This is a genomic window from Vreelandella halophila (genome assembly GCF_009856365.1).
Lineage (GTDB): Bacteria > Pseudomonadota > Gammaproteobacteria > Pseudomonadales > Oleiphilaceae > Halospina > Halospina utahensis_B.
The window spans coordinates 171,938-229,123 of record NZ_WMEX01000003.1; the positions used below are offsets into that span (position 1 = coordinate 171,938).

A 57,186-nucleotide genomic window follows, 5' to 3' on the forward strand; every position below is an offset into this window, starting at 1 on the left:
GTATCATCCACGCTGCGGACGCCACCGGTCAGGCGGTCTCCGAGGCCCTTTGCGAGCGTGCCCGACAGCAGCCCAACATCGACATCTTCGAAAACCGGGTGGCGGTGGATCTGGTCACCCACCGCAAACTGTTCCTGCCGGGCAACCGCTGCGTGGGCGCCTACATATTCAACCACGACACCCAGGAGGTGGAACTCTTCCGCGCGCGGTTCGTGGTGCTGGCCACCGGCGGTGCCAGTAAGGCCTACCTCTATACCAGCAATCCGGATGGCGCTACCGGCGACGGGATTGCCATCGCCTGGCGTGCCGGCTGCCGGGTGGCCAACATGGAGTTCAACCAGTTCCACCCCACCTGCCTCTATCACCCCCAGGCCAAGTCGTTCCTGATCAGCGAGGCCCTGCGCGGGGAAGGTGGTAAACTGCTTCTGCCGGACGGCAGCCGATTCATGGACCGCTTCGACGAACGCGCCGAACTGGCTCCGCGGGACATCGTGGCGCGGGCCATCGACCATGAAATGAAGCGCCTGGGCGCGGACTGCCTCTACCTGGACATCAGCCACCGTCCGGCGGATTTCATCGAGGAACACTTCCCCACCATCGCCGCGCGCTGCCGCGAGTACGGCATCGACATCACCCGCGAGCCCATTCCCATCGTGCCCGCCGCCCATTACACCTGCGGCGGCGTCATGGTGGACGATCACGCCCGCTCGGACGTGAACCAGCTCTACGCGGTGGGCGAGACCTCCTTCACCGGCCTGCACGGTGCCAACCGCATGGCCAGCAACTCGCTGCTGGAATGTCTGGTCTACGGCCGGGCCGCCGCCCGGGACATCAATGAACAGACCCCGCATGTTCCGGAACCGCCGGAAGTGCCCGAATGGGACGAGTCCCGGGTGCGAGATTCGGACGAGGACGTGGTGATCGCCCACAACTGGGATGAACTGCGCCACTTCATGTGGGACTATGTGGGCATCGTGCGCACCACCAAGCGGCTGCAGCGGGCCAAGCACCGGGCGGACATGCTGCACAGTGAGATCCGGGAGTTCTACAGCAACTACCGCGTCAGCAATGACCTGCTGGAGCTGCGCAACCTGGTGACAGTGGCGGACCTGATCATCTGCTCGGCCCTGCAGCGGCGCGAAAGCCGGGGGCTTCACTACAACCTGGATTACCCGACAACCATCGCGGAGCCCAAGGACACCGTGCTGGTGCCAACCACCTACATGCGTTCCGACGCCTGAGCCCTGATGGAAACCACCGACTCCATGACTGACGACCGTGAATACAAACGCCTTGTCTGGCACAGCCGCAGGGGCATGCTGGAGCTTGACCTGCTGCTCGTGCCCTTTGTGAAGGAAGCCTACCCCTCGCTGCCCGAAGCCGACCAGACCCGTTACCGGACCCTGATCGAGTGCGAGGACAACGACCTCTTCGCCTGGTTCATGCAGCGCAGCCGCCCCGAGGACCCGGACCTTGCCCGCATCGTCGACCTCATCCTCCAGCGGGTTCAGCCGGATTGACGTCCCGCTGAGCCCTTCCCCGGGCCTCGCTGCCGTAGCCGCAGCGCCTTGGCTGCTGCCGGCGGGGCTGATCCTGGGCCTGGAGAGCATTCCCGGCGCTGTCACAGTGGGCGTGACCGCTGCCAGCGCGGTTGGCGCCATCACGGCCACCCGGCGCCAGCTCCTGCGCACCCGCCACAGCCCGCTGCGACTGATCGCCGGACCGGAGGGGCTGCGGACGGTGAATCCCCTGGGCGACGAACACCCAGTCCGGGTCGGTGCCGGTTCCCGGATCACCCACCGCCTCATCTGGTTGCGCCTCAGTGGAAGCGGCCATGCCCAACCCCTGCTGTTGAGCACCCTCCCCGGTATCCGCAATACTGACGCGCAAAGCCTGCGCCGACTGACGGGCTGGCTCCGGCTGGGGCCGACCCGCGCCAGCGGTGAGTGAGCTCATGAATCCTTTTCACGGAGACACGGAATGACCCAGACGACCACGGCCCCCGCCACCCTGCCTGATGCCATGACCGCATCAGCCGATGCCCATCGGCTGATGCTGCTGGAAGGCCCGGATGTGGACCGTTTCCTCCAGGGCCAGGTCACCTGCAACATTGAGGAACTGACCCGCGAACACAGCCTGCCCGGCGCGGCCTGCACACCCAAGGGGCGTACCTATGCGCTGTTCCGCCTGGTGCGTCTGTCGCCCGAAAGGGTCCTGGTGCGCTTTCCCGAAACCCTGAGCGACCGGATCAGCCAGCAGCTGAGCAAGTACCTCGCCTTCTTCCAGGCGGAACTGAAAGCCGCAGAGGACTGGCAGCTCCTGGGCCTTATCGGGGAAGAACACCCCGCGACCCTCGCCCCGTCACTCCCGGCGGAGCTGAACGACGCCACCATCACCGACAATGGCGTCCTGGTACGCACCGTGCCGCTGCCGGACGGCCGGCCCCGGTTTGAGTTCTGGTGGAATACGGCCGCGAAGGAGGCTCCAGAGCCGGATCAGCCTGGCACCGCATGGGAGCTCTCGGAAATCATGAGCGGCCTGACCCTGCTCAACGACACCACCACGGAACAGTACATACCGCTGAACCTGAACCTCCAGTCCTACGGGGGCGTGAGCTTTACCAAGGGCTGCTACACCGGCCAGGAGATCATCGCGCGCATGCATCACCTGGGACAGCTCAAGAAGAGCCTTTTCCGTCTTGAGGCCCGCTTCACCGATACCCTCCCCGCCCCCGGCGACCGGCTGGTGGACGGCGACGGCAATGCCCTGGGTGAGATCACAGACAGTATCGCCACCGACGATGGCACCGTGCAGCTTCTCGGGGTTCTCAAGCATGCCGCCATGGAAGCCACCATCACGCTTGCCGATCAACCGGGGGCCCAGCTGGAACTGCAGCCACTGGGATATGACGTGCCCGAACAGCAGCCGTGACAAAATATAACGGCAGGCCGCGCCAGCTCCTGCTATAAAGAGGGCAGCATTTCAAAGCATTCAGGAGGCCCTCAGGGCTATGACGGAACTGGCCAATCGCATTCGTGATCAGCTCCTAACAGCCATCGACCAGGATCAACTGACCCTGCCGACGCTGCCGGAAGTGGCGCTGAAAGTCCGGGACATCGCCGAGGACGACAACGCCACCATCCAGGACATCTCAAAGACCATCAGTGATGATGCGGCCATGTCCGCGCGCATCATCAAGGTGGTGAACAGCCCCCTTTTCCGGGGATCACGCGAGATCAACACCCTCAACATGGCCGTCAGCCGGCTGGGCATGGACTACACCAGCAGTCTTGCGATGGGGCTGGCCATGGAACAGATGTTCCAGGCCACCTCGGATATGGTGGACCGGCGCCTGCGGACCATCTGGCAGCGCAGCACCGAAATCGCCGGCATTGCCCAGGTACTCGCCCAGCACTACACGAAGCTCCGGCCAGAGCAGGCGACCCTGGCGGGTCTTGTCTGCCAGATCGGCGCCCTGCCGGTACTGCGATTCGTCGAGGACCATGACCTGCAGGTCAACAGCGCCATGCTGGACAACCTGGTGGATGAGCTCCACCCGGTGATCGGGGACCGGATTCTCAAACGCTGGGACTTCCCTCTGGAGCTGCATCACGTGCCGTCAGAGCACGTCAACTTCGGGCGCCAGGTGCCGGAAGCGGACTACGCGGATGTGGTCATGGTCGCCAGCCTTCAGACCCTGGTGGGAACCGGCCACCCCTACACGGAAATGAACTGGCACGAGGTCACAGCGTTCCATCGCCTCGGTCTGGATCCGGAATCCGGAATGGAGGATGACGAGGATCTGGGCGAGCAGATGGACGCGGCCATGGCCCTGCTCAAGGGCTGATCCCGCTCAGCCCTGTGCCTGTTTGCCGCCACGGTAACAGGCTTCCAGTGTGGCCTGGTCCGGCAGCGCCCAGTCCACCTCCGGAAGCCCCTTCTGCGCCAGCCACTCGTTGGTCCGCGAGAACCATTTCTGCCCGAAGAACCCCCGATGGGCGGCAAGAGGCGATGGGTGGGGCCCTTCGAGCACCAGATGCCGGTTGCGGTCGATGAACCCACCCTTCTTCTGGGCGTAGCTGCCCCACAACAGGAAAACCACGCCTTCACGCTCCTCGTTGAGGTGCCCGATAACCCGGTCCGTGAAAGTCTCCCAGCCCTGGCCGCGGTGTGCTCCGGCGTTGCCCTGGGCCACGGTCAGTACACTGTTGAGCAGCAGCACACCCTGCTCCGCCCAGGGCTGCAGGCAGCCGTGATCCGGAATGGGCGCGCCCAGGTCCTGATTCAGTTCCTTGAAGATATTCACCAGCGAGGGCGGCACCTGGACACCGGGCCGGACGCTGAAGCACAGGCCATGGGCCTGACCCGGCCCGTGGTAGGGATCCTGCCCCAGAATGACCACCGAGGTGCGCTCGAACGGCGTGCTGTTGAGCGCATTGAAGCAGAGGCTGGCGCGCGGGAACAGGGTTTTCCCGGCCTGCTCTTCCGCGGCCAGGAATTCCCCGAGCTTTTCCATGTACGGCTGGCTGAATTCACCCTCAAGGCGTTCCCGCCAGCCGGTGCCCGGTTTCAGATGCGACAGCAGCGCTTCCGTGGCCGGGTGCATGCTCAGCCCCTCTCGGGTCTCATCGCCGGGAACAGGATGACATCGCGGATCGAGGGCGAATCCGTCAGCAGCATCAGCAGCCGGTCGATACCGATCCCCTCACCCGCGGTCGGCGGCAGGCCGTATTCCAGCGCCGTGATGTAGTCCTCGTCGTAGAACATGGCCTCGTCATCGCCGGCCGCCTTTTCCTCGGCCTGCTCCCTGAAGCGCTGGGCCTGGTCCTCGGCATCGTTGAGCTCGGAGAACCCGTTTGCGATCTCGCGCCCGCCCACAAAGAGCTCGAAACGCTCGGTCACGCTCGGGTCGTCGTCACAGCGGCGTGCCAGCGGTGACACCTCGGTCGGATACCGGGTAATGAAGGTGGGCTGGGTCAGCCGGTGCTCGGCGGTCTCCTCAAAGATCTCGGTCTGGATGCGCCCCAGCCCCCAGCCGTCTTTGACGTTGATGCCCAGAGCCGCGGCGGCCTTCGCCGCCTGCTCCGGATCCGAGAGCTGTGCCTCGGTCAGCTCGGGATTATGCTCCAGGATCGCTTCCATCACACTCAGGCGCCGGAAAGGACCCGAGAAGTCGTAGGTAACGTGATCCACGATCTCGCCGTTCTCACCCCGTACCCCGTTGCTGAAGTGCGCTTCGCCAAAAACGCTTTCCGTCACTTCCCGCAGCAGGTTCTCGGTCAGTTCCATCAGGTGGTTGTAGTCCGCATAGGCCTGATAGAACTCAAGCATGGTGAACTCCGGGTTATGCCGGGTGGAGAGTCCTTCGTTGCGGAAGTTGCGATTGATCTCGAAGACCTTCTCGAACCCACCAACCACCAGGCGCTTGAGATAGAGCTCCGGCGCCACGCGCAGGAACATGTCGATATCCAGCGCGTTGTGGTGGGTCACGAAGGGCCGGGCCGCAGCACCGCCGGGGATCACCTGCAGCATGGGCGTCTCCGCCTCGACGAAGTCGCGGCTGGTGAGGTAATGGCGGACGTGGTTGATGACCTTAGAGCGCACCTTGAAGGTGCTGCGCGTGTCCTCGTTCATGATGAGGTCCACGTAGCGCCGGCGGTAACGCTGCTCCGGGTCCACCAGGCCCTTGTGCTTCTCCGGCAGGGGCCGGAGTGACTTGGTCAGGAGCTGGTATTCCTCCATCACCACATACAGGTCGCCCTTACCGGACTTCGACAGCGTGCCCTTCACGCCCACGATGTCGCCCACATCCCAGTCCTTGATCTCCTTCTGCACCTCCTTGGTGCTGTAGATCTGGATCCGGCCACTCATGTCCTGGATCACCGAAAAGGGCTTGCGGTCCAGCATCAGGCGCCCGGCCACTGCCACCTTCATGTTCAGCTCGGCCAGCTCTTCCTTGCTGTAGTCGCCGTAGCGCGCCTGCAGCTCCGCGGCGGTACTGTCCCGCTCAAAGTCATTGGGGAACGGGTTGTCGCTGGCGTCCCGCCGCGCCTGGAGCTTCTCGCGGCGCTCGGCGATCAGCCGGTTCTCGTCCTGGGATGGCGTTGCGTCGGTGTTGTCCGTCATGGGCGAAAGATTCTCCGGTGGTTACAGGCCCTGCTTGAGACTGGCGATGATGAATTGATCAAGACTCCCGTCGAGCACATTCTGCGTATTGCTCGTTTCCACGCGCGTACGAAGATCCTTGATGCGCTGGTCATCCAGAACGTAGGAGCGGATCTGGCTGCCCCAGCCGATGTCCGACTTGTTGTTCTCGGCAGCCTGTTTCTCCTCGTTGCGCTTCTGCAGCTCCAGCTCGTAAAGCTTGGCGCGCAGCTGCTTCATCGCGTAATCCTTGTTCTGGTGCTGGGAGCGGCCGCTCTGGTTCGCCACCACGGTGCCCGTGGGCTGGTGGGTGATCCGCACCGCGGATTCCGTGGTGTTAACGTGCTGGCCACCGGCGCCGGAGGCGCGGTACACGTCGATCCGCAGATCCGAGGGGTCAATCTCGATCTCGATGTTGTCGTCGATCTCCGGCGAGGCGAACACGGAGGCAAAGGAGGTGTGCCGGCGGTTGCCCGAATCAAAGGGCGACTTGCGCACCAGCCGGTGCACGCCTGTCTCGGTGCGCAGCCAGCCGTAAGCGTACTCGCCCTCGATCCGGATGGTGGCGCTCTTGAGACCGGCCACATCACCGTCCTGGGCCTCGAGCACCTCGTACTTGAAACCCTTGGCCTCGGCCCAGCGCAGGTACATGCGCAGCAGCATATTGGCCCAGTCCTGGGCCTCCGTGCCGCCGGAGCCGGACTGGATGTCCAGATAGCAGTTGCTGGCATCCATATCGCCTGAGAACATCCGCCGGAACTCCAGCTTCTCCAGCTCCCCTTCCAGGGTCTGGAGTTCGCCGGTCACGTCATTGGCGGCCGCCTCATCCTCCTCGGACTCGGCCATCTGGAGCAGCTCTTCCGCATCGCGGATGCCGGTGCTCAGCCGGTCCAGCGTGGAAACAATGGCATGCAGGCTGGCATGCTCCTTGTTCAGTGCCTGGGCGCGGTCCGGATTGTTCCAGACTTCAGGCTGTTCCAGTTCGCGTTCGACTTCCGTCAGCCGTTCCTTCCTGCTGTCGTAGTCAAAGATACCCCCTAAGCGCTTCCGTACGCGCTTCCAGGTCACGAATGGTCTGAATGATCGGATTGGTTTCCATAGCCGACGGCCTCTTGTTGAGTGGGCATGTCAGAAAGATGGCTTATTGTAACGAATGCGCAGGGCACTGAATACGCGGCTTACAGCGGCTCCAGATGCAGTACGCGCAGCTGCAGCCGCTCGCGCCCGCGGAAGCGGTTGGCATCCAGCTGGTAGGCCAGCCGGGCCCGCCGGCATTCGCACGGCCACTGATCGGTGTCGATATTGAAGGCGATGCCGTCCAGCGGTGTGTTCCATCCGGGCACGCCGATCTGCAGCTTGAGGTGGCGCTCGCCCACAATCCGCTGCTCCAGGAGCTCGAACTCACCGTCGAACACCGGCTCGGGGAACCCCTGCCCCCAGGGTCCACCGCTGGACAGAAGGTGGGCGGTTTCGAGGGTCAACCAGTGTGGCTCCAGTTCACCGTCACTGAGGACCTCCGGGCGCAGAAGCTCCGGCTCAACCCGCTCGCGGACCAGTTCCGTCACTGCCTCCCGGAACTGGTCCACACCGGAGTCAGTCAGGGTCATGCCAGCCGCCATTGCATGGCCGCCATAACGATTCAAAAGCCCCGGATGGCGGGCATCGAGCTCCGCGATCAGGTCCCGGATATGCAGGCCTGGCACGGAACGGGCCGAGCCCTTGAGCAGCCCCTCACCACCGCGGGCGAAGGCGATCACCGGACGGTGGAAGCGTTCGCGGATGCGCGAGGCCAGAAGACCGATCACGCCTTCGTGCCACTGTTCATCATGCAGGCACAGCACCGGCGGCAGCTCACCCTCATCCAGGTGCAGCCTGGCCAGCGCCGACTCCGCTTCCCCGCGCATGTCCGATTCAATGGTCCGGCGTTCACGGTTCAGGCGGTCCAGTTCGGAGGCAAGGCGCTGCGCCTCGCCCTCATCCTCCGTCAGCAGGCATTCAATGCCCACGGCCATGTCGTCCAGGCGGCCCGCCGCGTTGAGGCGCGGGCCCAGGACAAACCCCAGATCCGTCGCTTCCAGCGCATCCGCATCCCGACCAGCCAGTTCAAGCAGTGCCCTGATGCCGGGGCGTGTCCGGCCGGCACGGATACGGCGCAGCCCCTGGGCCACCAGGGTTCGGTTGTTGTGATCCAGGGGCACCACGTCCGCCACCGTGCCCAGTGCCACCAGATCCAGGTATTCCGCCATTGCCGGAGGCGCCTGGGCAAACCATCCGGCCGCTTCCAGGTGTCTGCGCAGCGCGCTCATCACATAGAAAGTCACGGTAACGCCGGCCGTATTGCCGGTGGGAAAGCCGCAGCCTGGCTGGTTGGGATTGACAATGGCCTCGGCCCCCGGAAGCGTCTCCCCGGGCAGGTGGTGGTCTGTGACCACGACGCGCACGCCCTTCTCCCCGGCCCTGGCCACCCCTTCATGGGCGGCAATGCCATTGTCGACGGTCAGGATCAGATCCGGGAGGCTGCCCTCCTGCGCCAGCTGGTCGATAATGCCCGGCGTCAGGCCATAGCCATCCGTGAAGCGGCTGGGCACACGGTAGTCCACCTGGTGGGCACCGAAGCGGGTGAGTGCCAGCACCGCCAACGCCGTGCTGGTGGCGCCATCGGCGTCAAAGTCGCCCACGATGGTAATCCGCTGCCCCTGCATCACGGCATTGGCAAGCGTGGAGGCGGCCGTCTCCATCCCCAGGAAGCCCTCCGGGCGAGCCAGGGAGGCAAGGCCATAGTCGAGCTGGCTGGCGTCCATGACGCCCCGGGCGGCATAGAGCCGCCGCAGGAGAGGATGTAGATCGGCACTGGCGAGGGCATCCCCGCCGGCGCCAGCACGCCGAACGATGGTCTGCTGCATAGGGCTCAGCTGTCGGCGTAGCGCCAGTTACGGGCCATGAACTGCTGAATGGTGGCGAGGTCGTTGTCCAGCACCGTGAACCGCTCCTCCCGCTCCATCAGATCCGAGAGGTGCTCGGGCAGTGCCGCCTCGCGGGGCACGCCGGAACGGGTCACGGCATCCGGGAACTTAGCCGGATGCGCGGTCCCCATGGTCACCATGGGTACCGTGGCATCACGCCGGCAGCGCCGCGCCGCTTCCACGCCAATGGCCGTGTGCGGGTCCAGCAGGTACTCGGTTTCGCCGTAGACCTCGGCGATCACCTCACAGGTGCGCTCATCGTTCACCGAGAGGCTGTCGAACAGCCCGCGGGCTGATTTCCAGCGGTCATTTTCCAGTGACACAGCGCCATGCTCTGCACTTTTCAGGAACTGAACCACGCTCTCTGGATGGCGACCATAGAGATCGAACAGCAGCCGCTCGAAGTTGCTTGAGATGGTGATGTCCATGCTCGGCGACAGGGTGTGCTGCAGCTTGCCGGTCTCGTAGTGATTACCGCTGATGAACCGGTGCAGGATGTCATTCTGGTTGGTGGCGACCACCAGCTGCTGCACCGGCACACCCATCTGCCTTGCCAGGTAGCCAGCGAAGATATCGCCGAAATTACCGGTGGGCACCGAGAAAGCCAGGCTGCGGTGCGGACCGCCCAGAGCCAGTGAGGCGTAGATATAATAGACGATCTGGGCCATGATCCGGGCCCAGTTGATGGAGTTGACAGCCACCAGGGAGGTCTTGCCTTCCAGGAAGGACTGGTCCGCAAAGCTGGCCTTGACCATCTTCTGGCAGTCGTCGAAATTCCCGTCCACCGCGATGTTGTGGACGTTGTCGCTGAGCACGGTGGTCATCTGGCGCCGTTGCACCTCCGAGACCCGCCCGTGGGGATGCAGGATGAAGATGTCCACGTGCTCTGAGTGGCGGCAACCCTCAATGGCCGCCGAACCGGTATCGCCGGAGGTGGCACCCAGGATCACCACGTGCTGGCCGCGTTTCTCCAGCACATGATCCAGGAGCCGGCCGAGCAGCTGCAGGGCGAAATCCTTGAACGCCAGCGTCGGGCCCCGGAACAGTTCCATGACCCATTCGTTGGCATCCAGCTGCACCAGGGGCGCCACCGCACGATGGGCAAAACCGGCATAGGTCTCACGGACCATGGCCCGGAAGTCGTCCTCGGCAATGGACTCCTCGACGAAGGGATACATCACCCGGCAGGCCAGTTCGTCGTAGGGCAGCCCACGCAGCGCCATCAGATCCTCCGGCGTATAGCGCGGCAGGGTTTCGGGCACGTAGAGCCCGCCGTCAGTGGCAAGCCCCTGCAGGAGCACGTCTTCAAAGCTGAGCGCGGGCGCCTGCCCGCGGGTGCTGATGTATCTCAAGGCAGTATTCCGTCAGTGTCCAGGGTCAGTTCTCAGAGAAAGTTCTCGGCGCGGATGCGCACCACCCTGCCCTCTACCTCGGGCAGTGCTTCCATTTCGGCAATGGCATCGTTGACCTGTTTCTCCAGAACCGTATGGGTCAGCAGGATCACCGGGATCTGGCCGTCATGCAGTTCGGATTCCTTCTGCATGATGGATTCGATGTTGATGCCGTTCTCGCTCATGATGGAGGCCACCTTAGCGAGCACACCGGGCCGATCCAGCGCCTGGATGCGCAGATAGTAGGCCGAGCGGATCTCGTTCGGACTCAGGATTCGGTGATCGGTCACCGCATCAGACTCGAAGCCAAGATAGGGCACGCGCTGCGCGCTGTCGGTCGACACGGTACGCGCCACATCCACCAGGTCCGCGATCACCGCGGAGGCCGTGGCCTCATCCCCGGCACCCGGGCCGTAGTACATGGTCTGGCCGACCGCATCACCATCAACAAGCACGGCATTGAGAACGCCGTCGACCTTGGCAATCAGATTCTTCTCGGGCACAAGTGTCGGGTGCACACGCAGCTCAATGCCATCCTCACGGGAACGGGCGATGCCCAGGTGCTTGACCCGGTACCCCAGAGCTTCCGCGTGGGTGATGTCGTAGGGCGTGATATTGGCAATGCCCTCGGTATAGGCCCGGTCGAACTGCAGTGGTACGCCGAAGGCGGCCGAGGCCATGATGGTCAGCTTGTGGGCCGCATCGATCCCCTCAACATCGAAGGTGGGATCGGCTTCGGCATACCCGAGTTCCTGGGCTTCCTTCAGCACTTCATCGAAATCGCGCCCGGCCCGCATCTCAGTGAGGATGTAGTTGCCGGTGCCGTTGATGATGCCCGCGAGCCACTGGATCCGGTTGGCGGCCAGTCCCTCCCGGATCGCCTTGATGACCGGAATACCACCGGCAACGCCCGCCTCATAGGCGACAATGACGTTCTTCTCCCGGGCCGCGTCGAAGATCTCATTGCCGTGCTGTGCGATCAGGGCCTTGTTCGCGGTGACCACATGCTTGCCCTGCTCGATGGCGGCCAGCACCAGACGGCGGGCATCGTCATAGCCCCCGATGAGCTCAACGACAATATCGATGTCCGGATCATTGACCACATCGTTCAAGTCCGTGGAGAACGGCGTGTCACCCAGACCCAGGTCCGGGCGCGGGCTCCGGTTCGCTACACGCGCCACGCGCAGGTTGCAGCCGGCACGACCGGCGATGATCCGGGCGTTGCGCTGCAGGACCTCCCAGGTTCCGCCACCAACGGTCCCGAGACCACAGATTCCGATGTTCACGTCCTTCAACTGGCCACCTCTCGTTCGCTTGAAAAATGCACGTCAATGCCGGGGAAACGCGCATGTTATACGCTTTGCGCGCCGAAAAAAACTCGACAACCTCCCAGCGTTACGGTTACGTCAGCCGTCGAGCCCGAGCTCCCTCGCCAGGACTCTCGGGGGTTTGTAGCCCCGGATCATGCGGCCGGATTCCGTAACCAGCGCCGGTGTTCCGCGGACGCCGAATGCACGCCCCATCCGGAAGTGGGACTGTACCGGTGACTCGCACTGGCCCGCGGATACGGACTCTCCCTGCTTGGCCCGTGTCATGGCGCTGCGGCGATCGTCCGAGCACCAGACCGCATTCAGCTGCCGGGCGCCCTTGCTGCCGGGACCTCCCCGGGGATAGGCCAGATAGTTGACCCGGATACCCAGGTCATTCAGGGCCTCCATGTCACGGTGAAGCTTGCGGCAGTAGCCACAGGTCGTGTCCGTGAACACATAGAGATCGGCCTTGACCCCGCCTTCATCCGGCCCGAAACGGATCATCTCACCGCTGTCCAGCTTCGACAGCGTCTGTCGGCGCTGCCGGGTACGGGTCTGCTCGGTCAGATTGGCGATGCCATCGTCGCCAAGACGCAGCATCTGGCCTGTGAACAGATAGCGGCCATCAGCGGTTGCATAGATCAGGTTACCGCCACCCTGAACGGCGTACAGGCCCTCACGTTCCGTTTCCCGGATGCTGTCCAAGGGCATGTCAGGAAAGCTCTCTTTCAGGCGCTCGCGGATCCGCTCCTGCGGGGATTCCGCCTGTGCTGCTGTGGTCAGCAGCATGGCAGCGAGCAGCAGAAAAGCGGCTGATAGGCGTCTCATGATCAACTCCGGGTTCACTTTCAATGCTCCGGAGGATACCGGATTTCCGCTGGTCTGTCGTTGATCAGCCCCGGGGGTGGTGGGTCTGGTGGAGCTGCTGCAGCCGCTCCCGCGCCACATGGGTATAGATCTGGGTGGTCGACAGATCACTGTGCCCCAGCAGCATCTGGACCACCCGGAGATCCGCGCCATGGTTGAGCAGATGGGTCGCGAAGGCATGGCGCAGGGTATGGGGCGAGAGCGGTTTGTGGATGCCGCCCCGCACGGCGTAGCGCCGGATCCGATACCAGAACGCCTGGCGCGTGAGGTGCCCGCCACGACCTCCGGGAAACAGGGCGTCCGTGCCGGCGCCCCCGGCCAGCTCCGGCCGGGCTTCCTGCAGATACCGGTCAAGCCACTCAAGGGCTTCCTCGCCCATGGGCACCAGGCGCTCCTTATTGCCCTTGCCCAGAAGCCGAACCACACCCTGGCGCCGGTTCACCTGGGAGAGCCGCAACGCCACCAGCTCCGAGACCCGAAGACCGCAGGCATAGAGCAGTTCCATCATGGCCCTGTCGCGGAGTTCAATGGCTTCCTCCGTGTCAGGCGCATCCAGGAGGGCTTCCACATCCGCCTCTGTCAGAGTATCCGGCAGACGCCGGGCCAGTTTCGGACTGTCCAGACGCAGCGTCGGATCCTCGTCGATCAGGCCTTCACGCAGGAGGTAGCGGTAAAACCGTCTGAGGCAGGAGAGACGCCTGGCCGCCGTACTTGAGCGGGCTCCAGCAGAGAGCACACTGGAGAGGTAGTCCATGAGACAGCTCCGGTCCACGCTGGACAGGTCCTTTTCAGGATACTGCCGGGCGAGCCAGCGTCCGAACTGTCTGAGATCGCTTTCGTAGGAAAGCCGGGAGCGGTCGCTCAGGCCGGATTCCAGCCAGAGCGACTCACTGAATGACGCAACCAGTTGCTCGTTGCGTTCCTCAGCCAAGCTTTTCCTTGATCCGCGCGGCCTTACCGGAGAGCTGACGCAGATGGTACAGCTTCGCCTGGCGCACATCACCGCGACGCTTGACCGAAATGCTGTCAATCAGGCGGGAATGCGTCTGGAAGGTCCGCTCGACACCGATGCCATAGGAGCGCTTGCGTACGGTGAACGAGGAGTTCAGGCCACGGTTGCGCTTACCGATAACCACGCCCTCAAACGCCTGCAGACGCTCGCGGTTGCCCTCGGTTACCCGCACCTGAACGACCACGGTATCACCCGGGCCGAACTCGGGAACGGAGTCCTTGAGCTGCTCGTTTTCAATTTCCTGGATGATACTGTTCTTGCCACTCATCGTTTCGCTCACTCCTGAATGTGTCACCAATCCGACCCGCCATCCGGCCGTTCGTTTTCAATCTCCGCCAGCAGTCGCTGCTCCTCGGCGGTCAGTTCCCGTTCGCGGAGCAGTTCAGGGCGTCTGATCAGGGTCCGCTGCAACGACTGTTTCAGCCGCCAGCGCCGGATCCGCTCGTGATCGCCACCGAGCAGGACCTCCGGCACCCTGGATCCGCGATGCTCCTCCGGGCGCGTGTAATGCGGGCAGTCAAGCAGCCCGTCCGCGAAGGAATCCTCCACGGCGGACTGGCTGTGCCCCAGAACCCCCGGTATCTGGCGGACTACTGCATCCACCAGAACCATGGCCGCGAGCTCGCCGCCACTGAGCACGTAATCGCCGATGGAGATCTCCTCATCCACCCGCGACTCCAGCACGCGCTCATCAATGCCTTCGTAGCGCCCGGACAGCAGTACCAGACCGGGTTCCGCTGCCAGGGACTCGACCATCGCCTGATCAAGCACCCGGCCCTGGGGCGAAAGGCAGATGACCTTCGCCTCCCCGCCGACCCGCTCAACCGCCTCGTCTATGGCGGCCTCCACCGGCTCGGCCTTCATGACCATGCCCGGTCCGCCTCCGTAGGGGCGGTCATCAACCGTACGATGACGGTCGTGAGTAAAGGTCCGGGGGTTGATGCAGTCCAGCACCAGATGCCCTTCGGAAACCGCCCGGCCGCTCACCCCATAGTCGGTGATTGCCCGGAACATTTCCGGAAAAATACTGATGGCCGCAACCCGCAACCCGAGCGCCTCTTGTCTGACCCGTGACCGTTCACCCGGTGCGCGGGCCGTTTCTCAGAATTCCGGATCCCAGTCAGCCTCGAGGACACCGTCCTCCAGGTTCACCGATCGGACAATCTCATCCGGCAGGAAGGGGATCAGCCGCTCCCTGCCATCCATGCTGGCTGCGTCAGCACGCACCACCAGCACGTCATTGGACCCGGTCTCGATCAGGTGGTCCACCACCCCCAGGTCATGCCCTTCATCGGCAGTCCTTACCCGCAGCCCCTGGAGCTGGTACCAGTAGTACTCGCCCTCCCCGAGCGGCGGAAGCTCACTGGTCTCAACACGGATGTCGAGACCGCAGAGGCTGGCCGCCTGATCCCTGTCCTCAATGCCTTCAAGCCTGGCAACCAGTGTCTTGCCATGGGGCTTGCCGGTCACAAGGCGGACCTTGCGGGGCTCGCGGGACGGTGAACGCCCATCCACCAGGGTCCAGTTGCTGTACTGAAAGATATTTTCCCGGGGCTCAGTGTACGAATACACCTTCACCCAGCCCTGCACCCCGTAAACCGAGGTGATCTGGCCCAGTACGGTTTCCCCGACCCCCATGGATACGACTCCCTTACTCGGAAGCCGCCTCTTTCAGCAGGCTGCTCACCCGCTCAGTGGGCTGCGCACCCTGGTCGATCCAGTACTGGGCACGCTCGGTGTCGAGCCGCAGACGCTCTTCGTTGCCGCGCGCCACCGGATTGAAAAAGCCCAGCCGTTCGATGTAGCGGCCATCACGGGGCTTACGGCTGTCCGTGACCTGGACGTGGTAGAACGGGCGCTTCTTGGCGCCGCCTCGTGTCAAACGGATTGTTACCATTTCAACGACTGTCCTGTTGCGTTCGAATAATCAGTTCAGGCAAGCCTGTGCATGCGAACCGGCTGTCACGGGCTCAGTTACGCCCGTGCGAAAGGGCTGGCATTCTACTGTAAAACGCCGGCCCTGAAAAGCATTGATAACGGGCGTCAGCGCCGCCCCATGGGAGGCATGCCACCACCGCCCATACCGCCGGGCCCACCTCCGGGTCCACCGGGACCGCCCTGCCCCATCATACCCTGCATGCCGCGCATCATGTTCTCCATGCCGCCTTTCTTGCCCATCTTCTTCATCATCTTCTGCATCTGCTTGTGCTGCTTGAGCAGGCGGTTGATCTCCTGCATCTGCACACCGGAGCCGGAGGCGATGCGGCGTTTGCGGGAACTGCTGATGACGTCCGGGTAGCGGCGCTCATGCGGAGTCATGGAGGAGATGATCGCCTCCATGCGGCCGATGGACTTATCATTGACCTGCTTTTCCGCCATCTCCTGGTACTGACCCATACCGGGCAGTTTCTCGAGCATGGCGCCCATGCCGCCCATACTCTTCATCTGCTGGAGCTGGTCCCGGAAATCCTCCAGATCGAACTTCTTACCCTTCTTGATCTTCTTGGTGAGCTTCTGGGCCTTCTTCTGGTCGACCTTCTGCTCAGCATCCTCAATCAGGGAGAGCACGTCCCCCATGCCCAGAATGCGCGAAGCGATGCGGTCCGGGTGGAACACCTCAAGCGCGTCGTTCTTTTCGCCCACACCCATGAACTTAATGGGCCGGCCCGTGATATGGCGCACGGAGAGCGCGGCACCACCGCGGGCATCACCATCGGCCTTGGTCAGGATGACGCCACTGAGCGGCAACGCCTCACTGAAGGCCTTCGCGGTGTTGGCCGCGTCCTGGCCACTCATGGCATCCACCACGAACAGCGTCTCGTTGGGCTGGACCGCCTTATTCAGCCGCCCGATCTCGTCCATCATGTCGTTATCGACGTGCAGGCGGCCCGCCGTGTCGACGATCACCACATCGATGAAACGCCGGCGTGCCTCATCCACCGCGTTGTTGGCGATGGTGACCGGATCCTGGTCGGTGCTGCTCGGATAGAAGGTGGCGTCCACCTCACCCGCAAGCGTCTCCAGCTGATTGATGGCCGCCGGACGATAGACGTCGGCGCTGACCACCAGCACTGACTTCTTCTCGCGCTCCTTCAGATAGCGCGCCAGCTTGGCCACACTGGTGGTCTTACCCGCGCCCTGAAGGCCGGCCATCATGATCACCGCCGGGGGCTTGCCGTCGAGCTTCAACGGCTCGGCCGCCCCCATGACGGCTTCCAGTTCACTCTGGACAAGCTTGATGAACGCCTGCCCCGGCGTGAGGCTGCGCATCACCTCCTGGCCCATGGCCTTCTGCCGCACGTTCTCGACGAAGTCCTTGACCACGGGCAGCGCTACGTCCGCCTCGAGCAGCGCCATACGCACTTCGCGCAGGGTTTCACTGATGTTGTTCTCGGTCAGCTTCGCCTGGCCGGAGATCTTCCGGAGGCTTCCAGAGAGCCGATCGGTCAGATTATCAAACATGGACGCCCGCAATTGTCGGTTGATGTTTAACGCCATTATAACCAGACTGAGCGCTTGGAGACGAACCGGAGCCGGTCATACCAACACACATGGGCACGACCATCATCGCCTTCACCGCTGTCATCCTCTACGGTGCGGGAACACTGCTACAGGCACTGCGGATCCGATCAGGCAACCAGCGCGCTGGCTGGCTCGCCCAGTTCACCGGGGTTCTGGCCATTGCCGCCCATCTCAGTTTCGCCCTGCGCTTCATGGTCCTGGAGGGTGGCGTCAACCTCTCCATGCTGGTTGCCGGCACAACCATCGCCGCGCTACTGGCAGCGCTGGTGCTCATCCTGTCCCTGCGCTACCCGGTGCAGCCGCTGCTGCTGATCGCCTACCCAATCGCGCTGCTGAGCATTCTGGTCAAACTTGCTTTCTATACCGGCCCCCGGATCATCGATGATTCCAACCTGGGGGTTCTGCTGCACGTCAGTCTGGCCATCACCGCCTTCAGCCTGCTGGCGCTGGCCGCAATCCAGGCTGTCCTGCTCTATCTCCAGCACCATCACCTCAAGGCCCATCACAGCGGCTTTCTGGTGCGCGCGCTGCCACCGCTGGAGACCATGGAGGCGCTGTTGTTCGGGCTGATCCACACCGGGGTTGCCATCCTCACCCTGGCGATCATCACCGGCGCCATTTTCGTCCAGGACCTCTTCAGCCAGCAGCTGGCCCACAAGACTGTGTTCACCCTGCTGGCCTGGCTGGTATTCGCCGCGCTCATCCTCGGGCACCAGATCCGCGGCTGGCGGGGTGCCGTGGCCAGCCGCTGGACCCTAGCCGGCTGCGTTCTGTTGACCCTGGGCTACTTCGGAAGCCGCCTGGTCATTGACGTCATCCTCTGACGAACACCGTATGGACAGGGACCCTCAGCCTTGAACGAAGCCTCATTAACCACGCTCAGCGCGATCCTGCTCCTGCTGATCATCCTGTCCGCGTTCTTTTCAAGTTCCGAGACCGGCATGATGGCGCTCAACCGTTACCGGCTGCGCCACCTCAGCAAGACCGGCCACCGGGGCGCCCTCCGCGCCGACCGCCTCCTTGCCCGCACGGACCAGCTGATCGGCGTTATCCTGATCGGCAACAACTTTGTGAACATCCTGGCCTCGGCCATCGCCACCCTGATCGCGGTCCGCATCTGGGGTGACGCCGGTGTCGTCATCGCCACCATCGGCCTGACCATCATCATCCTGATCTTCTCGGAAGTGACGCCCAAGACACTGGCAGCCCTGTACCCGGAAAAGATCGCCTTTCCCGCCTCACACGCGCTCGGACCACTGCTGAAACTGCTCTACCCGGTGGTGTGGACCCTCAACCTGATCACCAACAACCTGCTGCGCCTCATGGGGGTGCGCCTGGAAGGCGACCAGGGCAGCGACCACCTGAGCCGGGAGGAACTGCGCACCCTGGTCAATGAGTCCGGCTCGATGCTGCCGGGCCGCCACCAGGACATGCTGCTCAGCATCCTGGACCTGGAAAAGGTCACGGTGAACGACATCATGGTTCCGCGTAACGAGATCGTGGGCATCGATCTGGATGACCCCATGGATGAGATTCTCAGGCTCGTACGCGGCAGCCAGCACACCCGCCTGCCGGTCTACCGCAGCGACATCAACAACACCGTGGGCATTCTTCACCTGCGCAACATCAGCCGCCTGCTGCACACGGATGAGATCAACAAGGCCACGCTGATGCAGCTCTGCCGGGAGCCCTATTTCATCCCGGAAAGCACGCCGCTGCACACCCAGCTGTTCAATTTCCAGAAGGAACGCCGCCGCATCGGTATCGTGGTGGACGAATACGGTGACGTACTCGGTATCGCCACTCTTGAGGACATTCTCGAGGAGATCGTGGGCGAGTTCACAACCGACTTCGCCTCCAGCAGCAGCCAGGACATTCTGCCCCAGAGCGACGGCACCACCATTGTTGACGGCACCACTCCCATCCGGACCCTGAATCGGGCCCTGAACCTGGACCTGCCCACGGACGGCCCCAAGACCCTCAATGGCCTGATCACGGACTACCTGGAATCCATCCCGGAAAACAACCTCTGCCTGTCGCTGCACGGCATGCGACTGGAAACCCTCCAGATCAAGGACAATGTTATCCGCACGGTCCGCATCCACCCGATTGAGCTCCCCGAGCCTCCCTCCGGACCAGAAAATGAGAAACCGGACAAGTAACACTTTGTTATTATGGTTTAGTGTTTGTACACTGAGTATACATCGCAAGCCCAGTGCGCCATGCGAGCCAGTGGGGACACGCCATGAGCGAACAATCCGGCATTCATCCCGTTCCGCCCGGCCAGGGCCGGCGTAACGGCAGCACCCTTCCCGAAGCGATCCGCCAGGTCCGTGACACGGTAACGCCCGGGCTGTGCGATCTTCTGGGCGGCACACTGGACGCCATTGATGATGCCCTGTTCGAGCTGGCCAACGGCGCACGCAGTAACAACGACCAGAACCGCTACTTCGAGACCATGCGCGAGATCCGCATCAAGCGTAAGGGCATCGAGAAACAATTCCGCGAGGCACTGACCAACCTGTTCCTCAACCCCCCGGGGAGCAACGCCGAGGAAACTCACGACCAGCCACAGAGCGTCGATGCCGACAGCCTGTCACTGGTCGACAACGACGACCTTGAAGAACAGGTTGCCATCAACGCCATGATCACCAAGGCGACGGTCAGCTTCCAGGGCCCCCTGCTCCAGCTCCAGACGCGCCTCACAGCCCTCTATCCCGGCCATGACCGCGAGCATACGGTGAACCCGCTGGCTCCGGAGCACCTGTGCAGCGCGTTCCGTGACGCCTGTTCCGACCTGGATATCCAGATCCGGGAAAGGCTCATCCTGCTCAAACACTTTGACCGGTATCTGCTCGCCAGCCTGGGCATCGTGCTCGATGAGGCCAACCGCATCCTGATCCAGGCCGGAGTGATCCCGGATTTCCGCTACGAGGTCCATACCCGGGGCAGCCAGGATCACCCGGATCCGGAGCGCCCCCGGCATGAAACGGGCGACCGCACGGAACAGGAAGCCAGTGACGAGGCCAGGGAATTCCTGTCGAGCATCAGCTCGCTGCTGTCCGGCTACCGTCGCTACAGCACCGATGCCATGGGCAACGCGCCCTCTGACTCCTTCCATATCGTATCCAAAAGGGAATTGTACGATTTGCTTTCAAGAATCCCCCAACCCCAGCCCCGGAGCGACCTGAGCCAGGGCGCCCCGGACCGCCCCGATCTGCGCGGCCTGGTGGGCGAGCTGCTGGAGCGCCAGTCCGAGACGCAGGGTAATCAGGCCGCACTCGAGACCATGGACGAGGACCTGATCAACCTGGTCGCCCTGCTGTTCGAGTTCATCCTCGACGACCGCAACCTCTCACCCCCGATCCAGGCACTGATCAGCCGGCTGCAGATTCCGGTTCTCAAGGTGGTGGTCCGTGACCGCTCCTTCCTCAGCAACCCCTCCCACCCGGCGCGCAAGCTGCTCAACGCCCTGGCGAGGGCAGGCATCGGATGGAACGACCACAGCGAGAAGAACCGGGATCGGCTGTATAACGAGATCCAGCGGGTGGTGCAACGCATCCTGGAGGAATTTGATGGCGACATCGCCCTCTTCGAAACGCTGTACGACGAGTTCGAACAGTTCCTGCAGCGCGAGACCCGCAAGGCGACACTGGTCGAGCAGCGCACGCGGGAATCCGAAAGGGGCCGTATCAAGTCCCGCCGCGCTCAGGAGACGGTAGACCAGGTCCTGCGGGAGCGGCTGGACGGACGGAATGTCCCGGAACACGTACACCAGCTGCTGACCCAGGGCTGGAGCCGGGTCATGTTCCTGGCCTATCTGCGCGATGACAACGAACACCGCTGGGCCCATACCGTCAGGGTTGTGGACGATCTGCTGTGGTGCCTGCGCCCCCAGGCGGAAAGCGATGGCCGTGAGCAGTGGGTGCGCCTTGTGCCCACCCTGATCAAGACCATCAGGGCCGGCCTGGAGGAAGTCTCCTACAATGCCAACCGCCTGGACGAGACCATGACAGGCCTCAAACGGGATCTCACCCAGGCCTTCCGCCGCCAGGCCCTGGCGGAAGCGGCCGAGGACGGCCCGCCCCCGGAACCTGTCGTACAGACCGCGGTCAAGCAGAGCCAGGCGTTCGAGGATGCCGCCATGGCGGAGCACTACGAGAAGCTGGAAACCATCAGCATCGGCGACTGGGTGGAATTTCACCTTGTCAACGGCACCCAATTCCGCTGTAAGCTGTCCGCAGTCATTGAGGATGCCGACAGCTTTGTATTCGTCAACCGCATGGGCCTGAAGGTGGCGGAAAAGAGCCGCGCCGACCTGGCCCACGAGCTCAGGCGCGGGCGCATGACCCTGCTCGAGCAGGGCGCACTGATCGACCGGGCACTGCATGCCGTTGTCGGAGGCCTGAACCGCAAGGCCGGCTAAAGCATGGACGGCCAACGGCCCTGGAGTACATGACAGAGCCCCCGAACCAACAGACCCCTTACCCGCTTGTACTGGCGCTGTCGGTGGCCCTTTTTATCCATGTGGTCCTGGGCACCCTGGTCAATGCGTGGCTTTCCCTGCCGGCTCCAGAAGAGCCCGCGCCGGCTGTCAGCGTACGCATCGCTCCGCCGGGCAGCAGCAACCAGCGGTCACCGGTGCAGCCGGAGTCCCCGCCCCGAACCCGGGACCAGCAGGCCCCGCGCGATGAGGCCCCGGGAACCAGCGCTCCCGAAGCCAACGCCACCACACCGGGCACAACAGACAGGTCCGCGGAGCCGACGGCTTCACCGGCTGGAAAAGCCAACGGAAAGGATGCCCCCCGGGAAACCGCTGGCCAGCCCGAAGAATCGCCTTCGCCGGACAAGGCGGCCAGTAACGCCGGCCACGATGCCCCGGCCAACGAGGCCGATACGCGCACACCGGTTACCCGGCTCAGCCAGGACGACAGACGGGAACGCTCAGACTACGAAATCGCACTGTGGGAACAGATTGCCCGGGAAGTGGAATACACGCCGCTTCTGGCGGAACTGGAGGAGCCCAGAGAGGTAGTCCTGGATCTGAGGCTTATGACCAATGGAGCCCTCAGGCGGGCCCGGGTGGGCACACCCTCGGCGATCCCGGAGCTTGATGGGGTGGCGCGGGAAGCCGCCCTGGCGGCAACGCCCTTCCCGGTGCCACCGGAGGGACGCCGCCGCTTCAGTGTCCGGCTCATATTCGAGCCGGCCCGGCCGGAGTGATCTCAGGCGCCGGAATTATCCTCAGTTGCCTCGGCGGCACTGTCCACCACTTCCTGGAGCTCACCGCTTTCGTGCATCTCCAGGATGATGTCGCAGCCACCGACCAGCTCACCGTTCACGTACAGCTGCGGGTAGGTCGGCCAGTTGGAATAGACCTTGAGCCCTTCGCGCAGCTCGTCGTTATCGAGAATATTCACGTAGGCGAAACGCTGGCCACAGGCCATGAGAGCCTGGACCGTCTTGGCGGAAAACCCGCACTGGGGCGCCTGGGGCGTTCCCTTCATATACAGCAGGATGGGGTTTTCACTGAGTTGTTGCTTGATGGTGTCGTTGATGTCCATTGATCCTCCAGCTGGAACACGCTGATCGTTATCGGGCTTCATTCTACAGGACATACCCATACCTGACCATTGTACTGGGTTATTCGCTACAGCCTTCCGGCGAAGCGTGCAGCCACCGGCCCGGTTTGCCAGCCCCCGAGTTTAACGCTAGTATTGGCTTCACACGGAGGCAGCTTTGAAGGCTGCCTTTTTTGTTTCAGTGAGGCCCTCTGCCATGGCGAACCAGCCATTGCTCAACACTTACGGTCGCCTGCCCGTCGTCTTTGAACACGGTCGCGGGATGTGGCTCTATGATACCGAGGGCCAGCGCTACCTGGACACCTTCACAGGTATCGCCGTATGCGGCCTGGGGCACAGCCATCCCGGCGTGGCGGGCGCCATAAGCCAACAGGCGGAACGCCTGACCCACTGTTCAAACCTGTTCCACTGCAAGCTCCAGCAGGAGCTGGCGCACCGTGTCTGCAGCCTTACCGGCATGGACGGTGCCTTCTTCGCCAACTCCGGCGCTGAGGTCAACGAGACGGCCATCAAGCTGGCACGCCATTACGGCCACCAGCGCGGCGTGACCAACCCCAGCATCATTGTGATGGAAAACGCCTTTCACGGGCGTACCCTCGCGACCCTGACAGCCACCGGTAACCGCCGCGTCCAGGCCGGCTTCGAGCCACTGGTCAGCGGCTTCGTGCGCGCCCCTTTCAATGATCTGGCAGCAATCGAGGCCATTGCAGAGGCCAACCATGATGTCGTCGCCATTCTGGTCGAGCCCGTTCAGGGCGAAGGCGGCGTGACCATTCCGGACCCGGACTACCTGCCCGGACTCCGTGACATCTGTGACCGCAACAACTGGCTGCTGATGCTGGACGAAGTCCAGACCGGCAACGCCCGCACCGGCACCTACCTGGCCTGCCAGCAGGCAGGGGTTGAGCCGGATGTGGTCACACTGGCCAAGGGTTTTGGCAACGGTTACCCGATCGGCGCCTGTCTGGCCCGGGGCGACGCCGCCCGGGTTTTCGGCCCCGGCAGCCACGGCTCCACCTTCGGTGGCAACCCCCTGGGCTGTGCCGCCGCCCTCGCCGTGCTGGATGCGATTGAACAGGATGCGCTCACGGATCGCGCCCGCGTTCTGGGTCAGCGGCTGCTCGACCGTTTCCGGGAACACCTGGAAGGAGCGGAATACATACACGACATCCGGGGCCAGGGACTGATGCTGGGCATTGAGCTCACCGAACCCTGCTCGGAACTGGTGCTGCTGGCCAAAGTCCAGGGCATCCTGCTCAACATCACCCGGGAGCGGGTGATCCGGCTGCTGCCACCACTGACCATGACCGACGACGAAGCGGATTACCTGGCGGACCAGGTCATCCGGATCATCAAGCTGTACGCCGCCGATGACCGTGACCGCCCGCGCCAGTAACGCTGCCTGCTATAAAGGGAAAACAGCATGACCGTCCGACACTTCCTGACACTGCTGGATCTGGACAACGATGAACTGACGCGTGTACTGGATCACGCCTCGGCCCTGCGCCGGGAGCGTGACCAGGGCATCCACCGGGACACCCTGCACAATCGCAGTCTGGGGATGATTTTCGAGAAATCCTCCACCCGGACCCGTGTCTCCTTCGAAGCGGGCATGACCCAGCTCGGCGGAGGTTCCATCTTCCTCTCGCCCCGGGATACCCAGCTGGGCCGCGGTGAGCCCGTGGAGGACAGCGCCCGTGTGATCTCGCGCATGGTGGATGCGGTCATGATCCGCACCTTCAGTCACGAGACGCTCGAGCGCTTTGCCACCTTCTCCAGCACACCGGTCATCAACGCGCTGACCGACGATTTCCATCCCTGTCAGCTCCTGGCGGACATGCAGACATGGCGCGAGCACCGGGGCTCCATCCAGGGCGCAAAAGTCGTCTGGGTAGGCGATGGCAACAACATGTGCAACTCCTACATCAACGCGGCACTGCAGTTCGATTTCGAGCTGGTGGTGGCCTGCCCGGAGGGCTATGAGCCCAACAGCGCCCTGGTGGCAGCCAACCAAGACCGGGTGCGGATCGTGAACGACCCGCAAGAGGCCGTACGCGACGCCAACCTGGTGGTGACCGACGTCTGGGCCTCCATGGGCCAGGAAGAGGAACAGCAGAAACGCATCAGGGACTTCAGCAGCTACCAGGTGTCACCGGAGCTGATGGAGCACGCCGACCGGGATGCGCTCTTCATGCACTGCCTGCCGGCCCACCGTGGCGAGGAGATCTCGGAACACATGCTGGAGCACCGCAGCAGCGTGGTCTGGGACGAGGCGGAAAACCGGCTGCATGCCCAGAAGGCACTGCTTGAGGGGCTGATCCTCGGCTTCGACCGGCTCGACTGAGCACCACTCAGCGCGAGCGCGTCACCTTCTCAACCGCATCCAGCCAGCCCTGGTAGGCGCGCTCACGCACCGCCGGGGCCATGGCCGGTTCGAACCGGCGGTCCACATGCCAGCGCTCGCGGATGCGGTCCAGCCCGTCGTACACACCGGTCTGGAGCCCGGCCAGACAGGCCGCGCCCAGCGCCGTGGTTTCGGTGATCGCGGGCCGGTCCACAGCCACGTTGAGGATATCGGCCAGGAACTGCATCAACCAGTTGTTCACCACCATGCCCCCATCCACGCGCAGTTCCTCCAACGGCGCGCCGTCGTTCTGGATGGCCCGGACCAGGTCCTTGGTCTGGTAGCACACCGACTGCAGGCCGGCGGTCACGATGTCCTCGATGCCCGTATCCCGGGTCAGCCCCAGAATGGCGCCGCGGGCGTGGGGATCCCAGTAGGGCGCGCCCAGCCCGGTGAAGGCGGGCACCAGGTAGACCGGATTCTCCACGCCCACGGATTCCGCCATGGGTTCGCACTCGTCCGCACTCTGGATCAGCTTGATGCCATCCCGCAGCCACTGGATGGCCGCACCGGCCACAAAGATACTGCCCTCCATGGCGTAGGTGGTCTGCCCTTCCAGCCGGTAGCCGACGGTCGTCAGAAGCCGGTTCTCGGAACGGATCGCCTCGCTGCCGGTATTGAGCATCAGGAAACAGCCGGTGCCGTAGGTGCTCTTGGCCATACCGCGCTCAAAGCAGGTCTGGCCGAAGAGTGAGGCCTGCTGGTCCCCGGCGATGCCGCCCACCGTCACCGCCTCGCCCAGCACCTGTGGATCCGTGCGCCCGAAGTCCGAGGCGCTGTCCTGTACGTCCGGCAGCAGCGCGGCGGGGATGCGGAAAAGCTCCAGGAGACGCTCATCCCATTTCTGCTCGTGGATGTTGAAAAGCGCCGTGCGCGAGGCATTGGTGGCATCAGTGGCGTGCACACGGCCATTGGTCAGCTTCCAGAGAACCCAGGTGTCGATGGTGCCGAACGCCAGTTCACCGCGTTCAGCCCGCGTCCGCGCCCCCTCTACATGATCCAGGATCCAGCCCAGCTTGGTGGCCGAGAAATAGGGATCCATCAGAAGACCAGTCCGTTCCACCAGCGTGGATTCCCAGCCCTGGCGTTTGAGGGTCTCGCACTGGGGCGTGGTGCGACGGTCCTGCCAGACAATGGCGCGATGGATGGGCTCGCCTGTGGCCCTGTCCCAGACGATGGTGGTCTCGCGCTGGTTGGTGATGCCGATACCGGCGACCTCACGGGCCGTAATGCCCTCCTGCTGCAGCACTTCCAGGCAGGCCCTGTGGGTGGTATTCCAGATCTCCATCGGATCGTGCTCCACCCAGCCGTCTCCAGGATAGAACTGCTGGAATTCATGCTGGGCGATCTGGCGGGGCTGACCATCCTCATCGAACAGGATAGCCCGCGAACTGGTGGTGCCCTGGTCAATGGCAAGTATTCGGGTCATGACGGATCCTCCGTGCGCGCGCTGCCCTCATGCTGATCCCGGGGCTGATGACGGGGCCAGACCAGCGTGAAGCAGGCTCCGCCCAGGGTCTCCGAACGCCCCACGAACGCCTGGCCACCGTGCCAGTACAGGATGCGCCGGACAATCGACAGGCCCAGACCATAACCCCCGGAGCTGCGCGTGCGACTGTCATCCAGGCGGGCAAAGGCGGTGAACACCTTGTCCCAGTCCTCCTCGGGAATGCCCTTGCCGTCATCCTGGACATCAATACGCATGGTCTGGTCATCGAAATGGCAGGCCACCAGAACCCGCTCACTGGCGTAGCGGGCGGCATTGCCCACCAGGTTCTGGATGGCCCTGTGTATGTAGCGGGGTTCCGCATCCGCCTCCGCGTGGGACCGCGAATCCCCTGGAATATCGGACTCGATGCGCAGCTCTGGACGGATACTCTGCTGTTCCTCGATCACCTGATCCACGACGTCAGCAATATCGAGCCGCTGCACCGCCATGATGGGACCGCCCTGCTCCAGGCGGGCATAGGTCAGGATCTCATCAATGAGCTCGTCCAGCTCCTGGATATCCCCGTCTATGGCACCCAGCTGAGAGCGCAGCATCTCAGGGTCCTCACAGTCCTCGATCATCTGGACCCCGAAGCGGATCCGGGCCACGGGCGTGCGCAGTTCATGGGAGACGCCGTGGATCATTTCACTCTGGACGCTGACCAGCCGCTGGATATGCTCCGCCATGCGGTTGAAGGCACCCGCCAGCCGCCTGCCCATGTAATCGCCTTCCTCACTGACGCGGGCGTCCAGTTCACCACGGGCGATACGCGATACCGCCCCTTCAATGCCACGCAGACGCCGGTGCAGGCCAGCCAGAAGGAAATAGACCACCGCCCCCAGAACCGCGGCCACCAGCCCTGCCAGCACCAGTGCCAAGGACCAGGACCAGTAACGGAACGGCGGCGGATGGGCGATCGAGACCAGGGTGCCGTCACCCAGCGCTGCGTAGCTGTAAGCGGGCTCACGGGGATGGGGCTGATGGTAGACAATGCCACCGCGGGCAATCCGGTCCAGCGCCGATGGCCCCGGCAGCTGCTCAGGAGTCTCCAGCGGAGTTGCGTGCACACCCAGAGCGGCCCCCATCGCGACGGGGTCTGAACCGCGTGAGCGCGCCGCCACATGCACCAGCGTGCTGGCCGCCAGTTCCGCCACATGCCGGTACGGGTCCTCGGCGCGCAGCTCCAACACCCCGGCATTCGGGGCCAGACGGTAGAAATAGACCGCGTCCCCCCGACGCTGGGCCAGCACCTGCCCGTACTCAAGGCGCTCCCGGGCCACGTCGTTCAGGGAGACCGCCTGCCTGGGCAGCAGGCGCAATCGGGAAGAGTCCGTTCTGGCGTTGACGGGATCAACCGACCGGGGATGCTGGGCGAGCCAGTCCAGAACCGGCTGGGGATGGTGTTCGAGAAACGCCTGCTTCCGCACACCGTTGATGGTCACCACCAATGCGGCACCCACCAGGGTGACGCCGAGCGCCACCAGGATCAGGGCACCGTAGACGCGGAGGTAGTAGCGCCCCAGAGACATTGATGCCTAGACGTCGCGAACGAACAGGTAACCCTTGCTGCGCACCGTCTTGATGCGGCGCGGGTGCACCGGATCGTCGCCGATCTTGGGCCGGATGCGCGATACCCGTACGTCAATGGAACGGTCCTGGCCGTCATACTCAATGCCGCGCAGGGACGTGAAGATCTCCTCACGGCTGAGCACACGCCCCGCGCTGCTGGCCAGCAGCCAGAGCAGGTCGAACTCGGCGCTGGTCAGGTCGATGCTCTCATCGTCCAGCCAGGCCTCACGCATGGAATGATCCACCACCAGATTGTTGAAGACCAGGCGCTCCGGCGCACTGTCGGACCCTGACTGGGTCGAGCCACCACCGGCCTGGGCAGACGGCTCACTGATGCGGCGCAGCAGCGCCCGGATCCGGGCCAGCAGGACCCGGGGGCGCACCGGCTTGGACATGTAGTCATCCGCCCCCATCTCCAACCCCAGAACCTGATCCAGGTCATCCGTGCGGGCGGTCAGCATCAGTATGGGCCCGTTGTAGAACGGGCGAACACGGCGGCAGATGGCCAGGCCATCCTCCCCCGGGAGCATCAGGTCGAGAACCACCAGATCCGGGGTTTCATCCCGTATCCGCTCTACCGCGTGGGCGCCGTTGGTTTCCAGCGACACCACCAGGCCGTTCTTCTCCAGAAAATCCCGGGTCAGCTCCGCCAGCCGCTCATCGTCCTCAACGATGAGAACGCGGGAGGCTTCACTGGTCTGTTCCACGGCATCCGTCTCGTTCGTTATTGTTTCCATTGTCAGTCCTGTCGCGGGATTGAGGCGCAGGCGCCGGGTCGTACATCAAACATTGTGTAACACAAGTATACACACTGAATGCGAGTTTGCATGTCAGCGCTGACTTCAGGCCAGCGGCTCTCCAGCCTCGATTTCCTCCGGGGTAGCATCCCGGGCTTCCAGTATTTCCAGATCGAAATAGAGGGTGATTCCGGCCAGAGGATGATTGGCATCCACCAGCACCTGCTCGTCCTCGAAGCCCACCACTTTCACCACCTGGGCCTCATCGCCGGAATCCGTCTGGAACTTCATGCCCTCTTCGAGCTTTTCAACGCCCTGGAACATACTGCGCGGCATTTTCCGGACCTTCTCGGGCTGGTGTTCACCATAGGCCAGCGCCGGGGGAATGGTCACTTCCAGGCACTCGCCCACCTCACGCCCATCCACGGCGCGCTCAATGCCCTCGATCATCTGCCCGCAGCCACTGACAAAGTGCAGCGGTTCCGCTCCCACGGAACTGTCCACAACCTCGCCTTCACGATTCTTCAGCTGATACCCCAGTCGATAAACCCTTTGTTCCGCCATGCTGTCGTGCTTTACCCCTGTTTCGATCATTGTGTACGGGTCACCCCTGTGACCCGCAGTGCATGTATGACAAGCCGCTGTTCCAGCCGTTCACGCCATCCGCCAGGCTGCGTCAGCCCCATGCGCTCCAGCGCCGGCCTTTCCGCCGCCCCGGGGGCGGACTGACGCAGGGCGCGCCAGAGTACTGCCAGCAGACCACGTCTTGAGCCGGTCGCATCGCGCAGCCACTGGAGAGCCTGGACCAGTCCCTGCTCCACCTCAGTGAAGTCCGTACCGAAGGGGAACGCCGGGAACAGCTGGTGATGATCCCGCAGCGGCGCCATGGCTTCCGCGATGCGCTGCGGGTAATTGTTGCGGTGTGCCCGCGGGACTTTCCAGTCCTTCGGGATCTTGCCGGCTTTCTTCGCCTCACGCATGAGCTCGTTCTGGAAGCGTGAATCCGCAATGCAGATCAGCCGCTTGTAGACTTCGACATCGGGCTGCCCACGCACATCGGCCACGCCGTATTCGGTCACCACGATATCGCGCAGATGGCGCGGTATGGTGCAGTGGCCATAGCTGAAGCGGATGTTGGACTCCGGTCGGCCCGCGCTGATGCGTGTTGCCCGAAGCGTCAGTATGGAACGCCCCTCGGGCAGCTCATGGGCCATGGCCACGAAGTTGTACTGACCACCCACACCGCTGACCACACGGCCATCCTCAAGCCCATCGGATACGGCGGCCCCGTTCAGGGTCTGCATCATCACCGAGTTGATGAAACGGCTGCGGCGGCGCTGGGCGGTCTTCAGTGCCTGATCGCCCAGCGGATGATCGTAGAGATGGTTCACGAACCCAACGCTGGTCATGTCAAAGCGGGCCCGCTGCGCGTCATCCAGCTCCCGCAACCCCTGGTAGAAGCGTTCCGGCCCCAGGAAGAAGCCACCATGCATGACCACGCCGCCGTCAAGCTGTTCCTTCAGGGCATACTGCTCAATCAGCGCGCGCGCCTGGTCATCAGCGAGGTCCGGGCGCACCGCCTCGTCGCCCAGAGCCAGGCGCCCGCCCTTAAGTTCGCATGCGTCATCAAGGAAACCGAAGCGCACCAGCCACTGCACGTCCCGCGCCTTCAGAACGGTCTCGATACAACCCGCCTCGCACAGCCGATCCAGCGCGGAGATATCAAGCGGATCCGGAATGACGCCGTCATCCAGAAGCTGCTGCAGGGCCCGGTCGGCCACCACCTGACGCTTGAGGATGCCCGCCTGATAGAGGTGCAGGAAGCCCTCCACCATCATTTCGCTACAGCCGTAGAGGCCTTCCTCGAAACGCCCCGTACCGCCGATCGCCGCCAGCTCCGGAAAGCGCGAATGGGCATCCAGGCGCCGGGAAAGCTCATTGAACAGCCCGTTGTCCCGGTGCCGGAAGAGGATGTTGTACACGACCGCCGAGCCCAGGGCGCCGATACCCACCTGCAGGGTGCCGCCGTCACGGACCAGATTGGCGGCGTAGAACCCGATCAGGTAATCCGCCGGTTCCACCGGCAGATCCGGCACCGGAAACAGGCGCATGGGCTGGTTGTGGGGCTCGAGAACGAGGTCAAAGGTGTCGCGGTCCAGCGCGGCGTCATTACCGAACCAGGGCAGCTCCGGGTTGAGTTCCCCGGCGATCACAACCGCTTGCCCGGAATCGCGCTGCTTCTCCAGTTCCGGCAGGATGTCGAGTGTGAGGTCCGGATTGCAGCTCAGACTCACCTGTCGGCCATCGCCGTCCGGCGCCAGCATCTGCCCCACCGCATTGACCCCGAGCGCCAGAAGATCCCGCACCACATGGGTGTAGTTGGTCAGAACCACCCGCTGCTGCTGGTCCGGATTGCCCAGGCGGCTGCCCGCCTTGAAGAAAAACTCGGTGACGGTGACATTGTCCGGCAGCTCGCCCCGGCTCACCGCCTGGGCGTACGCCAGCTCGGGCACGCCCTCAAAGACCCGTTCCACGAACGGCTCCATCAGGCGCTTCTGCAGAGAGTTCCCGCCTCCCGGCTTCTCCAGCGACAGCGCCGTCATGATGTGCAGCCGGATTTTCGGATCCTCACAGGCACGCCGGTAGAGCGCGTTGATCAGATGCACCGGCTTGCCCAACCCCAAAGGCAGGGCAATCCGGACATCGCCATCCAGGCGGCGGATCAACTCCTCGGCACACCGTTCCGCCTGGCGGAAATGCGCGCCTGTGCGTTCCTCACTCATGGGCAGCTCACGGGCAGGGGTAGGTGTAGCGTTGGTGCAGCGCCTCAATCCGATCGAGCAGCTCTTCGGAGAGCTGGATGCTGGCACTGCCGATGTTCTCGGAAAGCTGCTCCATCGTGGTGGCCCCCACCAGGTTGCTGGTCAGGAAGGACCGCGAATTCACCCATGCCAGCGCCATCTGCGCGGGGGACAGCCCATGCTCGCCCGCCAGATTCACGTACGCCTGGGTCGCCTCCTGGGCCTGCTCCGAGGTGTAGCGGGTAAAACGCGAGAACTCCGTGAGCCGCGCTCCGGCCGGCTTCTGCCCGCCCAGGTACTTGCCGCTCAGGGCCCCGAAGGCCAGGGGCGAATAGGCCAGCAACCCGCAATCCTCGCGCAGCGAGACCTCGGCAAGGCCCACCTCGTAGGAGCGGTTCAGCAGGCTGTAGGGGTTCTGGATGCTCACCGGGCGCGTCCAGCCCCGGCGCTCTGCTTCCTTCAGCCAGGTCATGGCGCCCCAGGCGGTCTCGTTGGAAAGCCCGATGTGCCGGATCTTGCCGGCTTCCACCAGTTCATTAAGGGCTTCCAGAGTCTCCTCGATGGGGACTGCATCCGAGTCGTCCACGGGGTTATAGCCGAGCTTGCCGAAGAAGTTGGCCTTACGCTCGGGCCAGTGCACCTGGTAGAGATCAATGTAATCCGTCTGGAGGCGCTTCAGGCTGTCGTTCACCGCCTGGTGGATCTGCTCCCGGGTCAGGCGTGGCCCACCCCGGATGTAGTCCATATCACTGCGCCCGGTCACCTTGGTGGCGATCACCAGGTCATCCCGCTTTCCACGGTTTTTCAGCCAGTTGCCCAGATAGGTCTCGGTCAGCCCCTGGGTTTCGGCACGTGGTGGTACCGGGTACATCTCGGCGGCATCAATCAGGTTGATGCCCTGATCCACCGCGTAATCCAGCTGCTCAAAGGCCTCCTGTTCTGTGTTCTGTTCCCCCCAGGTCATGGTCCCGAGGCCGATCACACTCACCTCGATGCCCGTCCGGCCTAGCTGGCGTTTCTCCATTACAGTCACCTCCTGCTGGTTGTCCCTGCATGCTAAGTCCATCCCGGGGTCACCGCAATGCCACACGTTGTCATCAGAACATCACACCCGTGTCAGAAAACGGTAACGCTCCCGGGGGAGACTGACCCTGTCCGCCCAGCCCCGGAGAATCAAGCATGCAGGAACAGCACATCGCACTGGTTACCGAGACCTTTCCGCCCGAGATCAACGGCGTCGCGGGCACCCTGGGCAACCTCTGCCGTGAACTCGCACGGCGCGGGCACCGGCTGACCCTCATCCGACCCCACCAGCGCGATGAACCCCCTGGCGGCCACAACCCACTGTTCGGGGAACGCACCCTGCGCGTGCGGGGCCTGCCCCTGCCCGGCTACCCCACGCTGCGCTTCGGCCTGGGGGCGCGCCGGCGGCTCCGCAGGCTCTGGCGCCAGAAGCCGCCGGATGCAATCTACGTGGCCACCCAGGGACCGCTGGGCTGGAGCGCGGTGGCCGCCGCACGGGAACTGGGCCTCCCCTGCCTGTCCGGCTTTCACACCAACTTCCACCAGTACAGCAGCTACTATGGCGCCGGTTTCATGGAGCCCCTGATCCGGAGCTACCTCGTTGCGTTCCACAACCGCACCGGCGCTACCCTGGCCCCCACCACCCGCATCTGCGATCAGCTCTCCGGCTGGGGTGTCCACACCACCCACTGCTGGAGCCGTGGCGTGGACAGCCAGCTCTTCAGCCCCGATCGGCGCAGCCGGGTCCTGCGGGCACAGTGGAACGCGGGCAACGCGCCTGTGGTGCTCTATGTAGGGCGCCTCGCGGCTGAAAAGAACCTGATGCAGGCCGTCAGCACCTTTGAGCGCCTGCGCGACTGTCACCCGTCCGCCCGCTTCGTGCTGGTCGGTGACGGGCCACTGAGACAGACCCTGGAACGGGCCCACCCGGAGTTCATCTTCCGGGGTACCCGTCGCGGTGTGGATCTGGCCCGCCACTATGCCTCGGCGGATATCTTCCTGTTTCCCAGTGAGTCGGACACCTTCGGCAACGTCGTGACGGAAGCACTGGCCTCGGGCCTGGCCGTAGTGGCATTTGACCAGGCGGCCGCCCGCGAGCACATCCGCCACCGGGTCCATGGCATGAAGGCGCCCCCCGGCGACACCGAGGGCTTCACCGCTGCCGCCCTTGAGCTCGCCGACAGACCCGGATTCCGACGCCAGATTGGCGGGAACGCCAGGGAGCACGCGCAGACACTGGACTGGTCCGTACTCGCGGAACGGTTCGAACAGCTCCTTCTGGAGCCCACCGAGGAGGCCGCTCAGCATGACGCCACACCGCCTGTCGCGGGTCTTCACCCGTATTGATCACGGCGAAGGGCGCTGGTGCCTGCGCCTGAACCGCAGCCTCGCCTTTCCAGCGGTCACGCCCTTCTTCCGGATCGTTAGCCGGCTCGGGGATGGCTGGCTCTGGTACGCCCTCATCCTGGCGCTGCCGGCCATCAATGGCCTCAAGGGGTGGGCCCTGGCGGCGTTGATGACGCTCACAGGCGCCGCCTGCACCCTGCTGTACAAGCTGCTCAAGACCTGCCTGGTGCGCGAGCGCCCTTTCATCAGCTTCCCGGCAATCCATTGCGGTTCGCCACCGCTGGACCGGGGCAGCTTCCCCTCCGGCCACAGCCTGCACGCGGTGTGTTTCACGGTGCTGCTGTTCCATGGCATGCCGTTGCTGGGATGGGCCGTACTGCCGTTCACCGTAGCGGTGCTGGCCTCGCGCGTGGTGCTGGGGCTGCACTACCCCTCAGACGTCCTCGCCGGCAGCCTCATCGGGGCTGGATGCGCTTTCATCGCCCTGCACTTCGCCCCCGCGCTCATTGCCCTGCTGCCGCTGCTGCCCGCCTGAAGCGGGTGTAACAGGCCGGCCGCCGGCATCGAACAGGGCCAGCTGGTGGCCGCCACGCCTGACCTCGGGCAGCCGCACGCCCAGCCCGAGCAGCCGCACGGGGCGCGGCACATCGCCATAAAGCGTATCCAGCAGGGGCGTAAAGTCAGCGGCGCCCGGATGCTCAGGGCGGCGCCACACCATCTCACGCGTATGGGTTTCGAAATCGGAAAACCGCAGCTTAACGAACAGCTTCTCAAACTGGCCCGCGTCGGCGCTGTCCAGGCCCTTGCGGCGCATGCGCCTCTCAAGGTCCGAGACCAGCCCCTCAAGAGCCCGCCGGCACTCGGCCAGGGTGGCCAGATCCTGGCTGTAGGTGTTCTCCACGCTGATCGACTTGCGCGGGCGGGTTACCTGTACCGGCCGATCGTCCTCGCCCCGGGCCAGCCCGTAAAGACGCGCCCCGTAGCGCCCGAAACGCTCCCGCAGGGCCAGTTCCGACCACTCCCTCAGGTCCCCGCAGGTATTGATTCCCAGTCCATGCAGTTTTTCCGCGGTCCGGGGCCCCACGCCGTGCAGCGTTGTCACCGGCAGCCGGGGCACGAAATCCGCCACCTCCTCCGGGGTGATCACACAGAGCCCGTCCGGCTTGTGCCAGTCACTGGCGATCTTGGCCAGGAACTTGTTCGGCGCCACACCTGCAGAAACCGTAATCCCCAGTTCATCCCGCACCCGTGCCCGGATATGCTCGGCCATGCGCGTGGCACTGCCCTGGAAGTGGTCAATGCCGGTAACATCCAGGTAGGCCTCGTCCAGCGAGAGCGGCTCCAGGACCGGCGAGGTCTCGCGCAGGATGGCCATGAAGTCGCGCGAAACCGCCTGGTAGCGGGGCATGTCCGTGGGCAGCAACTCCAGGTGCGGGCACAGGCGCAGCGCCTCCGAAACCGGCATGGCGGAACGCACGCCAAAGGCCCGTGCCTCGTAGCTGCAGGTGGCCACAACACCGCGCCCGGTGGCCCCGCCCACGGCAATGGGGCGGCCCGCCAGCGCCGGATTGTCCCGTATTTCCACCGCCGCGTAGAAGCAGTCCGCGTCGCAATGGATGATCTTGCGGGTCAAAGGGCATCTCCGGAGTTGCCGTGGATTCAGTGCAGGCTGTATCTTAGGGCGCCATAGAGCCCGTGTCAGGACAGCGATACCCGAAAAAGGATAGCCCGATGAGCGAACCCGCCGCCACGGCAACCGAGAACCGCGCCTGCTTCGAACTGCGCGGTGCCAGCCAGACGCTGACCGTGATGGAACTGCACCATTTCGACCCGGATGCTCTGGAGCGGGATCTGCGCGACAAGATCCGACAGGCCCCGAATTTCTTCCGCGACCTGCCACTGGTGATCGGGCTGGATCATTACGAGGGCAACGTGGCCGATCTGGACTTCTTCCAGCTCATTGGCATCTGCCGCACGCACTCCATCCAGGTCCTGGGCGTGCGTGGGGGTGACGACGATATCCGGCGCCTGGCCCGCAACGCCGCCCTGGCCTGGCTCCCCGGCGGCCAGGCCAGCGCCCCCAGGCCCGTGCCCGAACCTGAACAGGACACCGCAGAGAGCACAGAGGAAAGCGCCCCGGAAACCACCAGCACCGGTGCCGGCCGATTGGTTACACAGCCGGTACGCTCCGGCCAGCAGGTCTATGCCCCCGAAGGTGATCTCATTATCATGGCGCCGGTTGGCGCCGGGGCGGAAGTGCTCGCGGCCGGCCATATCCACATCTATGGCCCACTCCGCGGGCGGGCGCTCGCCGGCGTGCACGGCGACACCAGCGCGAGCATCTTCTGTCAGTCACTGGAAGCGGAGCTTGTGTCCGTGGCTGGGCACTATAAAATCTCCGAGGATCTGCAGGGCGATGACTGGCGGACGCCGGCCAGGATCCGCCTCGAGGGCGACGTACTGACAGTGGACCCGCTGACCCGTTAACGGAACGACAGAACAGCAAACAGGACAACAACCTTGGCACGAATCATAGTAGTGACATCCGGCAAGGGCGGGGTGGGCAAGACCACCACCAGCGCCTCCATCAGCACCGGCCTTGCGCAGCGCGGCTACAAGACAGCCGTCATCGACTTCGACGTGGGCCTGCGCAACCTGGACCTGATCATGAACTGCGAACGTCGCGTGGTGTACGACTTCGTCAACGTCATCCAGGGCGAGGCCACGCTCAACCAGGCACTGATCCGCGACAAGCGGGTCGACAACCTCTTCATCCTTCCCGCCTCCCAGACCCGGGACAAGGAAGCGCTCACGGCGGAGGGCGTGCAGAAGGTTCTGGACGAGATGAGCGAGACCTTTGACTATCTCGTCTGCGACTCCCCGGCGGGCATTGAACACGGCGCCCTGATGGCGCTCTACCACGCGGACGAAGCCATCGTGGTCACCAACCCGGAGGTCTCCTCGGTACGCGACTCGGATCGCATCCTGGGCATCCTCCAGAGCAAATCCCGCCGTGCCGAACAGGGCATGGACCCGGTCAAGGAGCACCTGCTGCTCACGCGCTACAACAGTGAGCGAGTGGAACGCGGTGAGATGCTGTCCCTCGAGGACGTGAACGACATCCTGAGCATCTCACTGCTGGGCGTGATTCCGGAGTCACAGGCGGTGCTCAACGCTTCCAACCAGGGTTCTCCCGTGATTCTGGAAGACGAAAGCGAGGCCGGTGGGGCCTACGCGGACGCCGTAGCCAGGCTGCTGGGCGAGGAACGCCCCCTGCGGTTCCTCGACGGGCAGAAGAAAGGCTTCCTCAAGCGCATGTTCGGAGGCTGAGATGAGTTTCTTTGACTACTTCAAGACCAAGAAAAAGTCGTCCGCGTCCGTTGCCAAGGAACGGCTTCAGATCATCGTGGCACACGAGCGCAACACCCGGGAGCAGCCGGATTACCTGCCCGAGCTCCAACAGGAGCTGCTGGCTGTGATCCGACGCTACGTTGAGATCGAGGACGACCAGGTCCAGGTCCAGCTTGATCGTAATGACAGCTGCTCGGTACTGGAACTCAACGTCACCCTTCCCGAGGAGGTCGCCGACCCCCAGTAGGGAGGCACACGGGGCACCGCCTGGCCATGCTGCGGAGGAATCGGCAGATCCGGTCCGGCGCCCCTGTCACCATGAGGGTTCCTTCTCACTGTCCGGATGCGCCCATGCGAACCGTATTGACCGCTCTTCAGACACTGGTCCTCCTGCTGACCACCGTCAGCCTGCACGCGGAAGTCCCGACCGACGACGAGAACTGGGAAAAGGCCGTGGATTCGGACGGAATCGAGGTCCACACCCGCAACCTGGAGAATTCGCGGATCGATGCCTTCCGCGCGGAAACAGTGCTGGATGCCCCTCTGGAAGCCGTCATGGCAGTGATGGCCAACCCGGAATCCTGCATGGAATGGGTCCACCAGTGCTCGCACGCCGAGAACCTGGAAGGCGGCAGCTTCCGGGACCGCTACGCCTATTCCATCAATGATATGCCCTGGCCGGTCAGTGACCGGGACTATGTCCTGCACATCACGACCCACACCGGCGAAAGCCGGGACCATATCATCATTGAGATGGAATCCGTGGACGGCCGTGTCGGGAAGAAGGATGGCTATGTGCGCATGCCCGAATCCTCCACGGTCTATGAATTCTCCCGTGAAGGTGAGAACCGCACCCGGATCGTCTGGTACCAGCATGCCGCCCCCGGAGGTTCCCTGCCCAACTGGCTGGTGAACCAACTGGCCACGGATATCCCCTACGAATCCCTGCGCACGCTCAACGACGTGGTCCAGAAAGAGCGCTACCAGGGCCACGAGCTGGCGTTCGATAAAGAAGGCCGGCTCGTGGACGTCATCCCCCCGGAGGAAAACGTAACCCCGGACAGCGAACCCACTCCCGATGCGGAGGGAGGCTGAATCATGGCCGTAACCGCGCAGGACATCATGACCCCCAGCGTGAAAGCCGTCCCCCAGGACTGGACCATGCAGCAACTGGCGGCGTTCCTCACGGAGAACGAGATCACCGGCAGCCCGGTGTGCGACGACAATGAACGCATCATCGGCATCGTCACCCTCAAGGACATTGCCGAATTCCGCTGGAACCAGGTCAGCGGTGAGCCGGAGAAGGAGCTTTCGGACGAAGAGAAACAGGAAGCACGTCAGATCCGGCAGATGATGCTGGAGGGCATGACTCGCATGCCCGTGGAAGTTCGTGACATCATGACTCCCAGCGTGATGTCCGTGGACGCCGATACCAGCGTCCGGACCATCGCCGACATCATGATGGCGGAGCACCTGCACCGCATCTTCGTGACGGAAAAGGAGGCCATCACCGGCATCATCACCACCTATGACATGCTCAAGCTGGTGGCGGAACCGGAGCTGACCCGGCGTTGTCTCGAGGCCGACGACTCCGGTACCCCCACCTGACGCCCAGCAACCGGCTCTGAGGTAACCAAGCCCATGCCCCGGGAAGACCAGTCCCAGATCAAGACCTACGTCGTCGACACCAATGTTCTGATCCACGATCCCACCGCCGTCCTCAACTTCGAAGAGCACCACGTGGTCATTCCCATGACCGTGCTCGAGGAGCTGGACCAGCTGAAGAACGGCAAGCAGGCCGTGGCCGCCGACTGCCGCCAGGCCATACGGACCATCGACCGGCTGATCGGCGACGCGGACCCACACGACATCGACAATGGCGTGCCCATCCGCCGCGGCGAGAAATCGGAACCCCTGGGCACCCTCTCCATTGCCATGGGCGGTCAGGACGACGTTGAACACGGGCTGCCGGATCACCTTAACGACAACCGCATCATCAACCTCCTCGCCCGGCTTCAGCGCCAGCACCGCGACAGGCCCATCATCCTGGTGAGCAAGGACATCAACATGCGCCTCAAGGCGCGTGGCTGCGGCCTGGAAGCTGAGGATTACCAGACCGACCAGCTGGTGGACGACGTGCGCTACCTGCCCACCGGCTACCACGAGTTCGAGGGATCCTTCTGGGATGGCATCGAGAAGGTGGAAACCGTCCAGCGCGAGGGCATCACCGAGCACCTGATCCCACGCACCGAGGCCATGGCGGACTACCAGATCAACGAGTTCATCCTCGACCATCAGGGGTTCATCGGCCGGATCACGGAGACCGAGCCGGAGCGGCTGGTGGTGGAGGATCTATTCCAGGACGACCTCATGCACCAGCAGGTCTGGGGCCTGTCACCCCGCGACATCTACCAGGGGCTGGCGCTGGAACTGCTGATGGATCCGAATGTGCACCTGGTTAACCTCACCGGCTCCGCCGGCTCCGGCAAGACCATCCTGGCCCTGGCGGCCGCCATCGAGCTAACCGTTGCGAGCAAGACCTACAAGCGCATCATCACCACCCGCAGTACCCAGGGTCTGGATGAGGACATCGGCTTTCTGCCGGGGACCGAATCCGAGAAGATGGAACCCTGGCTGGGCGCGATCGTGGACAACCTCGAGGCGCTGCACGAGGATGACGAGAACATGACCAGCAGCGTGGACTACATCCTCAGCAAGGTTCCCATGCAGTTCAAGTCACTGAACTACATCCGGGGCCGCAGCTTCCAGCACAGCCTGATCATCATCGATGAAAGCCAGAACCTGACCCCGCACCAGCTCAAGACGATCATCACGCGGGCGGGCACGGGCAGCAAGGTGGTATGCCTGGGCAACCTCTCCCAGATTGACACCGCCTACCTCAACCCCCTGAGTTCCGGCCTGACCTACATGACCGAACGTTTCAAGGGCTTCAAGCACGGCGGCCACATCCACCTGCAGGGCGTTCCCCGCTCGCCGCTGGCCGAGTACGCCGAGGAACACCTGTAACCGCCCTGGGTCAGGAGTCGCTGTTATTCGTCTCCTGGCCCAGATCGTTATCCCAGGGATGGTCCGCCATGGGCTCCTCGCCCTGGAGCGGCTTGTAGCGGTCGCGGAACGCATCCATGGTCTTCATGGCCTCATCCAGCTCATCGAACAGCGCCACGTGGTAGAGGGCTTCCCCCTCATTGACCATGGGCAGGTTGTTCATACCGATGACGATGCCATTGACGCTGCTGGTCACAGAGGACTCCAGCCGACCAAAGGGATCCGCAACCACTGCCAGTCTCTGCCCTTCCTTCACCCGGTGGCCAATGCCCGCAATGGGGCGCATGATGCCGTCGGTCTCCGCGCGCATCCAGGTGGAGTTTGAAGCCACTTCAGAGCGCTTCGCGGGCCGGTGCCGGCCGCGCCGGCGGCTGGGCAGCATCTCCAGCATGCGCATCACACGCAGTATGCCGCGCACCCCCGTATTGATGGCCACCTCGTCGAAGCGCAGCGCCTCACCAGCCTCATAGGTGATCACGGGAACGTCGGCGGCATCCGCACAGGCCCTGAGGCTGCCCTCGCGCAGGGAGGCGTTGATCACAATGGGAGCCGCAAAGATCTCCGCCATGTCCGCCGTCACTGGATTACGCAGCTCCGCACGGATCTGCGGCAGGTTGAAACGGTGGCTGGCCCCTGTATGCAGGTCTATCACATGGGTGGCCTTTTCCAGCACCTGGGTCCGGAACAGGTAGGCAATGCGCCCGGCCAGTGAGCCCTTCTCGGTCCCCGGGAAGCACCGGTTCAGATCCCGCCGGTCCGGCATGTAGCGGGACTGGTGCAGGAACCCGAACACATTGACGATGGGCACCACCAGCAGCGTTCCGCGCAGCCGCTTGAGCCCTGTGCTCCGCAGCAGCCGGCGGGCGATTTCCACGCCATTGATCTCGTCCCCATGGATGGCGCCACAGACCAGCAGCGTGGGCCCGGGGCGACGGCCGTGGATCACCTCCACCGGAATGTGCAGCGGCGTCTGGGTGTAAAGGCGCCCTATGGGCACCTCCACCTGAAGGCGCTCACCCGCCGGAATCCGTTCATCACCCAGACGGAAGGGCGCACGTTTCGCCATGCTCAGCCCCTTGCGCCTTTGGTGGCGGTACGCCAGGGCCGGGCCCGTTTCTCGATGAAGTCGATGATCATGCCGGCCACATTCTTGTTGGTGGCCGCTTCAATGCCCTGAAGGCCCGGCGAGGAATTCACCTCCATGATCAGCGGCCCACGACTGGAACGCAGCAGGTCCACACCCGCCACATTCAGCCCCATGGCCTTGGCCGCCATCACCGCCGTCTTGCGTTCGGTGGGCGTAATACGCACCAGCGAAGCCTGTCCGCCCCGATGGAGGTTGGAACGGAATTCGCCTTCGTTGGCCTGGCGTTTCATGGCCGCGATCACCTTGTCGCCAATCACGAAGCAGCGGATGTCCGCGCCCGCCGCCTCCTTGATGTACTCCTGCACCAGGATGTCCGCCTTCAGACCCATGAAGGCCTCGATCACGCTTTCCGCCGCCTTGCGCGTCTCGGCCAGCACTACGCCGATACCCTGGGTGCCTTCCAGCAGCTTGATCACCACCGGTGTACCACCCACCATCCGGATCAGGTCGGGCACGTCGTCCGGCTTGCTGGCAAAGCCCGTGATCGGCATACCCAGACCTTTACGCCCCAGAAGCTGCAGCGAGCGCAGCTTGTCCCGGGAGCGGGTGATGGCCACCGACTCGTTCGCCGGGAAAACGCCCATCATCTCGAACTGGCGCAATACAGCAGCACCGTAGAAGGTCACCGAGGCACCAATCCGAGGGATCACCACGTCGAACTCAGGCAGTTTCTCCCCCCTGTAATGCATGGTCGGGCTGGCCGGCGTGATGTTCATATAACAGTGCAGGAAGTCCAGTACCTGCACCTCGTGATCGCGTTTCTTGGCCTCCTCCACCAGGCGGCGGGTGGAATAGAGGCGCTTGTTGCGCGACATGATTGCAATTCTCATTGATTACTCCTCACGCGGTTTACCGGCCAGGAAAGAAGCTGATGGGTCCACCAACAGGCGCTCCTTCATGGCAGTGCGACCGATCAGCATACGAAAGCGCATTGTATCGCGATTGGTAAGCGTCATCTCCACGGGCCAGCACCAGGGCCCCATGCGCATCTGCGTCAGGATGACATAGCGCATTTCCCGGTGTCCCCCGGAATCCGTAACAACACGCTCGTCCAGCAGTGGCGCGTCACAGTGGATCACCCGGTTCAGGTTACGGCGGCTCGGGTGGATCGAGAACGCCACCCGGCGCTCGCCCTGGTGTTCATAGGCCTCCAGGTCAAAGGTGTGGAGGCAGGAAGTTCTTGCCCCGGTGTCGACCTTGGCCCGCAGGCGTGGAATGCCAAGCTCCGGCAGACTCACCCACTCGCGCCAGCCGACCCAGTGTAAGCCCGGCGTCTCCGCCCTGTCCGTCATGGTTTGTCCTGATGTTGATGAATGGCAACCGGTATCGGTGCTGAATGCTGCCCAGCGTAGAGGCTCGTATGGGGGAAGGGAATCTCGATGCCCTCGCGGTCGAAAGCCGCCTTGACGGCAAACATCACATCACTGCGGACCCGCCGGAGATCAAGGCCCCGCACCCAGAACGACAGCTGCAGGTCCACGGATGAGGCCCCGAACTGCTGCAGGTAAATGAACGGCTCGGGCTCCTCCAGGCAGTCCGGGTTCTCATCCACCAGCGCCAGCAGTACCGCATTCACCTTTTCAAGGTCTTCCCCGTAGGCCACACCAATGGGCAGATCCAGGCGCCTGACCGGAAAACGGGTGAAGTTGGTCACCCGGGTCTTGATGAGCGTTTCGTTGGGCACCCGTATGTAGAGATTGTCGAGGCTGCGCAGCTTGACGCTCAGCAGGTCGATCCCGACCACCTCGCCGCGCACACCATCCACTTCGATAAAGTGCCCCAGCTCGAACGGCCGCTCGGCCAGCAGGAAAAGGCCACTGATCACGTTACTGGCCGATGTCTGGGAAGCAAAACCCAACGCCACCGTCAGAATACCGGCCGCGCCCAGCAGCACCCCGATCTGGAAACCGGACTGCTGCAGCGCCAGCGCCACGGCAATCCCCAGCACCGTATAGAACACCAGACGCCGGAACAGCACGGCCTGGTGCCGTGTCAGGCGCCCCTGCCCGAACCGCTCCACCATGCGCCCGAGCATCGTGGCCAGGAACAGCCCGAGAGCCATCCATACCAGCGGCCGCAGCCACAGCCCGAGGGTCTCCAGTGTCATCCATTCCAGCATCGTGGCTCCTATCCGAAAATCCGGTCCATGGTGCGCACCAGATGGTTGCGTTCAACCGGTTGGCGCGCCGGTGCCAGGGCCGTACAGGGCCCAGCCTCGGGCGGTGGCGTCGCTTCCACCTTCAGCGACGCGGTGGCCAGGTCCCGCTCGCACCGGATGCTCAGCGTCGGCGTCCAGAGCGAGTGCGCACCGTCCACTCCCGGTTCACTCTGGCGGAACAGGGGCATGATGGGCGCCGGAAAGCTGAAACGGTCCAGCGTCAGGTAGTCGTCGCCCTCATGGCGCAGCCGTACCGCGGACATGGCCCGCCATGGGCGGCGTGGCAGATTGTCCGGCTCCAGGCGGGCCGCGGTAAGGCTGGCATAGCAGAGCTCGCCCTCCATGGTGTCCGCCCCCATCCAGGTCCAGGAGGGCTGGCGTACCGGCACTTCCATCAGCCTGCGGTCCTCGCCCACCATAAGCTGGAGCCAGACCAGGGTACTCATATAGATGGTTGTATCCGTGCCTGGCGGCAGGTGCAGAGGATGGTTGGGGCGTACAATCAGGGGCAGGTCCGCCAGCGCCGGCCGCAGTGCGACGCGGGGAGCCTCATTGCCCCGTGCGAACCGTTCCAGTCCCTCATCATGCTCCGGCAGGGCACTGTGACACCACTGGTGCCAGGCCGTCTCCTCCCGGGCCCCGGGGTGGCGCGCCACACGCACCTGCCACTCATGGGCCAGCAGGGTCACGGAGAGTGTCATGTCACTGAGGCCATTCCGCAGGGTGTCGCCCGGTGAAAGGGGCACAGACTCGCCCCATGCCGCGATGGGACCATCCGTACCAGAGGAGGACTGGGGTTGAGCCATAATGATTCCTGAACTCGGATTGCGGATTACTATAATCCAAAGCGCGCGGTTCAGCGAACAACCCAGCAGTACAGACAATCATACGGGGTGCCCGTGACCGAACTCATCTGGTTCCGCAATGATCTCCGCCTGGGGGACAATCCTGCCCTCACCGCCGCCTGCGCCGGCAATGCCGCCGTGGAAGCCTGCTTCCTGCCCGCACCTGGCCAGTGGGCGGACCATGACTGGTCCCCCAACCGCACCGACCTGCTGCTTCGCAGCCTGGACCAGCTCGGACAGGACCTGGCGGCGCTGGGCATTCCCCTTCACATCCGCTCGATTGACCGCTTTACGGATACCGATACAGAACTTCTGGCGCTGTGCCGGGAGCGTGGCATCACGCGGATCCATGCCAACGAGGAATACGCCTTCAACGAGCGCATCCGGGATCACCGACTGACCGGGGCACTGAACCACCAGGGCATCGCGCTCCACATCTACCGCGACCAGACCGTGGTTCCAGTGGATCAGCTGAAAACCGGCAATGGCACGCCCTACACCGTCTTCACGCCCTATTCCCGGCAGTGGTGGCGCTGGGTGGAAAGTCACCCGCCCCGGCTGCATCCCGCACCGGCAGCCAGAGGCGCGCCCCTGCCTCCCCCCGCGCTCCCTGAGCTGACCGCGTGGCGCAGCGAACACGTGGACTGGCTGGCCGGCGGTGAAGGCGCGGCCCACAGGGCACTGGAAGGATTCATCGACCAGCGCCTCGGGGCCTATGCGGATCAGCGGAACTACCCGGCAGTTCCGGCCACCAGCCAGATCTCGCCCTACCTGGCGCTGGGTGTGCTCTCGCCCCGCCAGTGCCTGGTCGCGGTGCAGCAGCGAACGGGCGCGGAATCCCCGGCCAGCGCCGCCCACACCTGGCTCAACGAAATCGCCTGGCGGGACTTCTACATCCAGCTGCTCTACCAGTTCCCGCGCCTGTCCCGTCACCAGGCGTTTAAGCCGGAAACGGAGGCCCTGCCCTGGGAGCCAGCGGGCGCCAACCTGGAAGCCTGGAAAGCCGGCCGCACCGGCATCCCCCTGGTGGACGCGGCCATGCGCCAGCTCAACACCACCTGCTGGATGCACAACCGCCTGCGCATGGTCACCGCCATGTTCCTGACCAAGAACCTGTTCGTGGACTGGCGACTGGGCGAGCAATACTTCATGCAGCAGCTGGTGGACGGCTACCTGCCCTCGAACAACGGCGGCTGGCAGTGGAGTGCCTCAACCGGCACGGACGCAGCGCCCTACTTCCGCATCTTCAACCCAGTGACCCAGAGCGAGCGCTTTGACCCGGAGGGCACCTTCATCCGGCACTGGGTGCCGGAAATCGCCCATCTGCAGGGGAAGAAACTGTTCAATCCGAATGGCACGGTTGCGGGTTATCCGGCACCCATTGTGGACCTGAAGCAAAGCCGGCAGCGGGCGATCGAGCGCTTCAAGGCCCTGGGCAAAGGCTGAGGCGCCGCTCCCGGGTCAGTCGCCGCAGATGGGGCAGGCGGGATCCCTGGGAACGCGCATCTCCCGCCACTGCATGCGCCAGGCATCCAGCAGCAGAAGCCGGCCGGTAAGGGACTCACCCACGCCCGCCAGGAGCTTGATGGCCTCCATGGCCTGGGCAGCCCCGATCATGCCCACCAAGGGCCCGATCACGCCGGCCTCGGAACAGCTCAGGGTGGCCTCGCCCACATCCGCGTACAGGCACTGGTAGCAGGGGGCGCCCGTCCGGCCACTGTCAAACACCGCCACCTGGCCCTCGGCGCGGATGGCGGCGCCGGAGACCAGTGGCACGGAGGCGTCCACACAGGCCTGGTTCACGGCGAACCGGGTTTGGAAATTGTCCGTAGCGTCCAGAACCAGGTGGTTGCGGGTCGCAGCGCGGGAAAGCCAGCGCTGTCTGGCGCGGCTCTGGATCGGCTCGACGGTGACCCCCGGGTTCAGGGCCATGGCACGTTCAGCCAGCGCCTCTGCCTTGGAACGACCGATATCCGCCTCGGTGAACGCGATCTGGCGCTGGAGGTTGGCCAGCTCCACGTGATCGTCATCCACGACTTCAATGTGGCCGACTCCGGCGGCCGCCAGATAGAGCACCACCGGGCAGCCCAACCCGCCGGCGCCCACCACCAGAACGCGACTGTGCGCCAGTGACTGCTGGCCGGCCACGTCGAACTCGGGCATCAGGATCTGGCGGCTGTAGCGCTCCAGGTCCCTGTCGCTCAGTGGATCCATACCGTCACTCCTCCCAGCGTCCGCCGCTCACCCGGGGATTACCCGTCAGGTCGCGCTGCATGAAACAGTCCCGGAAGCCCGCTCCCGCGAGCAGCTCCGCCACGGCCTCCGCCTGGTCGTAACCGTGCTCCAGAAGCAGCCAGCCGCCCGGGTTGAGCCGGTCGGGCCCCCGCGCAATCAGTGGCCGGATCACATCCAATCCATCCGCGCCAGCGGCCAACGCCCCCCGGGGTTCATAACGCAGATCCCCCTGGGCGAGATGCGGGTCATCCTCAGGGATGTACGGCGGATTGGACACGATCAGGTCCCAGTGTTCACCCTCGAAAGGTGCCAACCCCTCCCCTTCCACGAAGGCCAGGTTCAGCCCAAGGGCCCGGGCATTGGTTGCTGCCACCGCCATGGCCTCACTGGAAGTCTCACTGGCCGTGACCTGCCAGCCTGGGCGCTCCCGGGCCAGCGCCAGGGCCACAGCACCGCTGCCGGTACCCACGTCCAGAACCCGCGCCGACTCCGGCAGCGGGCAGGCCAGCGCTGCCTCCACCAGGGTTTCGGTATCCGGCCTGGGGATCAGGGTATCCGGGGTAACCGTCAGGGGCAGAGACCAGAATTCACGTTCGCCGGTGATGTAGGCCAGGGGCCTGCCACCGGCACGGGCCGCCACCAGGCTGCGGAAGGTCTCGGCATCGTCGTCCCCGACCAGGGCCTCGGGCCAGATGCGGAAACGGCTTGGACTGCAGTCGAGCTGGTGAGCCAGCAACATGCGGGCCTCGCCCCACGCATTGGGAAGGCCGGCGGCTTCAAGGCGGCACGCGCCATCATCCAGCAGCGCGTCGACCCGATCCGGCCCGTTCATGCCGATTCGGCTCCAAGGGCCGCCAGCTGGTCGGCCTGGTGTTCCTGCTGGAGGGCTCCAATGACCTCCCTCAGGTTGCCCTGGATCACCTCGTCCAGCCGGTACAGGGTCAGGTTGATGCGGTGATCGGTCACCCTGCCCTGGGGAAAGTTGTAGGTGCGGATGCGTTCCGAACGATCCCCGCTGCCCACCAGATTGCGCCGGGTATCGGCCTCCTCGGCGGCACGCCGGTCCTGCTCCATCTGCTGGAGGCGGGACTGGAGAAAGCTCATGGCCCGGTCCCGGTTCTTGTGCTGGGAGCGCTCTTCCTGGCACTCGACCACCAGGCCGGTGGGCAGGTGGGTGATGCGGATGGCCGAGTCCGTGGTGTTCACGTGCTGACCGCCGGCACCGGAGCTGCGGAAGGTATCCACCCGAAGGTCGTTCTTGTCCAGGGTCACGTCCTCGGGCTCGTCCACCTCGGGAAGCACGGCCACGGTACAGGCCGAGGTGTGGATGCGGCCCTGGGATTCGGTCTCGGGCACGCGCTGGACGCGGTGGCCACCGGATTCAAAGCGCAGCTGGCCGTAGACGCCCTCGCCTTCCACCAGCGCGATCAGCTCCTTGTAACCCCCGTGCTCGCCCGGGCTCTGGCTGAGCACGCTCACCCGCCAGCCCTGATTCTCGGCGTAACGCGAATACATGCGGAACAGGTCGCCGGCGAACAGGGCGGCCTCGTCGCCGCCGGCACCGGCACGGATCTCCAGGTAGGCATTGTTGCGCTCGTTCGGGTCTCGCGGGAGCATCAGGGTCTGAAGGGAGGCTTCGAGCTCTTCCAGCCGTTCGCGCCCCCGGGCCAGCTCCTCCTCCGCCATCTCGCGCATGTCCGGGTCACCGTCGTTCTGCAGTGCCTCGGCCTCGGCCATGTTCTCCTTCACCTGCCGGTATTCCCGGTAGGTCTCGACAACCGGCTCTATCTCGGCGTATTCCCGGGAAAGGTTACGGAACTGCTTCTGGTTACCAATGGTGGCCGGATCAGCCAGCAGGGCACTGATCTCCTCGTGGCGCTCCACCAGCTGGTCGAGTCGCCGCGCGATGGATTCCTTCATGATGGGTTCCGGGTGCTGGACTCGGTTGGGGAAACAGGCGCGCCCTGTGGTGACCCTTCACCAGTGTCGGCGTCCCCGGTCTCCCCGGAGATGGGCTCCATGCCGTGGAGCTCACGCAACCAGTCGGTCACCTCAACACGCCCTTCGGCGGTGGCCTTGCGCACCTGCACGGTGGGATGGTGCAGGAACTTGTTGGTCAGTGTCCGCGCCATGCTGCGCAGCAGGGTTTCAGGGTCGCCCCCGGAGGCCAGTGAACGCAGGGCCTTGTCCAGTTCCGCGTCACGCACCGACTCCACCTCGCCACGGAACTGTTTGAGCGTGGCCACGGCATCCAGGGCCCGCAGCTGATACATGAACTCGGAGGCCCCCTCCTGCACCAGGTGCTCCGCCTCCTGCGCCGCCCCTTCGCGGGAGCGCCGGTTCTCCTCGATCACGCTGTGCAGGTCGTCCACGGTGTAGAGGAAGATGTCATCCAGCTCGCCCACCTCCGGTTCAATGTCCCGGGGTACGGCCAGATCCACCATGAAAATGGGCTTGTGCTTGCGCCGGCGGATCGCATGCTCCACCGCGCCCTTGCCGAGGATGGGCAACTGGCTGCCGGTGGAAGCGATCACGATATCCGCGCCCGGAAGCTCATCCGGCACAGCGGAGAGGGAAACCGCTTTACCCTCAAAACGTGATGCCAGCTGTTCCGCCCGCTCGATGGACCGGTTGGCCACGGTCAGATCCCGGATGCCGGCCTGGGCAAGATGCTGCGCCACCAGCTCCACGGTCTCGCCGGCGCCAATCAGCAGGGCCGACTTGCGCCGCAGGTCGGAAAAGATGTGACGTGACATGGATACTGCCGCGTAAGCCACCGATACCGGGTTCTCACCGATCGCGGTATCCGTGCGCACACGCTTGGCCACCGAGAAGGCATGCTCAAACAGCCGGGAAAGGATGGTGCCCGTGGTACCGGCGGCGTAGGCCTGGTTGTAGGCCTCCTTGAGCTGGCCCAGAACCTGGGGCTCACCCAGCACCATGGAGTCCAGCCCACAGGCAACCCGCATCACATGCTGGGCGGCGTGCTGCTCCTCGTGAACGTAGACGCACTCCTCGAAGCTGGCCGGCTCCACGTCCAGCCAGGCGCCCCACCACTCCACCAGTGCCTGGCGGGTGATGTGCTCGTCGCCGACCACGTAGAACTCGGTGCGGTTGCAGGTGGACATGACCGCGAGCTCATGCACCCCGGGCAGCTGCAGTGCATTCTGCAGCGCCGGTGCCATTTCACTCTCCGGAAAGGACACACGCTCGCGCTTTTCCACACTTGCCGTGCGGTGGTTGATGCCCAGGACCCACAACGCCATAGACTGGTATTCAGCCCCCTCTGAATGTACGCTGCCCAGTGTAACGATCGACGGGCCTCAGTGCTACTGATACGCCTGTACGCACTTGGGCGTAGAGGCCGGGCTGTGCCATTATTGGAAGCCTTTCACCGCAGTGGATTAGAGATGCAGAAACTCGCCTGGTTCCATGTCCCCGCCCTTGCACTGACCCTCATCCTCGGGGGCTGCTCCGGCCTGGCCACCGATCCCGGAGAGGGGGACACTGCCCGCGAAGAGCAACCCGCCGACTCCCCTGACAGTGGTACGGATGACACCACAGAGGAATCCGTGGAATCCGCGGTCATGGATTCCGAGGAGATCGAGTACCGGGATTTTCCGCCCGATGTGCTCTTCGCCCTGCTGAGTGCCGAGCTGGCCGCCCAGCGTGGCCGTTACGACGTCACGCTGATGAACTACGCCCAGTCCGCTGCTGACACCCAGGACCCCGCGGTGATCCGCCGGGCCATGCAGATCGCCCAGGCGCTGGATGCCACCAACGCCCAGCGCCAGATCGCCGAGGTCTGGCTCAAGAAGGAACCCAACCACCCCCAGGCCCTGCGCATTGCCGCACTGGCGGAACTGCGCGAAGGCAGCCTGGAGCAGGCGCTGTCCTACATGGAAAAGCTCCATCAGCAGGGCGGCGAAGCCCAGTTCGACACCCTTGCCAACCAGGCGCGCGCGCTCCCGGCCGAACAGCAGCAACAGATGCTGGATCTCTACGGGCGGATGCACGAACGCCACCCCGACGCCACCGCCATCACCTACAGCCTGGCGCTGCTCAACGACAACACCGGCAACAGCAAGCGTGCCCTGGCGCTGACGGAATCCCTGGTAGCGCAAGAGAGCAACTACCAGCCCGCCGTGACCCTCAAGGGCAAACTGCTCTATGACCTGGATCGGGGCGAGGAGGCGATCGACTACCTGCGCGAGCAGGCCCGGCGCTTCCCGGACAACCGTCGGCTGGGCACCCTCTACGCCCGTGTTCTGGTCAACGAAGGCAAGCTGCAGGCCGCGGAGGACGAATTCGAGGCCCTGATGGATCGGTTCCCCGAAGCCACTGGCCTCAAGCTCTCACGGGCCCTCGTGGCACTGGAGAACGATCACCCCGATACCGCTGAAACACTGCTCAATGAACTCCTGGCGGAAGGGGTTCACACCAACCAGGCTCACTTCTATCTGGGCCGGCTTGCGGACAGGCGCGACAACCCCAACGAAGCGCTGCACCATTACGCCCAGGTGCAGGGCGGCAACCATTTCTTCCAGGCTCTCGCCCGCGCCAGCTACATCCGGGCCGAACAGGGTGAGCTGGAGGCGGTGCGCAGCAACCTGGAGAACCTCCGCTCACGCCTGCCGGGCCAGAGCGCCCGACTGTGGCAGATGGAGATCAACCTCCTGCTGGATCTGGGGGCGCCGGAAAAGGCTCTGGACGTTGCCAGTGATGCCCTCGAACAGACCCCGGACAACACCGAAATCCGCTACACCCGCGCCATGCTGCGCGAGCGCACCGGCGACATCGAGGGCATGGAAGCCGACCTCCGCCAGGTGCTCGAGGCGGAACCGGAGAATGCCGTGGCCATGAATGCGCTCGGCTACACCCTGACAGTGCACACCGAGCGTTATGAAGAGGCGGAAAAGCTCATCATGCAGGCGCTCGAAATGGATCCCGACAACCCGGCCATCCTCGACAGCGCCGGCTGGATCCACTACCACCGGGGCCAGCACGAGAAAGCCCTGGACTATCTGGGCAGGGCCTATGAGCGCCTCCAGGACCCGGAGATCGCCGCTCACCTCGGTCGGGTGCTGTGGGCCGTGGACCGCCGGGAAGAAGCCCGCACCCTGTGGCGCCGCACCCTGGAGGAAACGGACAGCACGGAAGCACTGAAGCCGCTCCTCGACATTCTTGAGGAACTGGACCTCGAACCGGAGACCCTGTAATGAAACAGGCCCAACGCCTGCTCGGCATGGTGGTTCTGGGGGGTCTTCTCCAGGGCTGCATGACCGCGCCGCCGGCGCCAGCCCCTGATGACAGCCTGACCCGCGCACAGCCGGAAGGCTGGCAGGCCCGCCAGGCCGAACTGCGCACGCTCAACCAATGGACACTCCAGGGCAAGGTGGCGGTGCGCCATGAGCAGGGCAACGACTCCGCGTTCATCCGCGAGTGGGTCCAGAACGGTGACCAGTTCCTGATCGAGATGTCCTCCGCCTTCATGGGCATGGGCAGCGTGCGCCTGGAAGGTTCCCCCACCTTCCTCACCATCACGGACTCCGATGGGCAACAGTACCTCTCCGACGACCCGGACGCCCTGATCCGCGAAACCCTGGGCTGGTCGCTGCCGGTGGAAGCCCTGTACATCTGGGTGCGCGGCCTGCCACTGCAGGACAGCCCGGCCGATGTCTTCTTTGATCAACAGGGCCGGATCAGTCATCTGCGCCAACAGGGCTGGGAAATCCATTACAGCAACTATGCCACCCTGGCCGGCGTTGAGGCAGTACCACACAGCCTCACGGCGACGCGTAACGACCTGCGCCTGCGGCTGGTCATCACCCGGTGGACGCCTGAAACCCCATGACCCCCCTGGACCTGCCCGCCCCGGCCAAACTCAACCTCTTCCTGCACATTACCGGGCGCCGGAATGACGGCTATCACGAACTCCAGACCCTGTTCCAGTTCCTGGACCACAGTGACCGGCTGCGGATCACCCCCCGTAATGACGGCCTGATCCGGGTGCATGGCCCGGAGTGGCTGCCGCCCGGTGATAACCTCATCACGCGCGCCGCGGAACGCCTCCGGGCACGCACCGGCACTGGCCTGGGCGCCGAGATCGAACTGACCAAGATCCTGCCCGCCGGCGGTGGTCTGGGCGGCGGCAGCTCCGATGCGGCCACCGCCCTGGTGGGCCTCAACCACCTCTGGGAAACCGGACTGAGCCGGCCACAACTGGCCACCCTGGGTCTGGAGCTGGGGGCCGACGTGCCCGTGTTCATTCATGGTGTTGCCGCCTGGGGCGAAGGCGTGGGCGAACAGCTCACCCCGGTTGTGCCCCCCGAACACTGGTATCTCGTGCTGGTTCCGGAGGTCGAAATCAGTACCGCAAAAATCTTTGGTCATCCCGACTTGACACGGGACACCCCGAAACGCAGAATACGCACCGCTTTTGAGGGTAGCGACGGGTTCCGAAACGACTGTGAACCCATCGTGCGTCAGCTTTACCCGGCCGTGGACCAGGCTCTTGAATGGCTTGGGCAATACGGTGAAGCCCGGCTCACGGGCACAGGGGGTTGCGTTTTCTGTCCTTTCGAGACACAATCCGCAGCCATTGACGCACACGCGGAGAAACCCTCAGGCATCAACGGTTTCATCGCCCAGAGCAGAAACCGGTCTCCACTGTACACGCAACTGGGTGAACTGGATTGATGCCGGATAAACGATCAGATGGGGTGTCGCCAAGTGGTAAGGCAGCGGGTTTTGATCCCGTCATTCGCAGGTTCGAATCCTGCCACCCCAGCCATCTTCCCCCTTCCGAACCGCACGAACGCTCAGACGAACCGCAGAGGGATTCAATCGTGTCCAACCTGATGGTGTTCGCGGGGAATGCCAATCCCCGACTGGCCCGCAATGTCTCAAAACGCCTGAATATCCCGCTCGGTGACGCCACCGTCGCGAAGTTCAGTGATGGCGAAACCACGGTCGAGCTCAACGAGAATGTACGTGGCCGTGACGTCTTCATCCTGCAGTCCACCTGCGCCCCGACCAACGACAACCTGATGGAACTGCTGGTCATGGTGGACGCCCTGCGCCGCGCCTCGGCAGCACGCATCACGGCCGTTGTGCCCTACTTCGGGTACGCGCGCCAGGATCGCCGCCCACGTTCCAGCCGGGTCTCCATCACCGCCAAGCTGGTGGCGGACATGGTCACCAGCGCCGGTATCGACCGCGTTCTGACGGTCGACCTGCACGCGGACCAGATCCAGGGCTTCTTCGACATCCCGGTGGACAACATCTACGCCACGCCGGTGCTGCTGGACGACATTGAGCGCCAGCACATCAACGAGGACTACGTGATCGTTTCCCCGGACGTTGGCGGCGTGGTGCGGGCCCGTGCCATCGCCAAGCTGCTGGACGCGGACCTGGCGATCATCGACAAGCGCCGCCCGCGCGCCAACGACTCCCAGGTCATGCACATCATCGGTGATGTAAAGGACAAGACCTGCATCCTGGTCGACGACATCGTCGACACCGCCGGCACCCTGTGCAAGGCCGCCAACGCCCTCAAGGAGCATGGCGCCAACAGCGTGCGCTCCTACATCGTGCACCCGGTTCTCTCCGGTCCCGCCATCGACAACATCCAGTCCTCGCGCCTGGATGAACTCGTCGTCACGGACACGATTCCGCTGAGTGACAAAGGCGCTCAGTGTGATAAAATCCGCTCCCTCGATATGTCGGGCCTGCTTGCGGAGTCCATCCGCCGGGTCTGCAACGAGGAATCCATCAGCGCCATGTTCGACTACAACATCGAGTGAATCGGTGCCGTGGTCGCGCGGCGTTATTGACTGTTAACCAGCCCCAAGGGCTGATTCGAACCGTCCACGGACCAGAGCCTGGTCGCGGGCCCCGTGGATGCCCAGGAGGAACCATGGCACAAGAATTTGAACTTGAAGCATTCCAGCGCGACGTCAAAGGGAAGGGTGCGAGCCGCCGCCTGCGTCGCGTTGAGCGCAAGATCCCGGCCATCGTCTACGGCGGCGAAGGCAAGGATCCGATGCCGATCACGCTCTGGCACAATGACCTGAAAAAGGCGATCGAGAACGAAGCCTTCTTCACGCATATCATTTCCCTGAGCATCGACGGCAAGAAGGAAGACGTGATCATCAAGGATCTTCAGCGTCATCCCTACAAGCCGATCCTGACCCACGCGGACTTCCAGCGCGTCGAGAAGGGCCACAAGATCAACGTCACGGTCCCGGTCCACTTCCTCAATGAGGAAAGCGCGCCGGCGATCAAGCTTGAGGGCGGTGTCGTCTCCCACGACGCCATGGAAGTCGAAGTGACCTGCCTGCCGGACGATCTGCCCGAGTACCTCGAGGTGGACATGAACGAGGTGGCACTCGAGCAGATCGTGCACCTGTCGGACCTCAAGCTGCCCAAGGGCGTCGAGATCGTTGCCCTGCAGCATGGCGAAGACCACGACCAGCCGGTTGTCTCCGTGCACAAGCCCAAGGGCAAGAAGGCCGAGGAAGCCGGCGGTGGCGGCTCTGCCGACAGCGACGAAGAGGAAGGCGGCGAGGAATAAGCCGCCCGTTCAGGCCCCGCTATGGCATCCGACGTGGTCAGGCTCATTGCCGGGCTCGGCAACCCCGGGCCCAAATACGCCGGAACCCGCCACAACGCCGGGGCCTGGCTTGTGGAGATGCTCGCCCGGGAAGCCGGGCAGCCCCTGCGTGAAGAGCGTAAGTTCCTGGGTTACCACAGCAAGGTGATCTGGCAGGGGCAGGATCTCCACCTGCTTTTCCCCACGACCTACATGAACCACAGCGGCCGTTCCCTGAAGGCGCTGAGTGACTTCTTCCGTATCCCACCCGAATCCATACTGGTTGCCCATGACGAGCTCGACCTGCCCCCCGGCACGGCACGGTTCAAGAAAGGCGGTGGCCATGGAGGCCATAACGGGCTGCGGGACATCATCAGCCATCTGGGCAGTTCGGACTTCCACAGGCTGCGCGTGGGCGTGGGTCATCCCGGCGACAGCAAGCAGGTCATCAACTACGTGCTCAGTAACGCCGGCAAGCGGGAAATGAACGCGATCGAGGCGGCACTGGACGAAACCGTGCGCGCCCTGCCGGACGCCCTCCGGGGAGACTGGAGCACGGCCATGAACCGCCTGCACGCGTTCCGTCACGAGTAACCATCATTCATCACGAACTCCGTTAAGGATCACAGGCTATGGGATTCAAATGCGGCATCGTTGGGCTGCCCAACGTGGGCAAGTCCACGCTTTTCAACGCGCTGACGAGCGCCGGCATCGACGCCGAAAACTTCCCCTTCTGCACCATTGAGCCCAACGCCGGTGTGGTCTCCGTCCCCGACCCGCGTCTCTACCGCATCGCGGAGATCGTCAAGCCGGAGAAGACGATTCCCACGACCATGGAATTCGTTGACATCGCGGGTCTGGTCTCCGGCGCTTCCAAGGGTGAAGGCCTGGGCAACCAGTTCCTGGCCAACATCCGCGAGACCGAAGCCATTGCCCACGTGGTGCGGTGCTTTGAGGACGAAGACATCATGCACGTCTCCAACAGCATCGACCCGGCATCGGACATCGAAGTGATCAACACTGAGCTGGCACTGGCGGATCTGGCGACCATCGAGAACACCACCAAGAAGACAGAGCGCGCCGCCAAGGGTGGCGACAAGACCGCCAAGGCCCAGCTGGAACTCTTCGAGCGCATCAAGCCGGTACTCAACGAGGGCGATCCGGTACGCTCCATGGATCTGTCCGAGGATGACCAGGCGCTGATCCGCGAACTGCACCTGCTCACGGCCAAACCCACCGTCTACATCGCCAACGTCAACGAAGACGGCTTTGAGAACAACCCGCACCTTGATGCGGTGAACGCCATTGCTGAACGCGAAGGCGCCGGGGTGGTCGCCATCTGCAACAAGATCGAGTCCGAGATTGCCGAGCTTGAGGATGAGGAAAAGACCGAATTCCTCTCGGAGATGGGCATGGAGGAACCGGGCCTGGACCGCGTGATCCGCGCCGGATACAACCTGCTCGGCCTGGAGACCTACTTCACCGCCGGTCCCAAGGAAGTCCGCGCCTGGACCTTCCCCACCGGCTCCACGGCGCCCCAGGCCGCCGGCGTGATCCACACCGACTTCGAACGTGGCTTCATCCGGGCCGAGGTTGTCAGCTACGACGACTTCATCGCCTACAACGGCGA

General features: G+C 64.0%; 57 protein-coding genes and 1 tRNA gene (2 of these 58 only partly in view). 28 read left to right on the forward strand and 30 right to left on the reverse strand.

Going from position 1 to position 57,186, the window contains the following annotated elements; genetic code table 11:
• From nadB to GLW01_RS06415, 5 genes are all read left to right on the forward strand, one after another.
• Positions 1–1,241, forward strand: partial view of an L-aspartate oxidase gene (gene nadB / locus GLW01_RS06395; RefSeq protein WP_151441301.1) — the 3' portion only. It extends 364 nt beyond the left edge of the window; the window shows 1,241 of its 1,605 coding nt (coding positions 365–1,605); the start codon falls outside the window, past its left edge; the stop codon is at positions 1,239–1,241.
• Between the two features lie 6 nt (positions 1,242–1,247).
• On the forward strand, positions 1,248–1,520 hold the full coding sequence (locus tag GLW01_RS06400) for a succinate dehydrogenase assembly factor 2 (RefSeq protein WP_425356589.1): 273 nt from the start codon (positions 1,248–1,250) through the stop codon (positions 1,518–1,520).
• Entirely contained in the window at positions 1,474–1,950 is a 477-nt protein-coding gene (locus tag GLW01_RS06405; protein ID WP_160898548.1) for a hypothetical protein, read from the forward strand. The genes GLW01_RS06400 and GLW01_RS06405 overlap by 47 nt, the downstream gene beginning before the upstream one ends.
• A 30-nt stretch (positions 1,951–1,980) precedes the next feature.
• Complete coding sequence (locus GLW01_RS06410; protein ID WP_160898549.1) at positions 1,981–2,931, forward strand: YgfZ/GcvT domain-containing protein; 951 nt, start codon at positions 1,981–1,983, stop codon at positions 2,929–2,931.
• Positions 2,932–3,010: 79 nt separating this feature from the next.
• Positions 3,011–3,847, forward strand: coding sequence for an HDOD domain-containing protein (locus tag GLW01_RS06415; protein WP_095617697.1), 837 nt, complete (start codon positions 3,011–3,013; stop codon positions 3,845–3,847).
• Positions 3,848–3,853: 6 nt separating this feature from the next.
• Here GLW01_RS06415 and ung read toward each other — a convergent pair whose 3' ends face one another.
• From ung to ffh, 13 genes are all read right to left on the reverse strand, one after another.
• Positions 3,854–4,606 (reverse strand): uracil-DNA glycosylase, encoded by a 753-nt coding sequence (gene ung, locus GLW01_RS06420; protein ID WP_160898550.1) that lies wholly within the window; start codon positions 4,604–4,606, stop codon positions 3,854–3,856.
• Positions 4,607–4,608: 2 nt separating this feature from the next.
• Entirely contained in the window at positions 4,609–6,126 is a 1,518-nt protein-coding gene (lysS, locus tag GLW01_RS06425; RefSeq protein ID WP_160898551.1) for a lysine--tRNA ligase, read from the reverse strand.
• A 21-nt stretch (positions 6,127–6,147) separates the two neighbouring features.
• Positions 6,148–7,243, reverse strand: a protein-coding gene (gene prfB, locus GLW01_RS06430) for a peptide chain release factor 2 (protein ID WP_151441306.1) whose coding sequence is annotated in 2 segments (ribosomal slippage) — positions 6,148–7,170 and positions 7,172–7,243 — 1,095 coding nt in all. Because the reading frame shifts where the segments join, the coding sequence is not laid out codon by codon here.
• Positions 7,244–7,322: 79 nt separating this feature from the next.
• Positions 7,323–9,047: a single-stranded-DNA-specific exonuclease RecJ gene (recJ, locus tag GLW01_RS06435; RefSeq protein ID WP_160898552.1), complete on the reverse strand. Its 1,725-nt coding sequence runs from the start codon at positions 9,045–9,047 to the stop codon at positions 7,323–7,325.
• 5 nt (positions 9,048–9,052) lie between these two features.
• The gene (gene thrC, locus GLW01_RS06440; protein WP_160898553.1) at positions 9,053–10,459 is read right to left on the reverse strand and encodes a threonine synthase; all 1,407 of its coding nucleotides are present in this window, start codon (positions 10,457–10,459) and stop codon (positions 9,053–9,055) included.
• A gap of 32 nt (positions 10,460–10,491) precedes the next feature.
• Entirely contained in the window at positions 10,492–11,793 is a 1,302-nt protein-coding gene (locus tag GLW01_RS06445; RefSeq protein WP_151441309.1) for a homoserine dehydrogenase, read from the reverse strand.
• A 111-nt stretch (positions 11,794–11,904) separates the two neighbouring features.
• Complete coding sequence (locus GLW01_RS06450; protein WP_160898554.1) at positions 11,905–12,636, reverse strand: DsbC family protein; 732 nt, start codon at positions 12,634–12,636, stop codon at positions 11,905–11,907.
• Positions 12,637–12,700: 64 nt separating this feature from the next.
• Complete coding sequence (gene xerD, locus GLW01_RS06455; protein ID WP_237416514.1) at positions 12,701–13,606, reverse strand: site-specific tyrosine recombinase XerD; 906 nt, start codon at positions 13,604–13,606, stop codon at positions 12,701–12,703.
• Entirely contained in the window at positions 13,599–13,955 is a 357-nt protein-coding gene (gene rplS / locus GLW01_RS06460; RefSeq protein WP_095617688.1) for a 50S ribosomal protein L19, read from the reverse strand. The genes xerD and rplS overlap by 8 nt, the downstream gene beginning before the upstream one ends.
• 23 nt (positions 13,956–13,978) lie before the next feature.
• On the reverse strand, positions 13,979–14,734 hold the full coding sequence (trmD, locus tag GLW01_RS06465) for a tRNA (guanosine(37)-N1)-methyltransferase TrmD (RefSeq protein ID WP_151441312.1): 756 nt from the start codon (positions 14,732–14,734) through the stop codon (positions 13,979–13,981).
• Between the two features lie 54 nt (positions 14,735–14,788).
• Positions 14,789–15,325 carry a ribosome maturation factor RimM gene (gene rimM, locus GLW01_RS06470; RefSeq protein ID WP_151441313.1) on the reverse strand — a complete coding sequence of 179 codons (537 nt, stop codon included), beginning with the start codon at positions 15,323–15,325 and terminating at the stop codon, positions 14,789–14,791.
• A gap of 13 nt (positions 15,326–15,338) precedes the next feature.
• On the reverse strand, positions 15,339–15,584 hold the full coding sequence (gene rpsP / locus GLW01_RS06475) for a 30S ribosomal protein S16 (RefSeq protein ID WP_095617685.1): 246 nt from the start codon (positions 15,582–15,584) through the stop codon (positions 15,339–15,341).
• Between the two features lie 146 nt (positions 15,585–15,730).
• Entirely contained in the window at positions 15,731–17,149 is a 1,419-nt protein-coding gene (gene ffh / locus GLW01_RS06480) for a signal recognition particle protein (protein WP_151441314.1), read from the reverse strand.
• An 89-nt stretch (positions 17,150–17,238) separates the two neighbouring features.
• Here ffh and GLW01_RS06485 point away from each other — a divergent pair, with 89 nt between their 5' ends.
• The 4 genes from GLW01_RS06485 to GLW01_RS06500 all read left to right on the forward strand — a co-directional run bounded on the left by GLW01_RS06485 (position 17,239) and on the right by GLW01_RS06500 (position 22,432).
• Positions 17,239–18,033, forward strand: a complete 795-nt coding sequence (locus tag GLW01_RS06485) for a cytochrome C assembly family protein (protein WP_151441315.1) — start codon at positions 17,239–17,241, stop codon at positions 18,031–18,033.
• A gap of 30 nt (positions 18,034–18,063) precedes the next feature.
• On the forward strand, positions 18,064–19,371 hold the full coding sequence (locus GLW01_RS06490) for an HlyC/CorC family transporter (protein ID WP_151441316.1): 1,308 nt from the start codon (positions 18,064–18,066) through the stop codon (positions 19,369–19,371).
• 83 nt (positions 19,372–19,454) lie between these two features.
• Entirely contained in the window at positions 19,455–21,635 is a 2,181-nt protein-coding gene (locus GLW01_RS06495; protein WP_151441317.1) for a DUF1631 domain-containing protein, read from the forward strand.
• 29 nt (positions 21,636–21,664) lie between these two features.
• A complete protein-coding gene (locus GLW01_RS06500) occupies positions 21,665–22,432 on the forward strand; it encodes an energy transducer TonB family protein (RefSeq protein ID WP_160898556.1) in 768 nt (255 codons plus the stop codon).
• 2 nt (positions 22,433–22,434) lie between these two features.
• On the opposite strand, the gene grxD is transcribed toward GLW01_RS06500, so the two are convergent.
• On the reverse strand, positions 22,435–22,773 hold the full coding sequence (gene grxD / locus GLW01_RS06505) for a Grx4 family monothiol glutaredoxin (protein ID WP_151441319.1): 339 nt from the start codon (positions 22,771–22,773) through the stop codon (positions 22,435–22,437).
• A gap of 214 nt (positions 22,774–22,987) precedes the next feature.
• On the opposite strand from grxD, the gene GLW01_RS06510 reads away from it, so the two are divergent.
• Positions 22,988–24,187: an aspartate aminotransferase family protein gene (locus tag GLW01_RS06510; protein WP_151441320.1), complete on the forward strand. Its 1,200-nt coding sequence runs from the start codon at positions 22,988–22,990 to the stop codon at positions 24,185–24,187.
• Positions 24,188–24,214: 27 nt separating this feature from the next.
• The gene (gene argF, locus GLW01_RS06515) at positions 24,215–25,135 is read left to right on the forward strand and encodes an ornithine carbamoyltransferase (RefSeq protein ID WP_160898557.1); all 921 of its coding nucleotides are present in this window, start codon (positions 24,215–24,217) and stop codon (positions 25,133–25,135) included.
• Positions 25,136–25,142: 7 nt separating this feature from the next.
• Here the strand turns inward: argF and glpK are convergent, their stop codons facing one another.
• The 6 genes from glpK to GLW01_RS06545 all read right to left on the reverse strand — a co-directional run bounded on the left by glpK (position 25,143) and on the right by GLW01_RS06545 (position 32,815).
• Positions 25,143–26,624: a glycerol kinase GlpK gene (gene glpK / locus GLW01_RS06520; RefSeq protein WP_160898558.1), complete on the reverse strand. Its 1,482-nt coding sequence runs from the start codon at positions 26,622–26,624 to the stop codon at positions 25,143–25,145.
• On the reverse strand, positions 26,621–28,213 hold the full coding sequence (locus GLW01_RS06525; RefSeq protein WP_151441323.1) for an ATP-binding protein: 1,593 nt from the start codon (positions 28,211–28,213) through the stop codon (positions 26,621–26,623). The genes glpK and GLW01_RS06525 overlap by 4 nt, the downstream gene beginning before the upstream one ends.
• A 6-nt stretch (positions 28,214–28,219) precedes the next feature.
• Complete coding sequence (locus GLW01_RS06530) at positions 28,220–28,990, reverse strand: response regulator (protein ID WP_192497387.1); 771 nt, start codon at positions 28,988–28,990, stop codon at positions 28,220–28,222.
• A 105-nt stretch (positions 28,991–29,095) separates the two neighbouring features.
• Positions 29,096–29,554: an FKBP-type peptidyl-prolyl cis-trans isomerase gene (locus tag GLW01_RS06535; RefSeq protein ID WP_151441324.1), complete on the reverse strand. Its 459-nt coding sequence runs from the start codon at positions 29,552–29,554 to the stop codon at positions 29,096–29,098.
• Positions 29,555–29,580: 26 nt separating this feature from the next.
• Entirely contained in the window at positions 29,581–31,773 is a 2,193-nt protein-coding gene (locus tag GLW01_RS06540) for an acetyl-CoA hydrolase/transferase C-terminal domain-containing protein (protein ID WP_160898559.1), read from the reverse strand.
• Between the two features lie 7 nt (positions 31,774–31,780).
• On the reverse strand, positions 31,781–32,815 hold the full coding sequence (locus GLW01_RS06545; protein WP_151441326.1) for an NADP(H)-dependent aldo-keto reductase: 1,035 nt from the start codon (positions 32,813–32,815) through the stop codon (positions 31,781–31,783).
• 155 nt (positions 32,816–32,970) lie between these two features.
• On the opposite strand from GLW01_RS06545, the gene GLW01_RS06550 reads away from it, so the two are divergent.
• Together GLW01_RS06550 and GLW01_RS06555 are read left to right on the forward strand one after the other, a co-directional pair.
• The gene (locus tag GLW01_RS06550) at positions 32,971–34,161 is read left to right on the forward strand and encodes a glycosyltransferase family 4 protein (protein WP_151441327.1); all 1,191 of its coding nucleotides are present in this window, start codon (positions 32,971–32,973) and stop codon (positions 34,159–34,161) included.
• Positions 34,121–34,696 (forward strand): phosphatase PAP2 family protein, encoded by a 576-nt coding sequence (locus GLW01_RS06555; RefSeq protein WP_160898560.1) that lies wholly within the window; start codon positions 34,121–34,123, stop codon positions 34,694–34,696. Before GLW01_RS06550 ends, GLW01_RS06555 begins: the two co-directional genes overlap by 41 nt.
• Here GLW01_RS06555 and dinB read toward each other — a convergent pair.
• Positions 34,595–35,794 carry a DNA polymerase IV gene (gene dinB / locus GLW01_RS06560; RefSeq protein WP_160898561.1) on the reverse strand — a complete coding sequence of 400 codons (1,200 nt, stop codon included), beginning with the start codon at positions 35,792–35,794 and terminating at the stop codon, positions 34,595–34,597. The genes GLW01_RS06555 and dinB overlap by 102 nt on opposite strands.
• A 98-nt stretch (positions 35,795–35,892) precedes the next feature.
• On the opposite strand from dinB, the gene minC reads away from it, so the two are divergent.
• From minC to GLW01_RS06590, 6 genes are all read left to right on the forward strand, one after another.
• Complete coding sequence (gene minC, locus GLW01_RS06565) at positions 35,893–36,648, forward strand: septum site-determining protein MinC (RefSeq protein WP_151441330.1); 756 nt, start codon at positions 35,893–35,895, stop codon at positions 36,646–36,648.
• Between the two features lie 33 nt (positions 36,649–36,681).
• Positions 36,682–37,491, forward strand: coding sequence for a septum site-determining protein MinD (gene minD / locus GLW01_RS06570; protein ID WP_151441331.1), 810 nt, complete (start codon positions 36,682–36,684; stop codon positions 37,489–37,491).
• Position 37,492: 1 nt separating this feature from the next.
• Positions 37,493–37,759, forward strand: a complete 267-nt coding sequence (gene minE, locus GLW01_RS06575) for a cell division topological specificity factor MinE (protein WP_095617666.1) — start codon at positions 37,493–37,495, stop codon at positions 37,757–37,759.
• Between the two features lie 104 nt (positions 37,760–37,863).
• The gene (locus tag GLW01_RS06580; RefSeq protein ID WP_160898562.1) at positions 37,864–38,607 is read left to right on the forward strand and encodes an START domain-containing protein; all 744 of its coding nucleotides are present in this window, start codon (positions 37,864–37,866) and stop codon (positions 38,605–38,607) included.
• Positions 38,608–38,610: 3 nt separating this feature from the next.
• Positions 38,611–39,120: a CBS domain-containing protein gene (locus GLW01_RS06585; RefSeq protein WP_151441333.1), complete on the forward strand. Its 510-nt coding sequence runs from the start codon at positions 38,611–38,613 to the stop codon at positions 39,118–39,120.
• 33 nt (positions 39,121–39,153) lie between these two features.
• Entirely contained in the window at positions 39,154–40,539 is a 1,386-nt protein-coding gene (locus GLW01_RS06590) for a PhoH family protein (protein ID WP_151441334.1), read from the forward strand.
• 10 nt (positions 40,540–40,549) lie between these two features.
• Here GLW01_RS06590 and GLW01_RS06595 read toward each other — a convergent pair whose 3' ends face one another.
• From GLW01_RS06595 to GLW01_RS06615, 5 genes are read right to left on the reverse strand one after another with little or no spacing between them, the layout of a single operon-like run.
• Complete coding sequence (locus GLW01_RS06595) at positions 40,550–41,644, reverse strand: succinylglutamate desuccinylase/aspartoacylase family protein (RefSeq protein WP_095617662.1); 1,095 nt, start codon at positions 41,642–41,644, stop codon at positions 40,550–40,552.
• A 2-nt stretch (positions 41,645–41,646) separates the two neighbouring features.
• On the reverse strand, positions 41,647–42,555 hold the full coding sequence (rimK, locus tag GLW01_RS06600) for a 30S ribosomal protein S6--L-glutamate ligase (RefSeq protein ID WP_095617661.1): 909 nt from the start codon (positions 42,553–42,555) through the stop codon (positions 41,647–41,649).
• A 3-nt stretch (positions 42,556–42,558) separates the two neighbouring features.
• Positions 42,559–43,017, reverse strand: coding sequence for an ATP-dependent zinc protease family protein (locus GLW01_RS06605; protein WP_151441335.1), 459 nt, complete (start codon positions 43,015–43,017; stop codon positions 42,559–42,561).
• Complete coding sequence (locus GLW01_RS06610; protein ID WP_237416515.1) at positions 43,014–43,844, reverse strand: mechanosensitive ion channel family protein; 831 nt, start codon at positions 43,842–43,844, stop codon at positions 43,014–43,016. Before GLW01_RS06610 ends, GLW01_RS06605 begins: the two co-directional genes overlap by 4 nt.
• Before the next feature lie 8 nt (positions 43,845–43,852).
• Positions 43,853–44,689 carry a hypothetical protein gene (locus GLW01_RS06615; RefSeq protein ID WP_160898563.1) on the reverse strand — a complete coding sequence of 279 codons (837 nt, stop codon included), beginning with the start codon at positions 44,687–44,689 and terminating at the stop codon, positions 43,853–43,855.
• A 93-nt stretch (positions 44,690–44,782) separates the two neighbouring features.
• Between GLW01_RS06615 and GLW01_RS15795 the strand changes: the two genes are divergently transcribed.
• Positions 44,783–46,174, forward strand: coding sequence for a cryptochrome/photolyase family protein (locus GLW01_RS15795; protein ID WP_160898564.1), 1,392 nt, complete (start codon positions 44,783–44,785; stop codon positions 46,172–46,174).
• Between the two features lie 15 nt (positions 46,175–46,189).
• On the opposite strand, the gene GLW01_RS06625 is transcribed toward GLW01_RS15795, so the two are convergent.
• Genes GLW01_RS06625 through hemA form a run of 4 tightly spaced genes read right to left on the reverse strand, consistent with a single transcriptional unit; the run spans position 46,190 to position 50,229 of the window.
• On the reverse strand, positions 46,190–46,942 hold the full coding sequence (locus tag GLW01_RS06625) for a HesA/MoeB/ThiF family protein (RefSeq protein ID WP_160898565.1): 753 nt from the start codon (positions 46,940–46,942) through the stop codon (positions 46,190–46,192).
• A gap of 4 nt (positions 46,943–46,946) precedes the next feature.
• The gene (gene prmC / locus GLW01_RS06630) at positions 46,947–47,795 is read right to left on the reverse strand and encodes a peptide chain release factor N(5)-glutamine methyltransferase (protein WP_160898566.1); all 849 of its coding nucleotides are present in this window, start codon (positions 47,793–47,795) and stop codon (positions 46,947–46,949) included.
• The gene (gene prfA / locus GLW01_RS06635) at positions 47,792–48,883 is read right to left on the reverse strand and encodes a peptide chain release factor 1 (RefSeq protein ID WP_160898567.1); all 1,092 of its coding nucleotides are present in this window, start codon (positions 48,881–48,883) and stop codon (positions 47,792–47,794) included. The genes prmC and prfA overlap by 4 nt, the downstream gene beginning before the upstream one ends.
• Positions 48,880–50,229 carry a glutamyl-tRNA reductase gene (hemA, locus tag GLW01_RS06640; protein ID WP_160898568.1) on the reverse strand — a complete coding sequence of 450 codons (1,350 nt, stop codon included), beginning with the start codon at positions 50,227–50,229 and terminating at the stop codon, positions 48,880–48,882. The genes prfA and hemA overlap by 4 nt, the downstream gene beginning before the upstream one ends.
• A 144-nt stretch (positions 50,230–50,373) precedes the next feature.
• Here hemA and GLW01_RS06645 point away from each other — a divergent pair, with 144 nt between their 5' ends.
• The 8 genes from GLW01_RS06645 to ychF all read left to right on the forward strand — a co-directional run.
• Positions 50,374–52,182 (forward strand): tetratricopeptide repeat protein, encoded by a 1,809-nt coding sequence (locus GLW01_RS06645; RefSeq protein WP_160898569.1) that lies wholly within the window; start codon positions 50,374–50,376, stop codon positions 52,180–52,182.
• The gene (gene lolB / locus GLW01_RS06650; protein ID WP_160898570.1) at positions 52,182–52,817 is read left to right on the forward strand and encodes a lipoprotein insertase outer membrane protein LolB; all 636 of its coding nucleotides are present in this window, start codon (positions 52,182–52,184) and stop codon (positions 52,815–52,817) included. Before GLW01_RS06645 ends, lolB begins: the two co-directional genes overlap by 1 nt.
• Positions 52,814–53,662, forward strand: a complete 849-nt coding sequence (ispE, locus tag GLW01_RS06655) for a 4-(cytidine 5'-diphospho)-2-C-methyl-D-erythritol kinase (RefSeq protein ID WP_160898571.1) — start codon at positions 52,814–52,816, stop codon at positions 53,660–53,662. Before lolB ends, ispE begins: the two co-directional genes overlap by 4 nt.
• Positions 53,663–53,681: 19 nt before the next feature.
• Positions 53,682–53,756, forward strand: a tRNA-Gln gene (locus GLW01_RS06660).
• Positions 53,757–53,811: 55 nt separating this feature from the next.
• Positions 53,812–54,768, forward strand: coding sequence for a ribose-phosphate pyrophosphokinase (locus GLW01_RS06665; protein ID WP_151441344.1), 957 nt, complete (start codon positions 53,812–53,814; stop codon positions 54,766–54,768).
• Between the two features lie 113 nt (positions 54,769–54,881).
• Positions 54,882–55,538, forward strand: coding sequence for a 50S ribosomal protein L25/general stress protein Ctc (locus tag GLW01_RS06670; protein WP_151441345.1), 657 nt, complete (start codon positions 54,882–54,884; stop codon positions 55,536–55,538).
• A 21-nt stretch (positions 55,539–55,559) separates the two neighbouring features.
• Complete coding sequence (pth, locus tag GLW01_RS06675; RefSeq protein ID WP_151441346.1) at positions 55,560–56,150, forward strand: aminoacyl-tRNA hydrolase; 591 nt, start codon at positions 55,560–55,562, stop codon at positions 56,148–56,150.
• A gap of 38 nt (positions 56,151–56,188) precedes the next feature.
• On the forward strand, positions 56,189–57,186 hold the 5' portion of the coding sequence (gene ychF / locus GLW01_RS06680) for a redox-regulated ATPase YchF (RefSeq protein WP_160898572.1). 94 nt of this gene lie beyond the right edge of the window; the window shows 998 of its 1,092 coding nt (coding positions 1–998); its start codon is at positions 56,189–56,191; its stop codon lies beyond the right edge, outside the window.

Coding starts and splice junctions, on each gene's coding strand:
- GLW01_RS06400 (WP_425356589.1), top strand. CDS start 1,248: ATGGAAACCACCGACTCCATGACTGACGACCGTGAATACAAACGCCTT.
- GLW01_RS06410 (WP_160898549.1), top strand. CDS start 1,981: ATGACCCAGACGACCACGGCCCCCGCCACCCTGCCTGATGCCATGACC.
- GLW01_RS06415 (WP_095617697.1), top strand. CDS start 3,011: ATGACGGAACTGGCCAATCGCATTCGTGATCAGCTCCTAACAGCCATC.
- ung (WP_160898550.1), bottom strand. CDS start 4,606: ATGCACCCGGCCACGGAAGCGCTGCTGTCGCATCTGAAACCGGGCACC.
- lysS (WP_160898551.1), bottom strand. CDS start 6,126: ATGACGGACAACACCGACGCAACGCCATCCCAGGACGAGAACCGGCTG.
- recJ (WP_160898552.1), bottom strand. CDS start 9,047: ATGCAGCAGACCATCGTTCGGCGTGCTGGCGCCGGCGGGGATGCCCTC.
- GLW01_RS06450 (WP_160898554.1), bottom strand. CDS start 12,636: ATGAGACGCCTATCAGCCGCTTTTCTGCTGCTCGCTGCCATGCTGCTG.
- rplS (WP_095617688.1), bottom strand. CDS start 13,955: ATGAGTGGCAAGAACAGTATCATCCAGGAAATTGAAAACGAGCAGCTC.
- rimM (WP_151441313.1), bottom strand. CDS start 15,325: ATGGGGGTCGGGGAAACCGTACTGGGCCAGATCACCTCGGTTTACGGG.
- rpsP (WP_095617685.1), bottom strand. CDS start 15,584: ATGGTAACAATCCGTTTGACACGAGGCGGCGCCAAGAAGCGCCCGTTC.
- ffh (WP_151441314.1), bottom strand. CDS start 17,149: ATGTTTGATAATCTGACCGATCGGCTCTCTGGAAGCCTCCGGAAGATC.
- GLW01_RS06485 (WP_151441315.1), top strand. CDS start 17,239: ATGGGCACGACCATCATCGCCTTCACCGCTGTCATCCTCTACGGTGCG.
- GLW01_RS06495 (WP_151441317.1), top strand. CDS start 19,455: ATGAGCGAACAATCCGGCATTCATCCCGTTCCGCCCGGCCAGGGCCGG.
- GLW01_RS06500 (WP_160898556.1), top strand. CDS start 21,665: ATGACAGAGCCCCCGAACCAACAGACCCCTTACCCGCTTGTACTGGCG.
- grxD (WP_151441319.1), bottom strand. CDS start 22,773: ATGGACATCAACGACACCATCAAGCAACAACTCAGTGAAAACCCCATC.
- GLW01_RS06510 (WP_151441320.1), top strand. CDS start 22,988: ATGGCGAACCAGCCATTGCTCAACACTTACGGTCGCCTGCCCGTCGTC.
- argF (WP_160898557.1), top strand. CDS start 24,215: ATGACCGTCCGACACTTCCTGACACTGCTGGATCTGGACAACGATGAA.
- glpK (WP_160898558.1), bottom strand. CDS start 26,624: ATGACCCGAATACTTGCCATTGACCAGGGCACCACCAGTTCGCGGGCT.
- GLW01_RS06525 (WP_151441323.1), bottom strand. CDS start 28,213: ATGTCTCTGGGGCGCTACTACCTCCGCGTCTACGGTGCCCTGATCCTG.
- GLW01_RS06530 (WP_192497387.1), bottom strand. CDS start 28,990: ATGGAAACAATAACGAACGAGACGGATGCCGTGGAACAGACCAGTGAA.
- GLW01_RS06535 (WP_151441324.1), bottom strand. CDS start 29,554: ATGGCGGAACAAAGGGTTTATCGACTGGGGTATCAGCTGAAGAATCGT.
- GLW01_RS06540 (WP_160898559.1), bottom strand. CDS start 31,773: ATGAGTGAGGAACGCACAGGCGCGCATTTCCGCCAGGCGGAACGGTGT.
- GLW01_RS06545 (WP_151441326.1), bottom strand. CDS start 32,815: ATGGAGAAACGCCAGCTAGGCCGGACGGGCATCGAGGTGAGTGTGATC.
- GLW01_RS06550 (WP_151441327.1), top strand. CDS start 32,971: ATGCAGGAACAGCACATCGCACTGGTTACCGAGACCTTTCCGCCCGAG.
- GLW01_RS06555 (WP_160898560.1), top strand. CDS start 34,121: ATGACGCCACACCGCCTGTCGCGGGTCTTCACCCGTATTGATCACGGC.
- minC (WP_151441330.1), top strand. CDS start 35,893: ATGAGCGAACCCGCCGCCACGGCAACCGAGAACCGCGCCTGCTTCGAA.
- minE (WP_095617666.1), top strand. CDS start 37,493: ATGAGTTTCTTTGACTACTTCAAGACCAAGAAAAAGTCGTCCGCGTCC.
- GLW01_RS06580 (WP_160898562.1), top strand. CDS start 37,864: ATGCGAACCGTATTGACCGCTCTTCAGACACTGGTCCTCCTGCTGACC.
- GLW01_RS06585 (WP_151441333.1), top strand. CDS start 38,611: ATGGCCGTAACCGCGCAGGACATCATGACCCCCAGCGTGAAAGCCGTC.
- GLW01_RS06590 (WP_151441334.1), top strand. CDS start 39,154: ATGCCCCGGGAAGACCAGTCCCAGATCAAGACCTACGTCGTCGACACC.
- GLW01_RS06595 (WP_095617662.1), bottom strand. CDS start 41,644: ATGGCGAAACGTGCGCCCTTCCGTCTGGGTGATGAACGGATTCCGGCG.
- rimK (WP_095617661.1), bottom strand. CDS start 42,555: ATGAGAATTGCAATCATGTCGCGCAACAAGCGCCTCTATTCCACCCGC.
- GLW01_RS06605 (WP_151441335.1), bottom strand. CDS start 43,017: ATGACGGACAGGGCGGAGACGCCGGGCTTACACTGGGTCGGCTGGCGC.
- GLW01_RS06610 (WP_237416515.1), bottom strand. CDS start 43,844: ATGCTGGAATGGATGACACTGGAGACCCTCGGGCTGTGGCTGCGGCCG.
- GLW01_RS06615 (WP_160898563.1), bottom strand. CDS start 44,689: ATGGCTCAACCCCAGTCCTCCTCTGGTACGGATGGTCCCATCGCGGCA.
- GLW01_RS06625 (WP_160898565.1), bottom strand. CDS start 46,942: ATGGATCCACTGAGCGACAGGGACCTGGAGCGCTACAGCCGCCAGATC.
- prmC (WP_160898566.1), bottom strand. CDS start 47,795: ATGAACGGGCCGGATCGGGTCGACGCGCTGCTGGATGATGGCGCGTGC.
- prfA (WP_160898567.1), bottom strand. CDS start 48,883: ATGAAGGAATCCATCGCGCGGCGACTCGACCAGCTGGTGGAGCGCCAC.
- hemA (WP_160898568.1), bottom strand. CDS start 50,229: ATGGCGTTGTGGGTCCTGGGCATCAACCACCGCACGGCAAGTGTGGAA.
- GLW01_RS06645 (WP_160898569.1), top strand. CDS start 50,374: ATGCAGAAACTCGCCTGGTTCCATGTCCCCGCCCTTGCACTGACCCTC.
- lolB (WP_160898570.1), top strand. CDS start 52,182: ATGAAACAGGCCCAACGCCTGCTCGGCATGGTGGTTCTGGGGGGTCTT.
- ispE (WP_160898571.1), top strand. CDS start 52,814: ATGACCCCCCTGGACCTGCCCGCCCCGGCCAAACTCAACCTCTTCCTG.
- GLW01_RS06670 (WP_151441345.1), top strand. CDS start 54,882: ATGGCACAAGAATTTGAACTTGAAGCATTCCAGCGCGACGTCAAAGGG.
- pth (WP_151441346.1), top strand. CDS start 55,560: ATGGCATCCGACGTGGTCAGGCTCATTGCCGGGCTCGGCAACCCCGGG.